This is a genomic window from Streptomyces sp. NPDC098789 (genome assembly GCF_044759975.1).
GTDB lineage: Bacteria > Actinomycetota > Actinomycetes > Streptomycetales > Streptomycetaceae > Streptomyces.
Genome location: NZ_JBIWAJ010000023.1, coordinates 1 through 55,612, shown reverse-complemented (window position 1 = coordinate 55,612; position 55,612 = coordinate 1). Strand labels below are relative to the sequence as shown.

The window sequence follows — 55,612 nt, the reverse complement described above, 5'->3', positions numbered from 1 at the left end:
CCTCGTCGCCACGCTCTACTGCCTCTGTGCGGCGGCCACCCGCCTGGTCTCCGGCCCGCTGCCGGGTCCCCTGACCGCCTTCGCCCACTCCCTCCTTCCCATCGCTCTCGGTTACCTCACAGCCCACTATTTCTCCCTGTTCGTCACCGAAGCGTCACGCACAGTAATCATCGCGGGGGGTGTTGATCCCGCCCCCGCTCCGGCCCCACCTCTGGATCCGGGCGGTCTCGCCGCCCTCCAGGTCGTCGCCGTCGTCACCGGCCACGTCCTCGGGGTCGTTGCCGCGCACGACCGGTCCGTGCGGCTCTTCCCGCCGGCCCGGGCCGTGGCCGGGCAACTGCCCCTGCTCGCGTTGATGATCACGTACACCGTCGGGGGGCTGAGCCTCCTGCTGAACTGAGAACCGAGGACCGGCATGATGGACCCCGTGCCTCCAGCCCACCCCCTGCGCCGCGCCCCGATCCAGCAGCGCAGCGCCGACCGGCTCGCCCGGATCCTCGACGCCTGCGCCGAACTCCTCGACGAGACCGGTTACGAGAACCTGAGCACCCGGGCCGTCGCCGTCCGCGCTGGCGTGCCGATCGGCTCGGTCTACCGCTTCTTCGGCAACAAGCGGGCCATGGCCTACGCCCTCGCCGAACGCAACCTGGACCGCTACGCCGAAGGCATCACCGCGCGGCTCGCCGAACTCCCGGCCGTGCACTGGCGCCCCGCCGTCGACGCGGTCCTCGACGAGTACCTCGCGATGAAGCGCACCGTTCCGGGCTTCGCCCTGGTCGACTTCGGCGTGCCCCCGCCGCCCTCGACCGAGGCCGCCGACCCCGCAGACCCCAACGACCTGGTCGCCGCCCGCCTCACCGAACTGCTCTGCCTCCACCTGGGCCGTACCCCCGACGCGACCTTGCGGCGGGTGGTGCTGATCGCCGTCGAGGCCACCGACGCCCTCGTGCAGCTCGCCTTCCGGGCCGCCCCGTCCGGAGATCCCGACATCATCGACGAGATCCGCGCGATGATGCACGCCTACCTCGCCAGGGTCCTGGACTGACGGATCCCTTCCGCGCCCGGCCGGCCTCCCGCGCGCAGGCGGACGCCGCCGATTCGCTGAGGCAGGGGACTCCCCAGCGTCCGTACCGGTCGGTATGCTCAGGCCGCCCGCGTGTCGCCGCAGCCCGCTGTCCTCAGGAGGGCCCATGCCCCGTACCGCCCTGCGCATCTGCCCCCTGTGCGAGGCCACCTGCGGCCTCACCCTGACCATCGAGGGAACCGCGGTCACCAGCGCCCGCGGCGACCGGGAGGACATCTTCAGTCGCGGGTTCATCTGCCCCAAGGGCGCTGCCTTCGGCGCCCTCGACGCCGACCCCGACCGGCTGCGCACCCCGCTCGTCCGACGCGACGGCAAGCTCCAGGAAGCCACGTGGGACGAGGCCTTCGACGCCATCGCCGCCGCGGTTCCCGCACTCATCGGGCGCTACGGCCCCCAGTGCACCGGCGTGGTCCTGGGCAACCCCAACACGCACACCATGGCCGGCGCCCTCTATCCGCCGGTGCTCCTGAAGGCGCTCGCCACCCGGAACCTCTTCACCGCCAGCACCCTCGACCAGATGCCCAAGCACGTGTCCAGCGGCCTGCTCTTCGGCGACCCCTTCGCGATCCCGGTGCCGGACCTCGACCGGACGGATTTCCTGCTGCTCATCGGTGCCAACCCGGTCGAGTCCAACGGTTCCCTCTGCACCGCCCCCGACTTCCCCGGGCGGCTCAAGGCCCTGCGCGCCCGCGGCGGCACCCTCGTCGTCGTCGACCCGCGCCGCACCCGCACCGCGCGCCTGGCGGACCGCCACCTCGCCCCGCGCCCCGGGAGCGACGCCCTGCTGCTCGCGGCCCTCGCGCACACGCTGCTCGTCGAGAAGCTCACCGACCCCGGAGTGCTCGCGGAACACCTCGAAGGGATCGGGGAACTCTCCGATGCCCTCCGCGCGTTCACCCCGGAAGAGGTCGCACCCGCCTGCGACCTGGCCCCGGACGACATCCGGCTCCTCGCCCGTGAGCTGGCCGCGGCACCGACCGCCGCCGTCTACGCGCGCATCGGCAGCTGCACGGTCGCCCACGGAACCCTGGCCAGCTGGTTGGTAGACGTACTGAACATCCTCACGGGCAATCTTGACCGTCCCGGCGGCGCGCTGTTCCCGCTCTCCGCGACCGCCGCGGCGCCCCGACCCGCCGCGCCCGGCCGGGGGTTCGCGCTCGGCCGCTGGGCGAGTCGGGTCTCCGGCCATCCCGAGGCCAAGGGCGAACTGCCCATGGCCGCCCTCGCCGAGGAGATCGAGACCCCGGGGGAGGGGCAGGTCCGGGTGGTGATCTCCGTCGCCGCCAACCCGGTGCTGTCCGCTCCCGACGGGGACCGGCTCGACCGGGCGCTGTCCGGGCTCGACTTCATGGTCTCGGTGGACCCGTACCTCAACGAGACCTCGCGTCACGCCCATGTCGTCCTGCCCCCGCCGCCGCCCGCGCAGAGCGCCCACTTCGACTTCGCCTTCAACGGCTTCGCCGTACACAACCAGGCCCGCTACTCGCCCCCCGCCGTCCCGCTGGAGGAGGGGCGGATGGACGAGTGCGAGATCCACGCCCGGCTGATCCTCGCCGTCACCGGGCGGCACGGGATCGATCCCGGGAGCGTGGACGCAGCCGTCATCGCCGACACCTTGGCGCGGGCCGCCGCCGACCCGCGGTCACCGCTCTCCGGCACCGAACCGAGGGAGCAGGCCCACCTGTTGGCGGGGCGCAACGGACCCGAACGACGGCTCGACATGATGTTGCGCCTGGGGCCTTACGACCTCGTCCTCGACGACCTCCGCACAGCGCCGCACGGCGTGGACCTCGGCCCGCTCGCCCCCCGCCTGCCGGGCCTGCTCAAGACCCGCAGCGGCCGGATCGAACTCCTGCCGGGCCCGATCGCCGCCGAGCTGCCCCGGCTGCGGGGAGCCCTTGCCGAACGGCCCGACGCCCTCGTGCTCGTGGGTCGCCGCCACCTGCGGTCCAACAACAGTTGGCTGCACAACGTCCCGTCGCTGACCGGCGGTTCCAACCGCTGCACCCTCCACGTCCATCCGCAGGACGCCGGACGCCTGGGGCTCGCCGACGGCGGCCGGGCCAGGATCACCGCCGACGGCGGCAGCCTGGAGGTTCCGGTCGAGGTCACCGACGCGATCCGCGCCGGCGTGGTCAGCCTTCCGCACGGCTGGGGCCACGACCGTCCCGGCACGCGCCTGGGTGCGGCCGCGGTGGTGCCCGGAGTCAACGTCAATCAGCTCCTGGACGGCTCCCGGCTCGACCCGCTGTCGGGTACCGCCGTGCTCAACGGTTTCCCCGTGGAGCTGACGCCCCTGCCCTGAGCTGGGGTTTTGCTCGTATTGCTCACGCGTCGACGTCTTGTTGGGGTTACCGGCGGACACCTACCTTCCCAGCATGCTGACCTTCCTCGGCTTCGCCATGATCGCGACCTTCCTGGTCCTGATCATGATGAAGAAAATGTCGCCGATCGCGGCGCTCGTCCTCATCCCCGCGCTCTTCTGCGTGTTCGCCGGCAAGGGCGCGCACTTGGGCGACTACGTCATCGACGGCGTCGGAAAGCTCGCGCCGACCGCAGCCATGCTCATGTTCGCCATCGTCTACTTCGGCGTGATGATCGACGTGGGCCTCTTCGACCCGATCGTCCGCGGCATCCTGTGCTTCTGCAAGGCCGATCCGATGCGCGTGGTGGTCGGCACGGCGGTGTTGGCCGCCATCGTCTCGCTCGACGGGGACGGGTCGACCACCTTCATGATCACGGTGTCGGCGATGTACCCGCTCTACAAGCGACTCGGTCTCAGCCTCGTGGTCATGACCGGGGTCGCCGCCACGGCCAACGGCGTCATGAACACGCTGCCGTGGGGCGGCCCGACCGCCCGCGCCGCGACCGCGCTCAAGTTGGACGCGGGCGACATCTTCGTGCCGATGATCCCGGCCCTGGCCGCTGGTCTGGTATGCGTCTTCGTCCTGGCCTACGTGCTCGGGCTGCGCGAGCGCCGCCGCGTGGGCGCGCTCGCCCTGCCGGGGGCGGTGGACGACGAGAAGGCCGCCGGCAGCGTGGAAGCCGTGGCCGACGTCGAAGCCTCGGCCGGGGCCGAGCTCCTGGTCGTGGCCGGTACGGGCGCCACCGGGTCCGGTGCCACTACGTCCGGCACCACTGCGTCCGGCGCCGCCAGCGCCAGCGGTGCGGGCAGTGCGGGCGGTGCGGGCGGTGCGGGTGGTGCGGGTGGTGCGGCGTCCACCGTCCCCGTCGCGGAGGAGGACGGGTTCCAGGGGCTGGATCCTCACCGGGCCACGCTGCGGCCGCGGCTCTACTGGTTCAACGCCGCCCTCACCGTCGGGCTGCTCACCGCCATGATCATGGAACTGCTCCCCATCCCGGTGCTCTTCCTCCTCGGTGCCGCCCTCGCGCTCACCGTCAACTACCCCAACATGGCGGACCAGAAGGCCCGGATCGCCGCGCACGCCGACAACGTCCTCAACGTCGCGGGCATGGTCTTCGCCGCCGCAGTCTTCACCGGTGTCCTCTCCGGGACCGGCATGGTCAAGGACATGGCGGGCTGGCTGGTCAGTGCCATCCCCGACGGCATGGGTCCGCACATGGCGCTGGTCACGGGGCTGCTGAGCCTGCCCCTCACCTACTTCATGTCCAACGACGGCTTCTACTTCGGTGTCCTGCCCGTCCTCGCCGAGGCCGGCGCCGCGCACGGTGTCTCCCCGCTCGAGATCGCCCGGGCCTCGCTGGTGGGCCAGGCCCTGCACATGTCCAGCCCGCTCGTCCCGGCGGTCTACGTCCTCGTCGGCATGGCCAAGGTCGAATTCGGCGACCACACCCGCTTCACGGTGAAGTGGGCCGCCCTGACCTCGCTCGTGGTCCTGGGGGCGGGGATGCTTTTCGGCATCATCTGACCCTGGCGCCCACAAAACTACCGACGCTAGTTTGTAGGCTGGCCGCGAGGTCCATGCGGTCCATGCGGTTCATGCTCGCGCTCGGGAGGAATGCGATGAAGGCCCACGACGGGATGTACATCGGCGGGGAATGGCGGCCCGCCGTCGGACGGGACCGGATCGACGTCGTCAACCCGGCCGACGAGCAGGTCATCGGCAGCGTTCCGGCCGGGACCGAGGAGGACGTGGACGCGGGTGTCCGGGCCGCCCGCGCCGCCCTCCCCGGCTGGGCGGCCACCCCGCCCGCCGAACGGGCCGCGCGGATAGCCGCCCTGCGGGACGTCCTGGTCGCCCGCAAGAGCGAGATCGCGCAGACCATCACCGCGGAACTCGGCTCCCCGCTCGGTTTCTCCGAGATGGTCCACGTCGGGGCGCCCATCGCCGTGGCCGACTCCTTCGCCGAGCTGGGCGCGACGTACGCCTTCGAGGAGCGGCTGGGCAACTCCACCGTTCTCCTCGAACCGATCGGTGTCGTCGGGGCCATCACCCCCTGGAACTATCCCCTGCACCAGGTCGTTGCCAAGGTGGCACCCGCTCTCGCCGCAGGCTGCACCGTCGTCCTCAAGCCCGCCGAGGACACCCCGCTGACCGCACAGCTCTTCGCCGAAGCCGTGCACGAGGCGGGCATCCCCGCCGGCGTGTTCAACCTGGTGACCGGCACCGGACCCGTCGCCGGACAGGCGCTGGCCGCCCACCCCGGGGTGGACCTCGTCTCCTTCACCGGCTCGACCGCCGTCGGCAAGCAGATCGGCGCCACCGCGGGCGCCGCCGTGAAGCGCGTCGCCCTCGAACTGGGCGGCAAATCGGCCAATGTCATCCTGCCCGGGGCCGACCTCGCCAAGGCGGTCGCGGCCGGCGTCGGACACGTCATGAACAACACGGGCCAGAGCTGCAATGCGCTGACCCGGATGCTCGTCCACCGCGACGACTACGAGGAAGCCGTCAGCCTCGCCGCCGCCGCGGTCGCCAAGTACCCCACCGGCGACCCGTGCGACCCGGCCACCCGCCTCGGCCCGGTCGTCAACGCCAAGCAGCACGACCGCGTCCGCGGCTACATCGCCAAGGGCGTCGAGGAAGGCGCCCGCCTGGTCGCCGGCGGCTCCGACGCTCCCGCGGAGCGGGGCTACTTCGTCGCGCCCACCGTCTTCGCGGACGTCACCCCCGACATGACCATCGCCCAGGAAGAGATCTTCGGCCCCGTTCTGTCGATCCTCGCCTACGACGACGAGGACGAGGCCCTGGGCATCGCCAACGGCACCGTCTACGGTCTGGGCGGCGCGGTGTGGGCGGCGGACGAGGCGACCGCCGTCGCCTTCGCGCGCCGCATGGACACCGGCCAGGTGGACATCAACGGAGGCCGCTTCAATCCGCTCGCTCCCTTCGGCGGCTACAAGCAGTCCGGCGTGGGTCGCGAGCTGGGCCCGCACGGCCTGGCCGAGTACCTCCAGACCAAGTCCCTGCAGTTCTGAGCCCCGGAAACACGGAGACGACGACCATGGTCCGCGCCGCCATCCTGCCCGCCATCGGAGCGCCCCTGGAGATCCGGGACATCGTGCTCCCCGATCCCGGACCCGGGCAGGTCCGGGTCAAGCTCACCGCCGCCGGGGTCTGCCACTCGGACCTCTCCCTCACCGACGGCACCATGAGGGTGCCCGTACCCGCCGTCCTCGGCCACGAGGGCTCCGGCACCGTGCTCGCCGTCGGCGAGGGCGTCACCCACGTCGCCCCCGGGGACGGGGTGGTCCTCAACTGGGCCCCGTCCTGCGGGCAGTGCCACCACTGCTCCATCGGCGAGGTGTGGCTCTGCGTCAACGCCCTCGCGGGCGTCGGCGCGGTCTACGCCCACGACGCCCAGGGCGCCGAGCTGCACCCGGGGCTCAATGTGGCCGCCTTCGCCGAGGAGACCGTCGTCGCGGCGAACTGCGTGCTGCCCGCACCGGCCGGGGTCCCGCTCGCGGAGGCAGCGCTGCTCGGCTGCGCCGTCCTGACCGGTTACGGCGCCGTCCACCACAGCGCCCAGGTGCGCCCCGGCGAGTCCGTCGCGGTCTTCGGCGTCGGCGGGGTCGGCCTGGCCGCGCTCCAGGCGGCACGGATCGCGATGGCCGGTCCGGTCGTGGCCGTGGACGTCTCTCCGGCCAAGGAGGAACTGGCCCGTGCGGCCGGTGCCACCGAGTTCGTGCTGGCCTCCGACACCACCGCCAAGGAGATCCGGGCGCTCACCGGTGGCCGGGGCGTGGACGTCGCCGTCGAGTGCGTCGGCCGGGCCGAGACCATCCGCGGCGCCTGGGAGTCTACCCGCCGCGGCGGCCGTGCGACGGTCGTCGGGATCGGGGGCAAGGAACAGCAGGTCAGCTTCCACGCCCTGGAGATCTTCCACTTCGCCCGCACCCTCACCGGCTGCGTCTACGGCAACAGCGACCCGGCCCGGGACCTGCCGGTGCTGGCCGCGCACGTCCGGGCCGGGCGGCTCGACCTCGGTGCGCTGGTGACCGACCGGATCGGTCTCGACGGGATTCCGGCTGCCTTTGACGCGATGCTCGCGGGCAAGGGGGGTCGCTCCCTGGTCGTGTTCTAGGCCGTTCCCGCCGGACCCGGCCCGGCCGGAGCGACCCCGGCGCGCGTACGTTTCCGCGCGCCGGGACCATCGCCGTGCCCCGCGTTCCCACGGCCCGGGCGCAGCCCCCGCCCCGGGCCGGTGTGCGCCTCAAGCGCCGGCGGGGCTGGATGTGGCTGGGCTCGGTCATTGTCCTCCGGCCGGTGTGCGCCTCAAGCGCCGGCGGGGCTGGATGTGGCTGGGCTCGGTCTTTGTCCTCCGGCCGGTGTGCGCCTCAAGCGCCGGCGGGGCTGGATGTGGCTGGGCTCGGTCTTTGTCCTCCGGCCGGTGTGCGCCTCAAGCGCCGGCGGGGCTGGATGTGGCAGGGCTCGGCCTTCGTCCTCCGGCCGGTGTCCGCCTCAAGCGCCGGCGGGGCTGGATGTGGCTGCGTCGAACGCCCGCCGCGTCCCGCACCACCCGCCCCGCTACGTGCCCCGCAAGGCCTCGTGTTGGAGGGTCAGGCCGTCCAGTAGGGCCGTCAGGCCCGTTTCGAAGGCGGCCTGGTCGACCTCGCGCTGGCGCTCGGCCAGCAGGTGGGCCTGGCCCAGGTGCGGGTAGTCCGCGGGGTCGTACGCCGCCTCGTCGTCCACGAAGCCCCGGGCGAACGAGGCCACCGCCGACCCCAGGATGAAGTACCGCATCAGCGCGCCGATCCGCGTCGCCTGCGCGGGCGGCCACCCCGCCGCCGTCATCGCACCGAACACCGCGTCGGCCACCCGTAGCCCGGCCGGCCGGCGGCCCGGCCCCCGGGCCAGTACCGGCACGATGTGGGGATGGTCGGCCAGCGCGTCCCGGTAGGAGTGCGCCCAGTCGGCCAGGGCCGTGCGCCAGTCGCGCGGATCCCCCTCCTCGAACATCGACAGGTCGACGCGGGCGCTCACCGCGTCCGCGACCGCCTCCAGGATCTGGTCCTTGGTGCGGAAGTGGTTGTAGAGGGAGGGCCCGCTGACCCCCAGGGCCGCCGCCAGCCGCCGGGTCGAGACCGCCTCCAGCCCCTCCGCGTCCACGAGCGCACCCGCCGCCGTGACGATGCGTTCTCTGCTGAGGAGGGGCTTGCGCGGTCTGGCCATGCGCCACATAGTAGGCCTGTCCCGCTTAAACTACCGGTGATAGTTTAAGGGTCCGTCAGCGTGTCCGTCAGTGCGTCCGGCAGCGAGTCCGATGGGGTGGCCATGAACCTGGAACTCAGCGAGGAGCAGACCGCGGTCCGTCGCCTCGCCCGCGACTTCGCGGACCGCGAGATCGCGCCGTACGCCGCCGACTGGGACCGCGCCGAGAGCGTGGACCGGGCCATCGTCAAGAAGCTCGGCGCCGTCGGCTTCCTCGGCCTGACCGTCCCCGAGGAGTACGGCGGCTCCGGTGGCGACCACCTCGCCTACGTCCTGGTCACCGAGGAGCTCGGCCGCGCCGACTCCGCCGTGCGCGGCATCGTCTCCGTCTCCCTCGGCCTGGTCGCCAAGACCGTCGCGGCCTGGGGGAACGAGGAGCAGAAGCGGGCCTGGCTGCCGCGGCTGTGCTCCGGCGACGCCCTCGGCTGCTTCGGCCTCACGGAGCCCGGCACCGGTTCGGACGCCGGTAACCTCACCACCCGCGCCGCGCACGACCCCGCCACCGACACGTACACCGTCAACGGCGCCAAGACCTTCATCACCAACGGCACCTGGGCGGACGTCGTCCTCCTCTTCGCCCGCACCAACGACGAGCCCGGCCATCGCGGGGTCTCCGCCTTCCTGGTCCCCACCGACTGCCCCGGCCTGACCCGCCGCGAGATCCACGGCAAGCTCGGCCTGCGCGGCCAGGCCACCGCCGAACTCGTCTTCGCCGACGTGCGCGTTCCGGGCGCCGCGATGCTCGGCCCCGAGGGCAAGGGGTTCTCGGTCGCGATGTCCGCGCTGGCCAAGGGGCGGATGTCGGTCGCCGCGGGCTGCGTCGGCATCGCCCAGGCGGCGCTGGACGCGGCCCTCGCGTACGCCGCCCAGCGCGAGCAGTTCGGCAAGTCGATCGCCGGCCACCAGCTCGTCCAGGAGCTGATCGCCGACATCGGCGTGGACGTGGACGCGGCCCGGCTGCTCACCTGGCGGGTCGCCGACCTCATCGACCGCGGACTGCCCTTCGCGACCGAGTCCTCGACCGCCAAGCTCTTCGCCTCCGAGGCCGCGGTGCGCGCGGCGAGCAACGCCCTCCAGGTGCACGGTGGTTACGGCTACATCGACGAGTACCCGGCGGGGAAGCTGCTGCGCGACGCCCGCGTCATGACCCTCTACGAAGGCACCAGTCAGATCCAGAAGCTGCTCATCGGCCGCGCCCTGACCGGAGTTTCGGCCTTCTGACCCGCCTGTCGGGGCCTGACCCACCCGCGCGGGCCCGGCCCCCGGTGGCTCCGTGGGCGCCGCGCCGCCGCCGGCACGCGTGCGCGCGCCTGAGTACCGGGGCGAACGCACCTGAGTACGTGCGCGGATTACCCCGGCCGCGCCCGCTCGCGATGCTGGACCCATGAACGAGACACCGGTCAAGCAGCAGAACACGGGGGCCTATTACGGCCAGGCCGTCGCCTCCTTCGGCGTCGCCATGGGGGCCGTCGCCCTGGGGATCTACAACCTGGACGCGAACGCGTGGGTGCGGGCCTTCCTCGGCATCGCGGTGCTCTACCTCGTCACCTCCGCCTTCACGCTCGCCAAGGTGGTCCGTGACCGCCAGGAGGTGACCCAGATCGTCACCCGGGTCGACCAGGCCCGGATGGAGAAGATCATGACGGAGTACGACCCCTTCACGCCGCGGTCGGCGCCCAAGCCCGCGCAGGACCGCTAAGCGCTTGCTCACCCTCCGGTAAGGTGTTCACTTCCACACGGGGACGAGCACGGCGAAGAGGGTGAGCGGGCGATGGACATCGCGGACGAGGCGACGACCGGCGGCTACCAGCCGTGGTCGGAGGTCACCCCCGACGCCGCGCGCCGGCTGCTGCTCGCCGCCGTCGAGGCCTTCGCCGAACGCGGTTACCACGCCACGACCACGCGCGACATCGCGGGGCGGGCCGGGATGAGCCCGGCCGCGCTCTACATCCACTACAAGACCAAGGAAGAGCTGCTCCACCGGATCAGCCGGATCGGCCACGACAAGGCCCTGGAGATCCTGGAGACCGCCGCGGACGGGCCCGGCACCGCCGCCCAGCGGCTCGACGCCGCTGTCCGGTCCTTCGTGCTCTGGCACGCCGCGCACCACACCACCGCGCGGGTGGTCCAGTACGAGCTGGACGCCCTCGCTCCGGAGCACCGCTCCGACATCGTGGCGCTGCGCCGTCGCAGCGACGCCGCCGTCCGCCGGATCCTCGCGGACGGCGTCCGCGCGGGGGAGTTCGACGTGCCGGACGTGCCGGGCACCACCCTCGCCGTGCTGTCGCTGTGCATCGACGTGGCCCGCTGGTTCAGCACGGCCGGTCAGCGCACGCCCGACGAGGTCGGCGCCCTCTACGCCGGCCTCGTGCTCCGCATGGTCGGCGCGCGCCCGTAGTGCGCGCGGGCCGCCCCGACGCCGTGGCTCAGAAGTAGTAGCGGGACACCGTCTGCGCCACGCACACCGGCTTGTCGCCGCCCTCGCGCTCGATCGTGACCGTCGCCGCGACCTGCACCCCGCCGCCCGCCTCCGTGACCTCGGTGATCACGGCGGTGGACCGCAGGCGCGAGCCGACGGGCACGGGGGCGGGGAAACGGACCTTGTCCACCCCGTAGTTGATGCCCATCTTCATGCCCTCGACCCGCATCGTCTGCGGCACCAGGCTCGGCATCAGCGACAGCGTCAGGTACCCGTGGGCGATGGTCGTCCCGAAGGGGCCGGACGCCGCGCGCTCGGGGTCCACGTGGATCCACTGGTGGTCGCCGGTGGCGTCCGCGAAGAGGTCGACCCGCTTCTGGTCGATCTCCAGCCACTCGCTGGGCCCGAGCGGCTCGCCGATCCCCCCGCGCAGTTCCTCGGCGGACGTGAAGATCCTCGGCTCGGCCATGTGCGTGTTCCTGCCCCTCGACGACGACGGCGAACGAACTCAACGACTCGATCAACGAATAAGCGCTTGCTCAGCATGCTGGGACCACCTGCGTCTGTCAACGGACACCCGCGAGCGCCGCCGCCCGCCGCCCCGAGCCCCGCCGCCCGCCGACCTCCGGCCCCGACTCCCACACCCACCGACTACGCTCGGCCCGGTGCCGCAGATTCCCGAAAAAGTCCACGAACTCACCGTCGGCCAGCTGTCCGCGCGCAGCGGCGCGGCGGTCTCCGCGCTCCATTTCTACGAGACCAAGGGCCTGATCAGCAGCCGCCGCACCGCGGGGAACCAGCGCCGCTACACCCGTGACGCGCTGCGCCGGGTCGCCTTCGTGCGCGCCGCCCAACGCGTCGGCATCCCGCTGCTCACCATCCGCGAGGCGCTGGCCCAGCTCCCGGAGGAGCGCACCCCCACCCACGAGGACTGGGCCCGGCTGTCCGAGAACTGGCGCGCCGAGCTCGATCAGCGGATCAAGCAACTCGGGCGACTGCGCGACCACTTGAGCGACTGCATCGGCTGCGGCTGCCTCTCGCTGGAGACCTGCGTGCTGTCCAACCCGGACGACGTCTTCGGTGACCGCATCACCGGCTCCCGCCTCTACGTCACACCCCAGTAGCGGGACGCCCCGCCGGCGAGCAGGGCCAGCGCCACCGCCACCAGTTCTTCGTTGGAGCGGGCCGGGCGACCGTCCGGCAGGAGGAGTACGTCGCCCAGCCCGGTCCGAACCCATCGGTGCGGCCCGGCCCCCGCACCGCGGAGCAAGGCTCCCCAGGCGGCGGCATCACGGCCGTACACCAGCACCTCGCGCACCCCGCCCGCGGCACTCACGCCCACCCCGTCCCCCGCATCCCCGGCCCCCACCTCCACCACCAGCCGCGCCACTCCAGCCACCCCGGCCACCCACAGCGCCCCCTGCGGACCGCCCCCGGCGCCCCCCGGCACCACCGCGTCCACGGCCACCCCCCGCTCCGCCAGCGCGGCCGCCAGCGCCTCCGCCCCCGGCTCCGCGAAGTGCACCTCGGCCCGGTCGGGCAGCACCTCCCAGGACCGCACCCGGGCCACCCGCGCCCCGGGGTCGGTTTCCGTGCCCACGCTCGCGCACACCACCAGCGGCACCGCGACCCCGCCCTCCCGCAGCGCCCGGAGCAGCGGCCCGACCACCCGCGGCGACAGGCTCTCGCGCCCGCACGGGGTCCGCGGGCTCACCAGCACCTCCGCGGCCCCGGCGGCCACCGACCGCAGCGCCGACTCCACCAGCGCCCGCGGGGACATCGGCACCGCGGCCCCGTCGACCGCGGTCCGCGCCCCGTTCAGCGACACCTGCAGCCGGACCCGGCCGGCCCGCACGCCCCCGGCTCCCGTCACCGACCCGTACCCGCGCCCGTACCCCTACCGGTACCCGCGCCGGCCCCCGTACCCGCGCCCGTACTCCTACCGGCCCCCGTATCCGCCCACGCACCCGCGCCCGTCACGCCGAGTCCGCGAGCGCCGGTCTGGGCACCACGATCCCGCAGCCCGCGCACACCGGCCCCACCCAGTGGCCGGGCCCGGCCGGGGCGTTCCAGCGCAGCTCCTGGTCCCCGCACACCGGGCACGCCGTGCCCGGCTCCGACTCCAGCGCCTTCACCAGCCGTCGCAGCACCTCGCCCAGCGCGCCCTCCGGGCGGACGTCCGGGTCGGCGCACCGCACGACCGCCGCCTCGCCGCTCCACGCCCAGTCCGGACGCCGCAGCCCGTCGTGCTTCTCCCGGCGCCGACGCTCGGCGAAGTGGCGCTCGTACTCCAGCCACACCGCCCGCGCGTCCTCCAACTCCTCCAGCGCGGCGACCAGCCTGAGCGGGTCCGCGCCCCGGTCGTCGGGGCCTATCCCGTGCCGGTCGCACAGGTGCCACCAGGTCGCCCGGTGCCCGTACGGGGCGAAACGCTCCAGACAGCGGCGCAGTGAATGGCGCCGCAGGGCCCGGTCGTTGCCCGCGTCGCGCACCTGGTACGCCAGACTACGGAAACCCGCCATCACACCTGCACCTCCGTCGCGCTCGTGCCCGCACACGGCATCGAGTGACGTCCCATGTCCTTGATGTGCCCAACATGCCCGCCCGGGCGCGGGCGCATGCGGGGGCGGTCGAGGCGTGCGGGTGGCACATGGCCGGAAGTCAGCGCCCCACGCGCCCCGCCAGTGTGACCAGGCGGGCCAGTTCCTCGTGGCAGACGTCGCTGTGCGCCCCGGAAGGCGCCCCTCCGCGCCGCACCACGGACGCCGCGTCCACGCTCACGCACCCGCCGGTCGGGAGCCCGCCGCGCAGTGCCGCGTCCAAGGTCAGCCGTGCCGAGCCCGGCACCTCCTGGATGCCGTCGTGCCCGACCGCACCCCACCGGGCGTCGAAACCCGCGAAACCGGTCGCGTCCCCGGCCATCCGGGAGGCCAGCGGGTAGAACACCTTCAGGGCGGTGTCGAAGCCCGAATGGCAGGCGACCACCGGTCCGTCCACCCTCGTCTGGAGACCGTGCAGGTCGCCGGCGCCCGGGCCGAACGGCAGTCGGGCGGCGAACGCGTAGTGGGAGAAGGCCCCTTGGAGCAGGGTCACCGAGCGTACGGAACGCGGTCCGGCCGCCGGCACGGCGCGCAGCGCGAACGAGACCACCCGCGCCCCGAAGCTGTGCCCGATCAGGTGGACCCGCCGGCCCGTCCCGCCGCCCGGAGCCGGCGCCAACCCCGCCAGCACCGGGCCGAGTCCGTGCTCGCCGACGACCCCGGCGCGGTGCTTCATCCGGTAGTAGGTGGCCTGCCGCAGCAGCTCCTTGGCGCCGTTCCAGAGGGAGTGCGCGGCGGATCCCGCCGAGAGGCCCTGCGCCCCCGCCACCGGCGGTGCGCCGTCCAGCGCCCCGGTCTCCGCCAGTGCCTCCGTGAAGGCCCGGCACACCTCCAGCACGTCCTCGGTGAACATCAGCGGCACCCGGGCGGGCGCGGTCGCTCCCGGGCCCGCAGGTGCATTCGTACCGCTCAACTCCCGTATCAGTGCGCCGAATTCGATGAGGGAGGCGGCCGACTCCGGCTGCTCTTCGAGGAGCTGCGCCAAGCGGTCCAACTCGGCCTCCCGGCCCGGCCAGAACTCCCCGAGCGCAGACCGCGTCCGCGGATCCAACCGCACCGCGTACCCGGTGTCCGCGACCGCGCCCAGGTGTCCGAAGTCCGGCGGCGGATCGTCGGCGAAGACCATCGACGGCCAGAACACCCCCACGTACCCGGGCCGCACCCCCGGCCCCAGCAGACCGGGGAACGGCGCGAAGAAGTGGTCGTAGAGCTGGGTGGAGGTGGTCCGGTCGCTGTTCCAGCCGTGCGCGAAGACGAACAGGTCCGTCGCGTCCAGCCGGGCCACCGCGTCCCGGGACGCCGGATCCACGTCCCCGTCCGCGTCGAAGACCAGCTCCGCGTACGGCCGTACGCCCACACCGGCGGCCCCAACAGCCCCAGCAGCCGCGCCCGGCACTCCCGCACCCGCCATGACGTCCCCCTCCGCGTCGCACCGCCGGGCCGCGGCGCGGCCGGTGCCGACAGCATCCTGCGGGCACCCCCGACCGACCAGCCCCACGACCGCACCGACCGCACCGGCAGGTCCCCCCGGCAGGTCCCATGGGCACGTCCCCCCGGCACGCGCCTCAGGGATAGAGCAGGTACTTCTCCCGGACCGCGGCGAACCGCGCCAGCCCCGCCTCCCAGTCCGCCACGATCTCCGCTACCCCCGCCCCGGCGTCCACCATCAGCCGGACCCGGTCCGATCCGGTCAGCCGGTCGATCCAGTGGTCCGCGCGCCACGCGAAGCCGCTCCAACTGCTCCGCGCGCTCACCAGCAGCCCGATCCCGGTCCGCACCGGGTCGAAGACCTCCGGGTCGTGCACCAGCAGCCGCACCCCGCCGCACACCCGCCCGGCGTGCTTGGAGAAGGACGGGGTGAAGTACGCCTCCCGGAACCACACGCCCGGCAGCCCCAGCGCATCCGCCTCCCGCGCCCAGCGCCGGTCGACGCCCTCCGCGCCCAGCACCTGGAAGGGGGTGGTGGTGCCCCGCCCCTCGGACAGGTTCGTCCCCTCGAAGAGGCAGGTCCCGGCGTACGCGAGCGCCGTTTCCGGGGTCGGCACGTTCGGGCTCGGCGGCACCCACGGCAACCCCGTCGCCCCGAACCGGTCCCCGCGCCGCCATCCGGACAGCGCGACCGTGCGCAGCCGCACCGGGCGCGCCGCCAGGAACTCCCCGTTGAACAGCAGCGCCAGCTCGGCCGCCGTCATCCCGTGCGCGAGCGCGATCGGCTCCCGGCCCACGCCGCTGGCGTACGCCCGCTCCAGCACCGGACCGCGGGCCCGGGCCCCGCCCACCGGATTGGGCCGGTCCAGGACCACCAGGGCCTTGTCCGCCAGCGCGGCCGCCCGCATGCAGTCGTACAGCGTCCAGATGTAGGTGTAGAAGCGCGCGCCCACGTCCTGGACGTCGAAGACGATGGTGTCCACGCCGGCCGCCGTGAAGACGTCCGCGAGCGCCTGCCCGCTCTTGTCGTAGACGTCGTACACGGGCAGTCCCGTCGCCGGGTCGCGGGAGGTCCCCTCCGACCCGCCCGCCTGCGCGGTCCCGCGGAAGCCGTGCTCCGGCCCGAACACCGCCACCAGGCGCACCCGTTCGTCCGCGTGCAGTACGTCGACCAGGTGACGCGCGTCGGCGGTGATCCCGGTGGGGTTGGTCACCACCCCGACCCGCTGCCCGGCGAGCTCCGCGTACCCGCCGGCGACCAGCCGCTCCAGCCCGGTCACCACCCGCCCCGGCGTCCGGCCCCGCCCCGGCCCCGGCGCGGCGGCGCCCACCGCGCCCGCGGCCCCCAGTGCCCCCGCCACTCCCAGCAGTCCCCGTCGCGACAGATCCATCGGCCCACGCTAGGCGTCGGCACCCTTCCACCCCGGCATACCGACTGGTTAGTCTGCCGTCGACCGGCGCGATCCGGCGCGGGCGACGGCAGGCGACGAGGGGCGGACCCAGTGGGCACGGAGCAGCACGGCCGGCAGGAGCAGCACGAACCCGACCCGGGCCCGCACGGCGGCACGCTCGACGACCGGCGCGGACACCAGGGCGCGCGCGTCGTCGTCACCGGCGCGGGCGGCGGGATCGGCGCCGCCCTCGCGCACCGGTTCGCCGCCGAGGGCGCGACCGTCGTGGTCAACGACCTCGACCCCGCGAAGGCCGAGAGCGTGGCGGGGGAGATCGGCCCGTCGGCGATCGCGCTGCCCGGCGACGCCTCGGCCGTCGTGGCCGAGGCCCGCGAGGCGCTGGGCGGCACGGTGGACGTCTACTGCGCCAACGCCGGACTCGCCTCGGGCGGTGACGCCTTCGCCGACGAGGCCGTCTGGGACGCCGCCTGGCAGACGAACGTGATGGCCCACGTCCGGGCGGCCCGCGCGCTGCTGCCGCACTGGCTGGAGCGGGGCAGCGGCCGGTTCGTCTCCACCGTCTCGGCCGCCGGGCTCCTGACCATGATCGGAGCCGCGCCGTACAGTGTCACCAAGCACGGTGCACTCGCCTTCGCCGAATGGCTGTCGCTGACCTACCGCCACCGCGGGATCCGGGTCCACGCCATCTGCCCGCAGGGAGTGCGCACCGACATGCTGACGGCCGCGGGTTCCGCCGGCGAGCTGGTGCTCGCGCCGACCGCCATCGAGCCCGCGGCGGTCGTGGACGCCCTCTTCGACGGCATGGCGCAGGGCCGGTTCCTGATCCTCCCGCACCCCGAGGTCGCCGGATACGCCGCGGCCCGCGCCGCCGACCCCGACCGCTGGCTCAGCGGGATGAACCACCTCCAACAGAAGTGGGAGACCCGGTGACCCGGCCCGCGCACCAGGCCCCCGGGCCCGACGAGGAACCGCCCGCGCACCGGGCACCCCACCCGGAGCCCCCCGGCTCGCCCTACGCCGCGCGCCCCTGGCTCGGCCGGCTCACCGCCGCCCAGCGGGCCCCCGTGAGCCCGCCGCCGACCGTGCTGCACGCCTTCCGCGACGCCGTGGCCCGGGCCCCTGGCCGGACCGCGCTCGCCTACTTCGACGGGCGGATCGACTACGCCGGGGCGGACGCGCTCTCCGACTCCGTCGCCGGGTACCTCGCCGGGCGCGGGGTGCGGGCGGGGGACCGGGTCGCGGTCATGCTCCAGAACACCCCCCACTTCGTGCTCGCCGTCCTCGCCGCCTGGAAGGCCGGGGCCGTCGTGGTCCCGCTCAACCCCATGTACAAGTCCGCCGAGGTGGCGCACGTCCTGCGCGACTCCGGGGCCGCCGCGCTGGTGTGCGAGCGCCGCGCCTGGGCGGCGTACCTGGAGGGGACCGTCGAGGGCACGGACGTGCGCACCGTGCTCACCGCCCGCGACCTGGACTTCCAGACCCGCGGCGACACGCGCGTCCTGGACCCGGACCCGGATACGGACACGGGCCCGGACACGGGCCCGGACACGGGCCCGAACACGGACCAGGGCCCGCCGGTGCCGGACGGCATCGCCGAGGACTTCCTCGCGGTGGCCCGCCACGGCCACCGCGCCCCCGCCTTCCCGGAGACCGGCCCCGCCGACACCGCGCTGATCAGCTACACCTCCGGCACCAGCGGCACCCCCAAGGGCGCCCTGAACCCGCACGGCGCGATCACCCACAACGCGGAGCGCCAGGTGAGCGCCCACCCGGTCCCCGAGGGCGCCACCTACTTCGCCCTCGCCCCGCTCTTCCACATCACCGGCCTGGTCTGCGAACTCGCCGCCTGCTTCCGCAACGCGGGCACCCTCGCCCTGGCCCACCGCTTCGACGCCGGCGTGGTCCTGGACGCCTTCCTCGAACACCGCCCGGCCTACACCGTCGGCCCGGCCACCGCCTTCATGGCGCTCGCCGCCCACCCCGGCGCCACCCGTGACCACTTCACCTCGTTCCGGGTGATCTCCTCCGGCGGGGCCCCGCTGCCGCCCGCGCTGGTCGAGCGGCTGCGCGCCGCCTTCGGCTTCTACCTCCGCAACGGCTACGGGCTCACCGAATGCACCGCCCCCTGCGCCTCCGTGCCCCCGCACCTCGAAGCGCCGGTCGACCCGGCCTCCGGCACCCTCTCCGTCGGCGTCCCGGGCGCGGACACGGTCGTGCGCATCCTCGACGAGCGCGGCGCCGAGGTGCCGCTCGGCGAGAGCGGGGAGATCGCCGTCCGCGGGCCCCAGGTGGTGCCCGGCTACTGGCGGTTGCCCGCCGACACGGCCAAGGCCTTCCCGGGCGGCGAACTGCGCACCGGGGACATCGGCTTCATGGACGCGGATGGCTGGCTCTATGTGGTCGACCGCAAGAAGGACATGATCAACGCGTCCGGTTTCAAGGTCTGGCCGCGCGAGGTCGAGGACCTCCTCTACACGCACCCGGCCGTCCGTGAAGCCGCCGTCGTGGGCGTTCCGGACCCTTATCGGGGGGAGAGTGTGAAGGCGTACGTCAGCCTTCGCCCCGGTATGTTCGTGGAGCCCGCCGAACTGTCCGCGTACTGTGCCGAGCGCATCGCCGCGTACAAGTACCCGCGCCAGGTCGAGATACTGCCTGTTCTCCCCAAGACGACCAGTGGCAAGATCCTGCGACGGGAACTGCGCGAGCGCGGCTGAAAACCAGCGGTGGGCGCGTCGCGTTCGAAGGTGAAGGCGAAGGGAAGGCGAAGGCCATGGAGACCAGGGAGCCGGCGCGGCAGCAGGAGTCCACGCGCCCGCAGGAGTCCACCCGCCCGCCGAGGGAGCCCGCGCGGGCCAAGGACGCCGCCGCGGCGCCGGACGCGCCGGTCCCGCAGCGGCTGCTGGCCGTCGCGACCCGGCTCTTCGCCGAGCGCGGCTACGACCGCACCTCCGTCCAGGAGATCGTCGAGGCGGCGGGGGTCACCAAGGGCGCCCTCTACCACTACTTCGGATCCAAGGACGACCTGCTGCACGAGGTGTACGCGCGGATGCTGCGCCTGCAGCAGCAGCGGCTCGACGCGATCGCCGACTCCGCTGCACCCGTCGAGGAACGGCTGCGGGCGGCCGCGGCCGACGTGGTGGTCACCACGATCGAGAACCTCGACGACGCGATGATCTTCTTCCGCTCGATGCACCAGCTCAGCCCGGAGAAGTACAAGCAGGTGCGGGCCGAGCGGCGGCGCTACCACGAGCGCTTCCGGGCCCTGGTCGAGGAGGGCCAGCTGAGCGGGGTCTTCGCCGCCGTCACCCCCGCCGACCTGATCGTGGACTACCACTTCGGGTCCGTCCACCACCTGTCCACCTGGTACCGCGAGGACGGCCCGCTCACGCCGCAGCAGGTCGCCGATCACCTCGCCGACCTGCTGCTGCGCTCGCTGCGCCCGTAACCATCGGCCGTGACCATCGGCCGTGACCGCCGCCCGTAGGCGTGGCCCGCCGGGATCAGCCCAGCGGGAGGACCTTGCGGCCCCACGTGTCCTCGGCCACCACGGCGAAGGAGATGTACCAGGCGATGCCCGCGGTCAGCAGGCCGAGGAAGCCGCCGGTGTGGCCGAGCGCGGTGACCTCGGTCAGGTCGCCCAGCGCGAGGAAGAGGAAGGTCAGCGCCAGCGAGATGAAGAGCGCGCGGTGCGCGACGTCCAGCTTCAGCGCGGCGACGGACATGTAGGCGGTGAAGACGAACCAGGCCACGAGGAACCAGCCGGTGGCGACGTGCGCCTGGTCGGCCGGCAGCGTCGGGACGACGAACTTCACGTAGCCCGCGAAGGACATCCAGAAGGCGCCGTACGAGACGAACGCCGTGGTCCCGAAGGTGTTGCCGCGGCGGAACTCCATGATGCCCGCGACGAACTGCGCGAGACCGCCGTAGAACAGCGCCAGCGGGAGCACGACGGCGCTGAGCGCCGCGTTCGAGATCAGGCCCGAGTTGAAGAGGCTGAGCACGAAGGTGGTCAGTGCGAAGGCGGCCAGACCGAGCGGTCCGGGGTTGGCGACCCGACCGGACGGGGCGGAAGGCGCGGCGGAGGCTTCGGCGGCGGGCGCGGCGGCGGGAGCCGCCGGAGCCGGGGCCAGAGTGGAGCTAGGCATGACGAGGAGCACTTTCGGTGGGGGGTATACCGAATATATCGGACCTTTATGGAGGTCCAGACCAGTCGAAAGTCCCCCTCACCGCCGCAGGTCGGCCCCTCACCACCCGCGGCCCGTCCCCTCACCACCCGCCGGCCGTCCCCGCGGTGGGCCGCGGGGACGGCCCGCCGCGACACCCGGTGCTCAGCGGTACTGCTTCAGCTCCCGCCGCGCCAGCGACCGCTGGTGCACCTCGTCCGGACCGTCCGCCAGCCGCAGCGTCCGCGCCGCCGCCCACAGCTCCGCGAGCGGGAAGTCCTGGCTGACCCCGCCGGCTCCGTGCAACTGCACCGCCTGGTCCAGGATCCCGACCACCGCGCGCGGGGTCGCGATCTTGATGGCCTGGATCTCGGTGTGCGCGCCCCGGTTGCCGGCCGTGTCCATCAGCCAGGCCGTCTTCAGCACCAGCAGCCGCAGCTGCTCCACGGTCACCCGGGCGTCCGCGATCCAGTTCTGCACCACCCCCTGCTCGGCCAGCTCCTTGCCGAAGGCGGTGCGGCCCAGCGCGCGCCGGCACATCAGCTCGATGGCCCGCTCGGCCATCCCGATCAGCCGCATGCAGTGGTGGATGCGACCGGGTCCGAGCCGGGCCTGGGCGATGGCGAAGCCGCTGCCCTCGTCCCCGATCAGGTGGGAGGCCGGGACCCGTACGCCGTCGAAGACCACCTCGGCGTGACCGCCGTGGTCGTGGTCCTGGTAGCCGTACACGCTCATCGCGCGCCGGACCTCGACGCCCGGAGCGTCCCGCGGCACCAGGATCATCGACTGCTGGCGGCGCGGATCGGCGTGGTCCGGGTCCGTCTTGCCCATCACGATGAAGACCTTGCAGTCCGGGTTCATCGCCCCGGAGATGTACCACTTGCGCCCGGTGACCACGTAGCTCCCGCCGTCCGCGGAGCGCTCGATGCGGGTCTCGACGTTCGTGGCGTCCGAGGAGGCCACCTCGGGCTCGGTCATGGCGAACGCGGACCGGATCTCCCCGGCCAGCAGCGGCTCCAGCCACCGCTTCTTCTGCTCGTCGTCCCCGAACTGGGCCAGCAGCTCCATGTTCCCGGTGTCCGGGGCCGCGCAGTTGGTGGCCATCGGGGCCAGGTGCGGACTGCGGCCGGTGATCTCGGCGAGCGGCGCGTACTGGAGGTTGGTCAGCCCGGCGCCGTAGCGCTCGCCCGGCGCGGCGTGCCCGCCCTGCCCGTCCACGAAGAAGAGGTTCCACAGGCCCTGGCGGCGGGCCTCGGCCTTGAGGTCGCCGAAGACCGCCGGGGTGTCCCAGGGCGAGGCCAGCCGGGCCCGCTGCTCGGCCGCCACCGCCTCCGCGGGGTAGACGTACTCGTGCATGAACGCGAGCAACCGCTCGCGGAGTTCCTCGGTCCGGGCGTCGAATGCGAAGTCCATGGGCGCGTGCCTCAGCCTTCCTGGAGGGTCGTCAGACCGTGTTCGATGAAGACCGGGACCAGCTCGCCGATCCGGTCGAAACCCGCTCCCACGGTCTGGCCGAGGGTGAAGCGGTAATGGATGCCTTCGAGGATGACCGCGAGCTTGAACCAGGCGAAGGCCGTGTACCAGGAGATCGCCCCGGTGTCCCGGCCCGAACGGGCGGCGTAGCGCTCGATCAGCTCGGCCGGCGCCGGATGGCCCGGAGCCCCGCTCGTCGTGCTCACCGGCGACTCGGTCAGCCCCAGGTCGGAGCTGTACATCACCAGCAGCCCGAGGTCGGTCAGCGGATCGCCGAGGGTGGACATCTCCCAGTCCAGCACCGCCCGGATGGTGTCGTCCGGCCCGCCGATCAACACGTTGTCGAGCCGGAAGTCCCCGTGGACCACGGTGGGGGCCGGGGAGTCGGGCAGGGCCCGGCCGAGCGCGCCGTGCAGCTCGTCGATACCGGCCAGCTCGCGCCCCCGGGAGGCCGCCAGCTGCTTGCCCCAGCGCCGCAGCTGCCGGTCGAGGAAGCCCTCGGGGCGGCCGAAGTCGTCCAGGCCCACGGCCCGCGGATCCACCGCGTGCAGCTCGACCAGGGTGTCCACCAGGCCGAGCACCGCCCGGCGGGTCCGCTCGGGGCCGAGGGCCGCCAGCTGCCCGGCCGTGCGGTAGGGCACCCCCTCCACGTACTCCATGACGTAGAAGGGCGCGCCGAGCACCGACTCGTCCTCGCAGAGCAGCAGCGCCCCGGGCACCGGTACCGCCGTGCCGTGCAGCGCCGCGATCACCCGGTGCTCGCGGCGCATGTCGTGCGCGGTGGCCAGGACGTGCCCGAGCGGCGGGCGCCGGACCACCCAGCGCGCGGCGCCGTCGGTGAGCTCGTAGGTGAGGTTCGACCGGCCGCCCTCGATCAGCCGGCCGCGCAGCGGCCCGGACACCAGGCCGGGGCGCTCGCGGTCGAGGTGGGCGCGCAGCCGCTCCAGGTCGAGGCCCCGGGGGTCGGCGGCCGGTGGTGTGGTCATGGTGCGGACCTCCGTACGGAAGGGGCGGGAGGTGCCCGGTCGGGTGCGTGGTCAGGTGTCTCGCATGTCTCGCAGCCATCATGCCGACCGGTCGGTATGCCGTCCATAGTGCGGACCGAAACTTCGCCCCGGAGCCGGAGCCGGAGCCGGCCCCGCGCTGCCTCCGTCGCCTCCGTCGCCTACGTCGCCCCCGACCCGCCGTCAGGCGTGGCAGGCGATCGGGACTCCGCCGTTCATCACCGTCATGTCCCGCAGCACCGCCATGATGTCCAGCGGCTCCCCGAGGACGCCCCCGTCCAGCTCCGCGTAGGCCCGGTGCAGGTTGGCCACCAGCCGTTCGCTCTCCCGCCAGAGCGCGAACTCCCCGAGGTCGGCCCGCCGCGCGACCTCCAGCGGGGTGTCCCCCCGCTCCTTGCCCTCCCGGGCGAGCTGGTCGACGTAGCGCAGGTAGCGCTCGGTGGCCTCGTACGCCGACGGGTCCGTCAGCGGCCCGTGGCCCGGTACGACGGTCTCCGCGTCCAGGGCGCGCAGCAGCTCCAGCGCCCGCAGCGAGCCGGCCAGCGAACCCATGGCCAGGAAGGGGGTGCCCTCGGCGAAGACCAGGTCCCCGGTGAAGACGGTCCGCTGCCGCGGCAGCCACACCACCGAGTCGCCTACGGTGTGCGCGACGCCCGGGTGGATCACCTCCACCTCGGTGTCGCCCACGTGCACCGTGGCGCGCTCGCTGTAGGTGAGGTCGGGCGCGGTGATGGGCAGGGCGCCGAAGTCGGTCCCCGGCCAGATCAGTTCGAGCTGGCGCCCCGCGTCCAACTGCTCCGAGCGGCAGCGGTCGTGGCCGAGGACGAGCGCCTCGGGGGTGAACACGGCGTTGCCGTAGGTGTGGTCGCCGTGGTGGTGGGTGTTGACCACGGTGCGCGGCAGCGGCGACCCGGTCGAGGTGATGGCGTCGCGCAGGGCCAGGGCCCGGCGTTCGGTCGCCGCGGTGTCGACGAGCAGGCTCCGGCCGCCGCCGGTCACGAAGCCGGCGTTGTTCAGGCACCAACCGCCGTCCGGCTGTATGTAGGCGAAGACGCCGGGCGCGGGCTGGACGAGGTAGGGCTTCTCTGCGGTCATCTGCGCTCTCCCCGGGTCGCTTTGACGGGCGGGCAGCATCCTGCCAGCCCGCGCGGACCCGGGGGAGGGCGGGGTCACCGCGGAACGGGAGCCTCAGCGGTCGTCAGCGGTCGTCAGTGGCCGTCAGTGGTCGTCATAGTGGCCGTCGTGCTCCGCGTGCCGGTGGCCGTCGTGCACGTAGTCCACGTGGTCGCCGTGCGCGACCGACTCGTGCCCGCAGTCCGCGCCGTGCGCGTGGTCGTGCCCGGTGTGCGGCACGTGGCCCGCCGGTTCGCACTCGTCCCAGTGCCCGGAGTGCTCCCGGTGCAGGTGGCCGTCGTGCGCGTAGTCGACGTGGTCGCCGTGTTGGACCGGGGCGTGCCCGCAGTCGGGGCCGTGGGAGTGGTCGTGCGTCGCGTGCTCGTGGTGCAGGGTCGTCATGGCGCCGAGGCTAGTGGGGATCGGGTGATATCTCCCGTTCCGTCACCCCGGTGTCACCGCGCCGCGGAGAAGCCCGATCATCGCACCGGCGGGCGCGCGCCCCCGGCCGCGGGCCCTCAGACGATCAGGGCCATCGCGAAGACCGCCAGGGCCACGGTCCACAGGGTGACCGCGAGCGCGGCCCGCGGCGCCAGCCCCGGCGGCCGCCCGGTCGCCAGCTCCGCCATCCTGCGGTGCGCCCCCCGCAGGAACGCCAGCCAGACCAGCACGATCAGCAGGGTCGCGACGATCGCGACCGGCGTCCCCGGCCCGTGCAACACCTGCCGCACCCCCAGCACCGCGGCCGCCGACGCGCTGAGCGTCGTACGCCGCCACGCCATCCGGGTGCGCTCGGGCTGCAACCCGGGATCCCGTACGGGCGCGGGGGCCCCGGACCCGCTCACCGCCCGGTCGTCCAGCCCATCAGCATGACCACCACCATCGCCACCGCGACCAGCCCCACCCCCAGGCTCAGCACCACCGGGAACGGCGACAGCGGCAGGTCCTCGCCGCGCCGCATCGCCCGCTCGCAGCGCACCCAGTGGTTCACCGCCCGCAGCGCACAGGCCGCGCCCACCGCCAGCAGCGCGAAGGCCATCCCGACGCGCACCGCCCAGCGCAGGTCCGGCAGGAACTGGTCCACCGCGAACCCGCCGCCCACCAGGGCCAGCGCGGTGCGGATCCAGGCGAGGAAGGTCCGCTCGTTGGCGAGGGAGAACCGGTAGTCGGGCGTCGCCCCCTCCTCCCGGAGCCGCCGCGGCGCGAACCAGAGGCGCACGTCCCTCACGAAGTCGATCATCCGACCAATCTACTGTCCGACGTCCGATGATCGGGGGAGCGCCCCGGCGGATCCGCTACCCGTGCCCGTGTCCGTGCCCCTACCCGTGCCCGTGCCCCCGCCCCCTGTGGTGCTCCTCCAGCCGCCGGTACGCCTCCAGCCCGTCCGGCACCCACGGCCAGGACCCGTCGGCGGCCCGCCGCGCCACCTCCGCCCCGTCCACGAAGGCGTACCAGTCCACCTCGGAGACCTGCGGACGCACCGGCAGGTCGCACCGGACCTCGTACACGTACGACCACCAGGCCCCGCCCTCGCCCTCGTACAGGAACTTCAGCACCGGCGTCGGCCGCGCCAGCCCGCTCACCCCCAGCTCCTCCTCGGCCTCCCGCAGCGCGGCCCGCGCGTAGTCCTCGCCCGCGCCCAGCACCCCGCCCACGAACATGTCGTAGCGGGACGGGAACACCAGCTTCGACGCGGTCCGCCGGTGCACGAAGATCCGCCCCTCGGCGTCCCTGACCCGCACGAACACACAGCGGTGCAGCAGCCCCCGGGCGTACACCTCGCCCCGCCGGGCCCGCCCGGTGACCCGGTCCTCGCGGTCCACCACGTCCAGTACCTCGTCCGCCGGATCCATCGCGCTCATGCATCCCATCCAAGCACCGGTGTTGACTGGTTACCGCGAGGTAGCCAAGGATCTGTCCCAATCCACCGAGGTCAGGACGGAAAACGCATGGGGTACGACGCAGACGTGATCGTGATCGGCGCCGGACTGGCGGGCCTCGTGGCCACCGCCGAGCTGGTGGACGCGGGCCGCAAGGTCATCCTGCTCGACCAGGAGCCCGAGCGGTCGATCGGCGGCCAGGCCCACTGGTCCTTCGGCGGCCTGTTCTTCGTGAACTCCCCCGAGCAGCGCCGCATGCGCATCAAGGACAGCCACGCCCTGGCCCTCCAGGACTGGTACGGCACCGCCGGCTTCGACCGCCCCGAGGACGCCTGGCCGCGCCGCTGGGCCGAGGCCTACGTCGACTTCGCGGCGGGGGAGAAGCGCCCCTGGCTGCACCAGCGCGGCGTCCGCTTCTTCCCCGTGGTCGGCTGGGCCGAGCGCGGCGGCTACGACGCCACCGGCCACGGGAACTCCGTACCCCGCTTCCACATCACCTGGGGCACCGGCCCCGGGCTGGTCGAACCCTTCGAGCGGCGGGTCCGGGCCGGGGTGGCCCGCGGGCTGGTCCAGCTGAGGTTCCGGCACCGGGTCACCGGCCTCTCCCGCACCGCCGGGACCCTGGACACCGTCACCGGCGAGGTCCTGGAACCCTCCGACGTCGAACGCGGCGCCGCGAGCAGCCGCGGGGCCACCGGTTCCTTCTCGCTGCGCGCGCAGGCGGTCATCGTCACCTCCGGCGGCATCGGCGGCAACCACGACCTGGTCCGCGCCCAGTGGCCCGAGCGGCTCGGCACCCCGCCCGAGCGGCTGCTGTCCGGGGTCCCCGCCCATGTGGACGGCCTGATGCTGGGCATCGCGGAGCGGGCCGGCGCCAGCCACATCAACAAGGACCGCATGTGGCACTACACCGAGGGCATCGAGAACTGGAACCCGATCTGGGCCCGGCACGGCATCCGGATCCTGCCCGGCCCCTCCTCGCTGTGGTTGGACGCCACCGGCAAGCGGCTGCCCGTACCGCTCTTCCCCGGCTTCGACACGCTCGGCACCCTCGACCACATCATGAAGACCGGCCACGACCACACCTGGTTCGTGCTCAACCAGCGCATCATCGGCAAGGAGTTCGGGCTCTCCGGCTCCGAGCAGAACCCCGACCTCACCGGCAAGTCCGTCCGCGAGGTCATCAACCGGGCCCGCCAGGACGTCCCCGGGCCGGTCAAGGCCTTCATGGACAACGGCGCCGACTTCGTCGTCGAACGCGATCTCGGCGCCCTGGTCCGCGGCATGAACGCGATCACCAAGGAGGGCCTGATCGAGGAGGACGCGCTGCGCCGCGAGATCACCGCCCGCGACCGCGAGATCGCGAACCCCTTCACCAAGGACCTCCAGGTCATGTCCATCCACGGGGCCCGCAGGTACCTCGGCGACAAGCTGATCCGTACGGCCGCCCCGCACCGGATCCTGGACCCCAAGGCGGGGCCGCTGATCGCCGTCCGGCTCTCCGTCCTGACCCGCAAGTCCCTCGGCGGCCTGGAGACCGACCTCTCCTCACGCGTGCTCGGCGCGGACGGCGCACCCCTGCCCGGCGTCTACGCGGCGGGCGAGGCCGCGGGCTTCGGCGGTGGCGGGGTGCACGGCTACCGCGCCCTGGAAGGCACCTTCCTCGGCGGCTGCATCTTCTCGGGCCGGGCGGCGGGCCGCGCGGCGGCGCAGGCGGTCGCCTGACCCGCGGGTCGAGGGCCGCGGGTCAGGCTGCGGCCCGACCCGCGACCCCCGACCGGGGACCCGGCCCGGGCCCTCAGCCGCGGAGCTCGACGACCCGGAACCGTTCGGCGACGACCAGCGTGTCCTCGTCCACGGTGAACCCCGGGTCGCCGAGCTCCTCCCGTACGGGCGCGCTGTGCCAGAACTCCTCGTGCGAGGAGCGCCATTCGGCCACCGAGGAGTCCCCCTCGCCCTCGTCCACGGCGTGCCGCAGGTCCACCTCGCCCAGGCGCAGGACCCGTACGTCGACCACCTCCACCAGCGCGACCGCGCGCTCCGCCGAATCGATCAGCATCCTCCGGTCACCGGGCCGGGGCAGCGGCTCGCCCTCTGCCTCATATCCGGCCAACAACCCGGTCGTCGTGGTCTTCGCGCCACTGAGCACCGCCGCGACCAAGCGGTCGCGCAAGGGTCCGGGAAAGCCCAGCAAGTACGGCGGCAGGTCATCGGAGTTCGTCATGCGGACACCCTAAGTACCGGCGCGCGCCGGCACGCACGGGCAACGAATCGGCACAACCGCCCCAACTCCGCCAAGGTGGTTACCAGTTGAAACCCGCCACCCAGTGGACTGGACCTTGACGCGGAGCTGTGCCTACCGGTTTGCTGTGCGTGATCATCCACCGCTCGTCGACCCGCGCTCGCGTTCTGGAGGGAAACCGCGGATGTCTCCGCCTCCGCCGCCCCTCGGCCGCGCTCGCAAACGAGCCGCCCAGCTCTTCGATCCGGCCCTGTGCGACACGGAACTGGTCGACGTGCGCACCCAGTTCACCCAGGGTCGGTGGGCCACCGCCCGGAGCCTGCTCGCGGCCACCGCCGACGACTGGGACCGCCGCGGCCACCGCGTCGTCGTCCTCGCCGAGACCCCGGCCGCCACCGCCTGGGCCCGGGAGTGGCTGCTCGCCGAACCGGAGAGCGCCGACGCCGCCACCCTGCTCGCCTGCGCCGCCGTCTTCACCGCCCTGCGCCGCAAGGGCACCCCCGAAGCGGCGGACGAGGCGTGCCGCCGGGCCGCCGCCCTGTTCCCCGCCGACCCCACCCCCTGGCTCGGCCTGCTGCTGCTCTCCCGCGCCTTCGGCACCGAGGAGGAGTTCAGCCGCCACTTCGACCAGGTCCGCGCACGGCACCGGGAACACCACCACGCCCACCACGTCATGGTCGCCCGGCTCGCCGAACGCCTCCCCGGGACCGGCCACGACCCGCTCCACGAGGTCTACGACTTCGCCGCCTGGGCCGCCGAGGAGTCGCCGGCCGACTCACCGCTCGCCGTCCTCCCCGTCATCGCCCACGCCGAGCGCTACCGCGTCCTGGCCGCCGGCCACGGCGGCGGCCCGGCGGCCGCCGCGGCCGCCGCACACTGGTCCGGCCGGCGGGCCCGTCAGGTCCTGCGCTCCGCCTTCGACTGGTGGCTCGAATGGGAACGCGAGGACCACCCGCGCAACCGCGTCGACCTCAACTTCCTGGCCCACGCCAAGCTCTGCGAGGGCCGCCCCGCCGAGGCCGCCGCCCTCTTCCAGCGGATCGGGAGCCACGCGACCCGGGCCCCCTGGTCCTATCCGGACCTCGACCCGCACAAGGCCTTCCTCGCCGCGCGCAGCGCCGCGCTCGGCTCCGCCTGAACCCTCCGCTCCGCGCACGTCCCCCGAACTTCCCTCTCCGAAAGGACCCCCGCCATGGCGACGGGCAGTTCCACCACGTCCCCGCGCAGCAGCGCGGCCGAGATCCGCACGTACAAGGGCCAGGACCGGGCCCTGCGCGCGGACCGCCTCGGTACCGCGGGACTGCTGCTCTCCGTACTGGCGGCCAGCGCCCCCCTGATGGTGGTGGCCGGCGTGATGCCGACCACCTTCGGCGTCATGGGGATCGTCGGCCAGCCGCTGCTGTTCGTCATCCTCGGCATCGTCCTCGCGCTGTTCAGCATCGGCTACGCCGAGATGAGCCGGCACGTCCACAACGCCGGAGCCTTCTACGCCTACATCGCGCGGGGCCTCGGGGCCACCGCGGGCGCGGGCGCCTCGATGGTCGCCCTCGTCGCCTACAGCGCGATGCAGGTCGGCGTGTACGGGATCCTCGGCTTCGAGGTCTCCGGCCTCCTCACCACCTACCTCGACCTCCAGGTGGCCTGGTGGATACCGGCCCTCCTCGCGGTCGCCGCCACCGGCGCCCTCGGCTGGCTCAAGATCGACCTCAACGCCCGGGTGATCGGCGTCCTCATCCTCATCGAGTGCGCCCTCGTCGTCATCTTCGACCTCGCCGCCCTCGGCAAGCCCGGCGCCGAGGGCCTTTCGCTGCACGCCTTCAACCCGGCCACCCTCAGCGGCCCGGGCCTGGGCACCGCCCTGTGCTTCTGCATCGCCGCCTTCGTCGGCTTCGAGCAGTCCCCGGTCTACGCGGAGGAGACCAGCAAGCCGCACATCGTCGTCTCCCGCGTCATGTTCCTCGCCGTCGGCTTCGTCGCCCTCTTCTTCGCGCTCAGCGCCTGGGCCCTCACCGTCGCCACCGGCCCCTCCGAGGTCGTCAAGACCTCCGCCGAAGCCGGCCCCGGCCTGCTCTTCCAGCTCACCGAGGCCCGCCTCGGCAACGCCTTCACCGACGTCCTGCACGTGCTCTTCGTCACCGGCATGTTCGCGGCCATGCTCAGCTTCCACAACGTCGTCGCCCGCTACGCCTTCGCCATGGGCCGCGAGGGCCTGCTCCCGGCCGCCTTCGGCCGGACCAACGCGGGCACCGGCGCCCCCGGCACCGGGTCCCTGCTGCAGACCGGCATCTCGGCCGTCGTCGTCCTCGGCTTCGCCCTCACCGACGACGGCCCGGCCGGGGACCCCACCGCCCCCGTCCTGCACCTGTTCACCTGGATGGGCAGCGTCGGCGCCCTCGGCATCACCCTCCTGATGGCCGCCGCCTCCTTCGCCGTCATCGCCTTCTTCGTCCGCCGCGGCACCGCCTCCGCCCAGGTCTGGCGCCTGGTCGCGGCCGCCGCCGCCGGCCTCGCCCTGCTCGGCATCGCCGGCTACACCGTCAAGGACTTCGGCGTCCTGGTCAGCGCGGGCGAGGGCTCCGCGCTCAGCTGGGCGCTGCCCGCGATCATCGGGATCGCCGCCGTGGGCGGCCTGGCGTACGGATCGGTCCTGCGCTCCCGGCGCCCCGAGGTGCACGCCCGGATCGGCCTGGGCAACGAGGCCTTCCGCCTCGACCAGGCCGCGGAGGCCACCCCGCAGGCCTGACCCGCCCGACCCGGCGACGTACGCCCGACACGACCCGACACGACCTACCAAGGCCCCCGGTACCCCTTTCGGGGGGAGCCGGGGGCCTTGGTAGGTAAAGCGTTGGTTTTGGCCGGAGCGCGGCGGACATGGTCTCCTGGGGCGATCAATTCCGGACCGCGGGCACAGGCGAGACCACCCAACCCTCCTGCGCGGCGGCCCGGACCTGCCTGTCCACCCCACGAAGGCGAAGTCATAGATGAGTGACCGCACCCTGGAAGAGGCCGCGTCCCGCGCCCCTGCCGCACCGAAGGCGTCCGCCCAGCCCGTTCACGTGGACGCCGGTGACGAGGGTTACAGCAAGGACCTGAAGTCCCGCCACATCAACATGATCGCGATCGGCGGAGCGATAGGCACCGGCCTGTTCCTCGGCGCGGGCGGCCGCCTCGCGAACGCCGGGCCCTCGCTCGCGATCGCCTACGCCGTGTGCGGCGTCTTCGCCTTCTTCGTGGTCCGCGCCCTGGGCGAGCTGGTCCTCTACCGGCCCTCCTCGGGAGCCTTCGTCTCCTACGCGCGCGAGTTCATGGGTGAGAAGGGCGCGTACACCGCGGGCTGGCTGTACTTCCTGAACTGGTCCACCACCACCGTGGCCGACATCACCGCGGCCGCCACCTACGCCCACTTCTGGTCGATGTTCAGCGACATCCCGTCGTGGATCCTCGCGCTCATCGCCCTCTCCGTGGTCCTCGCCGTGAACCTGATCTCGGTGAAGTACTTCGGCGAGATGGAGTTCTGGTTCTCGATCATCAAGGTCGGCGCCCTCGTCGCGTTCCTCCTGGTCGGCATCTACCTCGTCGCCACGAGCCACCCCATCGACGGCCACACCCCCGGCCTCGGCTCCATCACCGACAACGGCGGCATCTTCCCCGCGGGCATGCTCCCCATGCTCCTGGTGATCCAGGGCGTCGTCTTCGCCTACGCCTCCGTCGAGCTGTGCGGCGTCGCGGCGGGCGAGACCGAGAACCCCGAGAAGATCATGCCGAAGGCGATCAACTCGATCATGTGGCGCGTCGGCGTCTTCTACGTCGGCTCCGTGGTCCTGCTGGCGCTCCTCCTGCCGTACACCGCGTACTCCGCGGACCAGAGCCCCTTCGTCACGGTCTTCGACAAGCTCGGCATCCCCGGCGCCGCGGGCATCATGAACCTGGTCGTCCTGACCGCGGCCCTCTCCAGCCTGAACTCCGGCCTCTACTCCACCGGCCGCATCCTGCGCTCGATGGCCATGTCCGGCTCCGCCCCGAGGTTCACCGCCAAGATGAACCGGGGCAAGGTCCCCTACGGCGGCGTGCTGTTCACCGCGGCCTTCGGCGTCATGGGCGTGGGCCTGAACTACTTCATGCCCGACGACGCCTTCGAGATCGTCCTGAACTTCGCCTCCATCGGCATCCTGGGCACCTGGGCGATGGTCATGCTCTGTTCCCTGCACTTCTGGCGCCGGGCCCGCGAGGGCCGCGTGGAGCGCCCGTCCTACCGGCTGCCCTGGGCCCCGTACACGCAGATCGTGACCCTGGTCTTCCTGGCCGTCGTGCTGGTCCTGATGTGGAGCGACGACGGCGTGGGCCGCCGCACCATCCTCTTCCTCCCGATCATCGCCGCGGCCCTGGTCGGAGGCTGGTTCCTGGTCCGCCGCCGGGTGGCCGAGATCGCCACGGACCGCGAACGCGCCGCCGCGGACCAGCGCGACTGACGCGCCCGCAACGCCCGCACGAGGAGGGCCCCGCCGACCACGGCGGGGCCCTCCCGCGCGTCCGTCCGACCCGCGGGGACCTGACGAAGACCCGGCGGACAACGAAAAAGGACCCCGCCGGAGCGGGGTCCTTCTTTGGTGTCCGAGGGGGGACTTGAACCCCCACGCCCGATAAAGGGCACTAGCACCTCAAGCTAGCGCGTCTGCCATTCCGCCACCCGGACAAGGTGTCTGTCTCGCGTCCCTCGCGGGCCGTTCCGACAGGGAAAACATTACCAAACATTCCGGAGCCCCGATCACACCCCCCGGTGACCGGAGAGCGCCCTTGGGCGGAGCCGTCCGGGGCGGGAGGATGGGGGCAGTGCGGTACCGATCATTGGGAGGAAGCAGCGTGAGCCAGTCGAGCGCGGGCAGGACCGTATCCGGCGAGGACGAGGTCGTCGACCTCTGCCGGGACCTCATCCGGATCGACACCAGCAACTACGGCGACCACTCGGGTCCCGGCGAGCGCAAGGCGGCCGAGTGGGTCGCCGAGCAGCTCGCCGAGGTGGGCCTGGAGCCGCAGATCTTCGAGTCGCACAAGGGCCGGGCCTCCACCGTGGCCCGGATCCAGGGCGAGGACCCCTCACGGCCCGCGCTGCTGATCCACGGCCACACCGACGTCGTCCCGGCCAACGCCGCGGACTGGACGTACGACCCCTTCGCGGGCGAGATCGCCGACGGTTGCCTGTGGGGTCGCGGGGCGGTCGACATGAAGGACATGGACGCGATGACCCTCGCGGTCGTGCGCGACCGGATGCGCAGCGGTCGCAAGCCTCCCCGGGACATCGTCCTGGCCTTCCTCGCCGACGAGGAGGCCGGCGGCACCTACGGGGCCCGGCACCTCGTCGACAAGCACCCCGAGCTCTTCGAGGGGGTCACCGAGGCGATCGGCGAGGTCGGCGGCTTCTCCTTCACCGTCAACGAGAACCTGCGGCTGTACCTGGTGGAGACCGCCCAGAAGGGCATGCACTGGATGCGCCTCACGGTGGACGGCACCGCCGGCCACGGGTCCATGACCAACAACGACAACGCGATCACCGAGCTGTGCGAGGCCGTGGGCCGCCTCGGTCGCCACCAGTGGCCGGTGCGCGTGACCAAGACCGTGCGGTCCTTCCTGGACGAGCTCTCGGACGCGCTCGGCACCCCCCTCGACCCCGAGGACATGGACGCGACGCTCGCCAAGCTCGGCGGCATCGCCAAGATGGTCGGCGCCACCCTGCGCAACTCGGCGGCCCCGACGATGCTCGGCGCGGGCTACAAGGTCAACGTCATCCCGGGCCAGGCCACCGCACACGTCGACGGCCGCTTCCTGCCGGGCTACGAGGACGAGTTCTTCGCCGACCTCGACCGGATCCTCGGCCCGCGCGTCAAGCGGGAGGACGTCCACGGGGACAAGGCGCTGGAGACCGACTTCGACGGCAAGCTCGTCGACGCCATGCAGGGCGCCCTGCGGGCCGAGGACCCGATCGCGCGCGCCGTCCCGTACATGCTCTCCGGCGGTACGGACGCCAAGTCCTTCGACGACCTGGGCATCCGCTGCTTCGGCTTCGCGCCGCTCCAGCTGCCGCCCGAGCTCGACTTCGCCGGGATGTTCCACGGGGTGGACGAGCGGGTGCCGGTCGACGGCCTCAAGTTCGGCGTGCGCGTCCTGGACCGCTTCATCGACAACGCCTGAGCGACAACGCCCGAACCCGCCGGGGGAATCGGGAGGATGTGCGGATTCCACTGAGAAGAGTGAATGCGCTCATACGCTCGTAGCCCCGGTGGGAACTCCTCGTTACAGGTGGTGCGGTCCGCGGCTGGTACCGCATTGCCTACTAGGAGGAACAATGATCAAGAAGATTGTCGCCGCTGCGGCTGCCACGGGTGGCCTCGTTCTCGCTGGTGCGGGTCTGGCCGTCGCCGACGCCGGTGCCCAGGGTGCGGCCATCGGTTCCCCCGGTGTTGCCTCGGGCAACGTCATCCAGGTCCCCGTCCACGTTCCGGTGAACGTGTGCGGCAACACGATCTCCGTGATCGGCCTGCTGAACCCGGCCTTCGGCACCACCTGCGTCAACAACTGACGCTCTGAAGTCCTCAGCCCCGGAGCGCATTCCAGCGCTCCGGGGCGCAGGGCTTTCCAGGCGCTGCTTTCCGGGCGCCTTCTCGACGTACGAGGCGGGGGAGCCGGTACGGCCGAGTACGTCGATCCGTAACGAACGTACAGGGCTGCGCACAGCGGACCAGGGTTGGGGACACGTCACACATGCGACACGCACGACACATCCGAGGCAGGCAGACCACCACCAGCAAGACGCTGATCACCATGGCGGCCGCGGGCGGCATGCTCGCCCTCGGCGGCGGATACGCCCACGCGGACGCCGGGGCCTCCGGCCACGCCGCGAACTCGCCGGGACTGCTGTCCGGGAACGCCCTCCAGGCTCCCGTCGACGCACCGGTGAACCTCTGCGGGAACACCGTGACGGTGGTGGGTGCGCTGAACCCCGCCTTCGGCAACGCCTGCGCGAACACCTCCGGCAGGCCGAGCGGCCACCAGGGCCACGAGCACCCCGGCCAGGACCACCCGGACGAGCCGTGCGAGCCGGACGGGCCGGGTGGCCACGGCGGTCACGGCGGTCACGGCGGCAACCCGGGCACGCCCGGCGGCCACGGCGGACACGGCGGCAACCCCGGCACGCCGGGAGGGCACGGCGGTCACGGCGGCAACCCGGGCACGCCCGGCGGCCACGGGGGCCACGACGGCCACGGGGGCGACAACCCCGGTACGCCCGGCGGGAACCCGGGTACCCCGGGCGGGAACCCGGGCACCCCCGGCGGCAATCCCGGTACCCCCGGCGGTAATCCGGGCACCCCCGGCGGCCACACGGGCACCCCGGGCGGCACCCCCGGTACGGGCACCCCCGGTACCGGGAGCGGTCAGGGGGCGGGCCCGGTGACCGGGACCCCGGTCAACCTGCCCGGAACCCCGAGCGGGAGCGGGACCGATGTGCTCGCCGCCACCGGAACCGGCGGCGCCGTCGGCGCGGCCGTACCCCTCGCCGGGGGCCTGCTGCTGGCCGGCGCCCTGCTCTACCGGCGGGCCCGCAACGCCGCCTGACGGAACATCACGGCGCGGGTCCCGTCCCGGGGCCCGCGCCGCACGTCACCAGGTCGCGCGTATCTGACGGATGATCCGGCGCCGCAGTCTCACCCGGCGACTCCCGTCCCGGTGCAGCGTGAGCCGGTCCAGCTCCCAGTTGCCGTACTCGGCATGGTCGGTCAGTAGCCGGGTCGCCTCCTTGCGTGGCACCCCGCGCGGTACGTACACGTCGACAAATTCGTATTCCGGCATCGCATCTATTGTGCAGACGGAGCCCCGCTACGGATAGCGTCTGCCCTATGTCTGATGCCGCTCTGCCCACCGTTGCCGAGGTACGTGCCGCCGCCGAGGCCGTCAAGACCGCGCTGGACCGTCACCTCGCGGCGGTCGAGGGCAGGTCCGGAGACGATGATCCCGCCGTCTTCGCCGCTTTCAACGAACTCGCCTCCGCCGCCGAGGAGTACGACGAGCTCCTCTACGACCGCTACGACGAGGTCACTCCCTTCGAGATCCCTTCCACCGAGGACGGCGTCCCGTACACCGGCCCCGCCGACCCCACCGCCTTCAGCGTGCTGATCCGCCGCGACTACGTCGTCGCCGAACCGCAGCGGCTGATCGCCCAGGCCGGGCGCGTGGCCGCCCACGACCGGGACGCGGAGAGCGTCCACGACGGCGGGACCGGGGGCGCGCTCGGCGTCCTCTTCGGCGAGTACGAGCCGGACGAGATCGCCTCCCGCTACAAGGAGTTCGGGCTCGAAGAGGGCGACTCCACGCTCTGGCTGGTGCCCTCCGAGGAGGCCGCGGAACCGGGGGAGTGGCTCGGCTCGCCCTTCGACCACGCCGATCCGGAACACGTACTGCACCGGTTCGACGTGAGCTCCGTCTTCGACGACGAGTTCGACGAGGACGACTCCGACGCCGAACACCCGGGCCTGGAAGCGGCCGTGGGGGAAACCGGCAAGGGCCACTAGTCGGTCGGTCGGCCGTCCGGGCCCCGCCGCGCAGCGCGCGCGGCGGGGCCCGCGCTCACTCCCGGGCCTCCCCGGCCGCCGCCGCGGCCGTCAGGGCCAGCAGCAGGCCGGTCAGCCGCGTCGTACGGGGCTTCGGCAGGACCTCCGCCACCGCGCGCGGCAGCGCCTGGTCCACGCCGTGCACCACCGACAGGTGCCGTTCGGCCCGCCCGAAGGCCGTGTACACCCAGTCCCGCGACAGCGCGTCCGCCGCGTCACCGGGCAGGACGACGACCACGCCGGGCCACCGCTCGCCGACGGCCTGGTGTGCCGTCACGGCCCAGCCGTGCCGCACCGCCGACTCCACGGCCTCCTTCGGTACGACGACCCGCCCGCCCGCGCCGGGACAGTCCAGGTGCAGCCCCGCGGCGTCGGCCGTGACCACCCGGCCCGCCAGCGCGCGGCCCGGGGAGGGCACGTACACGATCCGGTCGCCCGGGTCGAAACCGCCGAAGCGGCCGGGGCCCGGGTTCAGCCGCTCCTTGAGCGCGGCGTTCAGCGCCCTGGTGCCCGCCGAACCGCCGTGGCCCGGGGTGACGACCTGGACCCCCTCGGCCGGGATCCCGAAGGCCCGCGGGACGGACTCGGCCACCAACTGGACCGTGCGGTGGACGGCCTCCCCGGCATCGCGCACCGGGACGATGACGACCTCCTTGCCGGGGGCGTCGACCGCGAGCAGTTCCCCGGCGCCGATCCCGGAGACCAGCTCGCCGAGCGGGCCGGGATCCGGGATCCGGGAGGCGAGCTGCGGGCAGGCGCGGGCGGCCAGCAGGTCCGCGAACACCCGCCCGGGGCCCGCGGATCCGAGCACCCCGGGATCCCCGGACAGCACCAGCCGGGCCCCGTCGGGCACGGACTCCACGAGCGCGGCGGCGCACTCCACGTCGAGCTGCGGGGCATCGGTGACGACGAGCAGGTCCAGGGCCAGCTGGCCGTCCTGGTCCCGGCCCGGTCCCTCGGTCCCGGCCAGCAGCCCCGCGACGGTCGCGGCGCCCTCGCCCGCGCGGTCACGGGTGGCGGGGGAGTGGCAGGCGAGCCAGGCGCGGAGCCCCAGCGCACGGGCGGTCGCCAGCAGGGCCAGCGGCTCCGCGCGGGCCGCCTCGCCGCCCGTGTGGGTGACCAGGCCGTGGCCCGCGACGGCGCGGACCAGCTCGGCGCCGGTCGGACCGGGAGCGGCCTTCGCCCACTGCTGCGGATCGGCGGCCCCGCCGAAGGTGTTGATCAGGCGCGCCAGGCCGTCGGCGAGGCTCTCCTCGGCCAGGGCGCAGCCCTCCAGGCCGACCAGGACCTTGACGGGCTGCTCCTCGTCGTCGGCGACGGGCTCGCCCACGGGCTCCTGGAAGACGAGCACGGCGCCCTCGCCGATGGCCTGCTCCAGGGCCCCGGCGGGGTCGGGCACCGCGTACTGGCCGAGGGCGCCGGTCAGTACGGCGGCCTCCAGCGCGGTGTGGCCCTTCAGGGCCGCCTGGGCCAGCAGCCAGGCCACCAGCGCGGCCGTGCGGCGCTCGTCCCCGGGGCCGCAGTCCCCGCCGAGCAGGGCGCGGGCGAAGCCGTCGGCCTGGGTCGGGCGCACGCCGGGTACGGCCAGCAACTGCCAGGGGTCCTCGGCGAGCCGCCCGGCGGCGTCCTCGCCGAGGGTCTCGGCGGCCTTGACGGCGACGGCCTCGGGGCCGCCGGTACGGGCGAGCAGCGCGCGCACGGCGTCGACGCTCTCCGCGGGGGCGGCGGCGGGGGGCCGCGGTGCGGTCCGCGGGCGGTCGGCCGCGGGGGCCGGCGCGGGTGCGGGGATGCGCCGGGGTGCGGTCGGGGCGTCGTCGAAGTACTGGGACGGGGGCTGCTGGCCGCCCTCCACCGCGCGGACGGCGGCCAGCAGGTCCGCCGCCGTGCCGCTGAGCTTGGCCCCGGCCTCGACCGGCGCGGTCCGCTCCGCCTTGCGCCGCGCGATCCGCTCCCGCTCGACCTTCTGCGCGGCCAGCTCGGCCGCGGCCTCGCTGACCGTGGGCGCGGCGGGCGCGGCGGGCGCGTCGGCGCCGTCGGCCTGGTCGGGTACCACCCCGTCCGCCGCGCCCTCGGCGGCCGGCTCCGTCCCCGCGTCCGCCAGCGGCTCCGCGTCCGCGGCTCCGGCGTCGCCCGCGTCGCCCGCGCCGGAGCGCGCGCCGTCGTCCGGGGCCTCGTCCGCGGCCCCGCCCGCTTCCGCGGCCGCGCCGGAATCCGCCTCGGCCTCCGCTTCCGCTTGCGCCTCCGCTTCCGGTCCGGCGTCGACCTCCGCGTCGGCGGTGGCCTGCGCCACCGGTTCGGTCGGCGGGTCCGTGCGGTCCGTACTCACAGCGTGCTCCAGTCAGGATCGGGATAGCGGTGCACGGGCGCCGAGACGTCGTCCAGCGCGCGGCAGATCTCCTCCGGAAGACTAAGGGCCTCCACCGACAGGGCCGCCGCGAGCTGGGCCGAGGTACGGGCCCCCACGATCGGGGCGACGACCCCCGGGCGGTCGCGGATCCACGCCAGGGCCACCTGGAGCGGGGTCACGGCCAGCCCGTGCGCCGCCGTCGCCACCGCGTCCACGATCCGGCTCGCGGCGTCGTCCAAGTAGGGTTCCACGAAGGCGGCCAGGGTCTCCGAGGCCCCCCGGGAGTCCACGGGAACCCCCTCCCGGTACTTGCCGGTCAGCACCCCGCGCCCCAGTGGGGACGACGGCAGCAGCCCGACGCCCAGGTCCAGCGCCGCGGGCAGCACCTCCCGCTCCAGGCCCCGCTGGAGCAGCGAGTACTCCATTTGGGTGCAGGCCAGCGGCGTCCTGACGCCCGGCGCGGCCCGCTGCCAGGTCGCCGCCTTCGCCAACTGCCAGCCGGAGAAGTTCGACACCCCCACGTACCGCGCCCGCCCGCTGCTCACCGCGAGGTCCAGCGCGTGCAGCGTCTCCTCCAACGGGGTCCAGGGGTCGAAGGCGTGGACCTGCCAGAGGTCGACGTGGTCGGTGCCCAGGCGCGCCAGCGAGTCGTCCAGCGCCGCCAGCAGGTGTCCGCGCGAGCCGTCGAAGCGGCGGTCCGGGTCCGCCACCCCGCCCGCCTTGGTGGCGATCACCAGGTCCCGGCGCGGCACCAGCCCGTCCAACAGGCGCCCCAGCAGGTACTCCGCCTCGCCGTCCCCGTACACGTCGGCGGTGTCGACGAGGGTGCCGCCCGCGTTCCAGAAGGCCTTCAGCTGCTCGGCGGCCACCTCCTCGCTCTGGCCCCCGGCCGAGCGGCCCCACGTCAGGGTGCCGAGGCCGATCCGGGACACGCGCAGGCCGGTGCGGCCGAGATGCCTCTGCTCCATGAGCGCTGAGCGTACTGCGGGACGCCGGAGGCACTGACGGATGGTGGCCCGGCGCGCTAGAGTCCCGGGGACAGCGACGTTACTCATCAGTACAGACGTGTACCGGCTTAAAGGGGACGACATGCGGCTCGGCATCAATCTCGGCTACTGGGGCGCGGGCATGGACGCCGACAACCTGGCCGTCGCCCGGGAGGCGGACCGCCTCGGCTACGACGTGTGCTGGGCCGCCGAGGCCTACGGCTCCGACGCCCCGACCGTCCTGGCCTGGGTCGCCGCCCAGACCGAGCGCATCGACATCGGCTCCGCGATCCTCCAGATCCCGGCCCGTCAGCCCGCGATGACCGCGATGACCGCCGCCACCCTGGACTCCCTCTCCGGCGGCCGCTTCCGCCTCGGCCTCGGCGTCTCCGGGCCGCAGGTCTCCGAGGGCTGGTACGGCGTGAAGTTCGACAAGCCGCTGGCCCGCACCCGCGAGTACGTGGAGATCGTCCGCAAGGCCATGAGCCGCGAGCGACTCTCGCACGACGGCGAGCACTGGACCCTGCCGCTGCCCGGCGGCCCCGGCAAGCCGCTCAAGCTCACCGTGCACCCCACCCGCGAGCACATCCCGCTCTACATCGCGGCCATCGGCCCCAAGAACCTGGAGCAGACCGGCGAGATCGCCGACGGCGCCCTGCTCATCTTCCCGGCCGCCGAGCACCTGGAGGCCACCGCCCTCACCCACATCCGGGCGGGCCGCCAGAAGGCCGGGCTGACCATGGACGGCTTCGACGTCTGTCCGACCGTCCCGCTCGCCGTGGGCGACGACGTGAACGCCCTCGCCGACATGTTCCGCCCCTACACCGCCCTGTACGTCGGCGGCATGGGCAGCCGCAAGCAGAACTTCTACAACCAGCTCGCCCAGCGCATGGGCTACGAGAAGGAAGCCGCCGAGATCCAGGACAAGTACCTGGCCGGCGACAAGACGGGCGCGGCCGCCGCGATCCCGCACTCGCTGATCGACTCGACCACGCTGCTCGGCTCCGTGGAGCGGATCGCGGACAAGATGACGGCCTACGCCGAGGCCGGGGTCACCACCCTGACGCTGGCCCCGGCCGGCTTCACCCTGGAGGAGCGCCTCACCGCCCTGCGCGCCGGTACCGAGGCCCTGGAGCGGGCCGGACTCGCGTAGCACGCCAGGGGCCGGGGGCCGGGAGGAAGTCTGCGGCCGTGGTGGGGGCTCGGGGGGTCTTCCCCGCCACGGCCGGCACAGCGAACAACGCGCCGGGGGCCCGGTGGGTTACGCCCCCGGGCCTACCCCTTCGGGCTACCTACGGTTGCCCGCACCCGGGATCGGGACTTGAGTGAAGTCCCGCTTCCCCGGAGGTGTCCGTCCCATGCTCTCTGCCCGCAGCCTGTTCCGGGAGATCCTCGAACACGACGACTCCTTCCAGCTGTTCTGTTCCATCGCCGCCAGCGGGGAGTCCCAGGGCGGCTGGGAGAACGCGCGGATCGCGGCGCTGGTGCCCGACGGCATGCGCACCCTCGCGCCCCGGATCGTGCGGCACGGCGCCGACGAGGACAAACACGGGCGGATCTTCCACGCCCTGCTGCGCCACCGGGGACTGCACGCCGTCACCGTCCCGGCCGACACCGACTACACGATGAAGCTGGAGCGGCTCGGCATCGGGCTCGCCCACGAGAAGCTGCGCCGCGCCGAACCGCTGACCGAGCGCGACATCGTCGTCTACCTCGCCCACAGCCGGGTCACCGAACAGCGCGCCGCCGACCAGATGAAGCTGCTCGTGCGCCACTTCGGCGACCACCCCGAGATCGGCCGGGCCGTGCGGATGATCAGCGCCGACGAGGACAACCACCTCGCCTACTGCCACGAGGAACTCCTGCGCCTCGCCGCCGCCGGCCACGGACACACCATCCAGCGGGTACTGCGGCAGAGCGCCCTGGCCGAGATCACCGTCTACCGCGACGTCAGCCTCGCCGTGATGGCCCACATGGGCCGCCTGCTGCGCTGGCCCGCGGCCAAGTCCGCCGCGCTCGCCGCCGGGATCCGCTCCGTCCACGCCTACGAGCGCTTCGCCGGCTGGCACCGCATGGTGGACCTGCGGATGCCGGAGCACCGAGACGCCCTCGGCGCCGACAGCGGCCCCGGCGGCGCGGGCCGGACCCAGCCGGTGGTGGTCCCTACAGCCAGCCCCGCCGCTTGAACATCCGGTGCAGACCCACGCACAGCAGCGCCATCACGATCAGCACGCCCGGATAGCCCCACGCGTGCGTCAGCTCCGGCATGTGCTCGAAGTTCATGCCGTAGATCCCCGCGACCATCGTGGGCACCGCCGCCATCGCCGCCCACGCCGAGATCTTGCGCATGTCGTCGTTCTGCCGGACGCCCATCTGCGCCAGGTGCGCCGCCAGCGCGTCCGAGAGCAGCCGGTCCAGGCCCTCGATGTACTCGTTCGCCTTCGTCAGGTGGTCGGAGACGTCCCGGAAGAAGGGCCGCGAGTGGTCGTGCACGAACGGCACGTTCCCCGAGGCCAGCCGGTCCATCGGCTGGAGCAGCGGGCTGGTCGCCCGCCGGAACTCCAGCACCTGCCGCTTGAAGCCGTAGATCCGCGCCGCCGTGTTCTTCGCGTCCGAGGGGTTCGGCGAGAACACCTCGGCCTCCAGCTCCTCCAGGTCCGCCTGGAGCTCCGCCGCCACGTCGATGTAGTGGTCCACCACCGCGTCGGCCACCGCGTACAGCACCGCGGTGGGCCCGTGCTTGAGCACGTCCGGTTCCTGTTCCAGCCGGCGCCGCACGGCGGTCAGCGCGGCCCCCTCGCCGTGCCGCACCGTCACGACGAACGAGTCGCCGATGAAGACCATCAGCTCGCCCGTGGTCACCGTGTCCGTGGCCTCGTCGTACAGGACCGGCTTGAGGACGACGAAGAGCGAGTCGTCGTAGACCTCCAACTTCGGCCGTTGGTGCGCCGTGAGGGCGTCCTCGACGGCGAGCGCGTGCAGTCCGAACTCCTGGCTGACGTGCTCGAACTCCTTCGCCGACGGCTCGTGCATGCCGACCCACAGGAAGGCGTCGCCGGCGGCCCTGGCCTCGGCCAGGGCGTCCGAGAAGTCCTCGGGTCCATCGGTACGGCGGCCGTCCCGGTAAATCGCGCAGTCCACAATCACCCGGGGCATTCTTCCCTGCCCCGGCCCCGGCCGCACACCACGCCGACCGCTTACCCTGTCCGCATGGCCACGCTGATCCTCGTACGACACGGGCGGTCCACCGCCAACACCGCAGGGCTGCTCGCCGGATGGACCCCCGGCGTCGAGCTGGACGAGCGCGGCGCCGAACAGGCCGCCGCGCTGCCCGGTCGCCTCGCGGACCTGCCGCTCGCCGCCGCCGTCACCAGTCCGCTGGAGCGCTGCCGCCAGACCCTGGCGCCGCTGCTCGCCGCCCGGCCGGACCTGCCGCTGCACCCGGACGAGCGGATCGGCGAGTGCCACTACGGCGACTGGTCCGGGCGCAAGCTCTCCGAGCTCTCCGACGAGCCCCTGATGCGGATCGTCCAGCAGCACCCGTCGGCCGCCGCGTTCCCCGGCGGCGAGTCCATGCGCGCCATGCAGGCGCGCGCCGTGGACGCCGTGCGCGAGTGGAACGCGCGCATCGACGAGGAGCACGGCTCCGACGCCGCGTACCTGATGTGTTCGCACGGCGACATCATCAAGTCGCTCGTCGCCGACGCCCTCGGGATGCACCTCGACCTCTTCCAACGCATCCACGTCGACCCCTGTTCGATCACCGCGATCCGCTACACGCCGACCCGCCCCTTCCTGCTCCGGCTCGGCGACACCGGGGAGTTCGGCGGCCTCGGCGCCCGCCCCGCGGCGGATCCCGCCGCGGAGGGTGCGCCGCGGGGCGCGGACAAAGGCGCCGAAGACGGCGGGAACGCCGTCGTGGGAGGCGGCGCGGGCGCTGCGTGATCGAACGGCGCAGTAGGGTGGACTGGCCCCGATACATCAGCACAGACACACGTGCGCAGACCTCCCCCTGCCGCAGAGAAACCGGAGACTGGACGTGCCCCGTCAGGTGTTCCTCTACGACCCGCCGGACCGCTTCGTGGCCGGCACGGTCGGCCTGCCCGGACGCCGAACCTTCTTCCTCCAGGCTTCCACCGGCCCCCGCGTGACCAGCGTGTCCCTGGAGAAGACCCAGGTCGCGGCGCTCGCGGAGCGGATGGACGAGCTGCTGGACGAAGTCGTGCGGCGCACCGGGGGCAATGCCCCGGTACCCGCCGTGGCCTCCGCCGAGGCGGCGGACACGGCCCCCCTCGACGCGCCCGTCGACGAGGAGTTCCGCGTCGGCACCATGGCCCTGGCCTGGGACGGCGAGGAACAGCGCATGATCGTCGAGGCGCAGGCCCTGGTGGAACTCGACGCCGACTCGGACGAGGACCTCGCCGAGGCGGAGGAGCGGTTGCTCCAGGACGAGGAGAACGGCCCGCCCATGCTGCGGGTGCGGCTCTCCGGGGCGCAGGCCCGCGCCTTCGCCAAGCGGGCCCTGGACGTGGTCAACGCGGGACGCCCGCCGTGCCCGCTGTGCAGCCTGCCCCTGGACCCCGAGGGGCACGTCTGTCCGCGCCAGAACGGTTACCGGCGCGGGGCGTGAACGCGATGGGGGACGACGTGACGCGGGAGAACCGGCCTGACGACCAGCAGGACGACCAGCAGGAACGGCCGACCGAGGCGCTCCTCGACGTGCTCGCGCGCGGTGAGCTGACCGTCCGGGGCCGGATCCGCGAGGCGTCCAACGCCGTCCTGCTGTGCACCGTGATCCACGACGGGGTGAGCGTGGACTGCGTCTACAAGCCCGTCAAGGGCGAGCGGCCGCTGTGGGACTTCCCCGACGGCAACCTCGCCCAGCGCGAGCGAGCCGCCTTCCTGGTCTCCGAAGCCACCGGCTGGGGCCTGGTCCCCGCGACCGTGCTGCGCGACGGGCCGTACGGCGAGGGCATGGTCCAGCACTGGATCGAGGCCGAGGAGCCGGCCGAGGACGCCGACGCCCCGGAGGCCGCGGAGTCCGGGGGGCCGGCCGGGGCGAACCTGCTCGCGCTGGTCGACGGCGAGGAAGCGGGGGAGGGCTGGAAGCCCGTCGCCCTCGCCGACGTCGGCGAGGGCCGCACCGCCCTCCTCGTGCACGCCGACGACCCCCGGCTGCGCCGCCTCGCCGTCCTCGACGCCGTGATCAACAACGGCGACCGCAAGGGCGGCCACCTGCTGCCCGCCCCCGACGGCCGGCTCTACGGCATCGACCACGGAGTGAGTTTCCACACCGAGGACAAGCTGCGCACCCTGCTCTGGGGCTGGGCGGGGGAGCCGCTCACCGACGAGGCGCGCGCGGTGCTCGCCTCCCTGACCGCCCTGCTGGCCGAGGGAGCGCCCCTCGCCACCCGACTGGCGGAACTGATCACACCGGTCGAGCTGGACGCCGTACGGGGCCGGGTGGCGGACCTGCTGCGGACCGGAGAGCACCCCCGACCCTCCGGGGAGTGGCCCTCGATCCCCTGGCCGCCCGTCTGACCCCGTCCGCTACCGGGCCTCCGGGCCCGCACGGACGTACGCACACAACCGTCCGGACCGCAAGTGATTCGATCACGCCAAGAGCGCAGGTCCGGTTCGTTTGAGGAACACCCGTCCGGTTAGGCTCGATGCATGCATGCCTGGCCCGCTTCTGAGGTCCCCGCCCTGCCTGGCAAGGGCCGCGACCTCCAGATCCACGACACTTCGACTCAGGGGAAGGTCACCCTTTCCCCCGGTCCCGTCGCCCGTATCTACGTCTGCGGAATCACCCCGTACGACGCGACCCACATGGGTCACGCGGCGACCTACAACGCGTTCGACCTCGTGCAACGCGTGTGGCTCGACACCAAGCGGCAGGTGCACTACGTCCAGAACGTGACCGACGTGGACGATCCGCTCCTGGAGCGGGCCCTGCGCGACGGCCACGACTGGACCGAGCTCGCCGAGCGCGAGACCGCCCTGTTCCGCGAGGACATGACCGCCCTGCGGATGCTCCCGCCGCAGCACTACATCGGCGCCGTCGAGGCCATACCCGGCATCGTGCCGCTCGTGGAGCGACTCCGGGACGCGGGCGCCGCCTACGAACTCGACGGCGACACCTACTTCTCGGTCGAGTCCGACCCGCACTTCGGCGGGGTCTCGCACCTCGACGCCGAGGCGATGCGGCTGCTCTCCGCCGAGCGCGGCGGCGACCCCGAGCGCCCCGGCAAGAAGAACCCGCTCGACCCGATGCTGTGGATGGCCGCCCGCCCGGGCGAGCCGAGCTGGGACGGCGGCTCGCTGGGCCGCGGCCGGCCCGGCTGGCACATCGAGTGCGTCGCCATCGCCCTGGACCACCTGGGCATGGGCTTCGACATCCAGGGCGGCGGGTCCGACCTCGCCTTCCCGCACCACGAGATGGGCGCCTCGCACGCGCAGGCCCTGACGGGCGAGTTCCCGATGGCCAAGGCGTACGTGCACGCGGGCATGGTCGGGCTGAACGGCGAGAAGATGTCGAAGTCCAAGGGCAACCTGGTCTTCGTCTCGGCGCTGCGGCGCTCCGGGGTCGACCCGGCGGCGATCCGCCTGGCCCTGCTCTCGCACCACTACCGGTCCGACTGGGAGTGGACGGACGGCGTCCTCGCCGATGCGGTGGCGCGGCTGGAGCGGTGGCGTGCGGCGGTGTCCCGGCCGGACGGGCTCGCGGCCGACGCGCTGGTGGAGGAGGTCCGGGAGGCGCTCGCGAACGACCTGGACGCGCCCGCCGCGCTGGCGGCCGTGGACCGCTGGGCGGACGCGCAGATCGCCTCCGGCGGCTCCGACGAGGCCGCGCCGGGCCTGGTCTCGCGCACCGTGGACGCCCTGCTGGGCGTGGCCCTCTGACCCTGGCCGGTCCCGACCGGTCGTGACCGTGGCCCCTGTCCCCTTCGGGGGGCGGGGGCCGCGGTGCGTTCAGGGGGCGGGCGCGGCCCCGTGTGCCCACCGGGGGCGCCTCAAACGCCGGCGGGGCTTGATCGGGCCCAGGGCCGGTTGGATCGGCCGTGCCGCACTTCGGGGGTGGTGCACTCGGGTGGGGGCGGGTGTTGGCGATCACCGCGTCTCCCCGGCGCCGCCGTGCCGGAGTCCACGCGGGGGAGTACCTCGCGCACGGAGCTGCTCGACTTGCACCTGACACCGACGTCAGGTTTTAGCGTAGTGGAGGTCACGGCGTACCGAGCCGTTGGGATGGAAGGCAGAAACATCATGCGCGCAGTCCGCTACCACGAGTACGGCGGCACCGAGACCCTCACCGTCGAGGAGGCGCCGGACCCGCGCCCCGGCGCCGGAGAGATCCGCATCCGCGTCGCGGCGGCCGGCGTCAACCCCGTCGACTGGAAGGTGCGCAGCGGAGAGGTACGCGACGTACTCCCCGTGGACCTGCCGGCCATCCCCGGCCGTGACGCCGTCGGCCTGGTGGACATGATCGGGGAGGGCGTGGACGGAGTGGCCGTCGGCGACCGCGTCTTCGGGCTGGGCGGCGTCACGGGAGCGACGGCGGAGCTCGCCGTGCTCTCGGCCTGGGCCCCCGCGCCCGACGCGTGGAACGACGCGGAGGCGGGCGGGGCCGGCCTGGTGGCCGTGACGGCACTGGGCGGGCTCAAGGCGCTCGGACCGCTGGCGGGGCGCACCGTGCTGATCGAAGGCGCCGCCGGCGGTGTCGGCGGCGCGGCGGTCGAGATCGCGGTCGCCATGGGCGCCACCGTGATCGGGACGGCCAGCGAGCGCAACCACGCGTTCCTCGCCTCCCTCGGAGCCCTTCCCACCACCTACGGCACGGGCCTCGCCGCACGCCTCGCCGACCTGGCCCCCGACGGGATCGACCTCGTGCTCGACGCCGCCGGCTCCGGATCCCTCGCGGACCTCGTCGAGATCGCCGGAAGCCCGACCCGCGTCGTGACGGTCGCCGACCACAGGAACGCCGGTCGCCTGGGCGTCCACCTGGTCAACGCGGCGAACGACCCCGCGCTCCTCGCCGAAGCCGCCGGATACGGCGCGCAGGGCCGGTACACGCCCCGCGTCGAACAGACCTACCCCCTGGAAGAGATCGCCCAGGCCCACGCCCACTCCGAGCGCGGACGCGTCCGAGGAAAGATCGTGACCCTCCTCTAGGGGGCCGGTCGCACCCCCTAGGCCTCCGGGGTGTCCGGGGAGGGGTCCTCCGGCGGGGGGTCGGCGGGGTCTTCCGCGGCGGCGTCCGGCTTGCGGCGCGGACCTTTCGGTCGACCGCTCGACGGGTCGCGCAGGTACGAACCGTCCCCGGGGTCGCCCGCCACCGCGGGCCCCGGCCCACCGTCCCGCCGCCGCAGGTACCGCTCGAACTCCCGGGCGATGGCCTCCCCGGAGGCCTCCGGGAGGTCCGCCGTGTCCCGCGCCTCCTCCAGCGTCTGGACGTACTCCGCCACCTCGCTGTCCTCGGCGGCCAGTTGGTCCACCCCCACCTGCCACGCCCGCGCGTCCTCCGGCAGTTCGCCCAGCGGGATGCGGATGTCCAGGAGGTCCTCCAGGCGGTTCAGGAGGGCCAGCGTCGCCTTCGGGTTCGGCGGCTGCGACACGTAGTGCGGCACCGCCGCCCACAGCGAGACGGCCGGAACACCCGCGTGCGTGCAGGCCTCCTGGAGGATCCCGACGATGCCCGTCGGGCCCTCGTACCGGGTCTCCTCCAAGTCCATCGTTCGGGCCAGGTCCGGATCGGACGTCACCCCGCTCACCGGCACCGGCCGGGTGTGCGGGGTGTCCCCGAGCAGCGCGCCCAGGATGACCACCATCTCCACGCCCAGTTCATGGGCGAAGCCGAGGATCTCGTTGCAGAACGACCGCCACCGCATGGACGGTTCGATGCCCCGGACCAGGACCAGGTCGCGCGGCTTGGCGCCGCCCACCCGGACCACGGACAACCGGGTGGTCGGCCAGGTGACCTTGCGCACCCCGTTGTCCAGCCACACCGTCGGACGGTTGACCTGGAAGTCGTAGTAGTCCTCGGCGTCCAGCGCCGCGAACACCTCGCCCTTCCACTCCCGGTCCAGGTGCGTCACCGCACCGGAGGCGGCGTCACCCGCGTCGTTCCAGCCCTCGAACGCGGCCACCATGACCGGGTCGATCAGCTCGGGCACGCCCTCAAGCTCGATCACCCAGGTCTCCTTCCGAAGTTCCTTGCGTACGAGGGCCAGCCTAAGCCTTGGCGGTGTGCCTGCCACAGCCATCGGAAAAGGGGTGGTCCCCGGGACCACCCCTCTTCCCCACCTGCGCGGAAGCTATGCCTTGCGGCTCAGCATCTCCTCGACGCGGGCGCGCACCTCGGCGTTGTCGAGACCGCGCACGGTGACCGTCGTACGGCGGCGCAGGACGTCGTCGACCGTCTCCGCCCACTCGTGGTCACGGGCGTAGGCGACCTGCGCCCAGATCTCCGGGCCGTCCTCGTGGATCCGCTCGGCGAGCGCCGGGTTCTCATTGGCCAGGCGCGCGATGTCGAAGGCCAGCGAGCCGTAGTGGGAGGCCAGGTGGCGCGCGGTCAGCGGGTCCATCCGCGAGCCCGGGTCCCGGTCGATCAGCAGCCGGTGCGCGACCGCGTTGGGGTTGGCGACACCGGGCAGCGGCACCCGGCGCACCAGGGACTTCACCGGCTCCATGTCGTCGGTCAGCGGGCTGCCCGGGAGCTTCGCCAGCTTGTCCATGACCACGCGGCCGATGTGCCGGTACGTCGTCCACTTGCCGCCGGCCACCGACAGCATGCCCGCACGGCCCTCGGAGACCACCGTCTCGCGCTTGGCCTTCTCGACCCCGCCGGGGCCGCCGGGCAGCACCCGCAGGCCCGCGAAGGCGTACGTCATCAGGGAGCGGTCGAGGTCGGCGTCCTTCACGGAGAAGGCCGCCTCGTCGAGGATCTGCTCGATGTCGGACTCGGTGGCGCGCACGTCCGCCGGGTCGCCCTCGTAGACCTCGTCGGTCGTACCGAGCAGCAGCTGGTCCTCCCAGGGGAGGGCGAAGGTGATGCGGTACTTGTCGATCGGGGTGGCCATGGCGGCCTTCCACGGCGACTTGCGCTTCATCACGATGTGCGCGCCCTTGGAGAGGCGGATCGACGGCATCGAGTGCTTGTCCTCCATGCGCCGCAGGTGGTCCACCCACGGGCCGGTGGCGTTGAGCACGACGCGCGCGTCGACCCCGAACTCGGTTCCGTCGAGGCGGTCCTTGAGCTCGGCGCCGGAGACCCGGCCCTGCGTCATGCGCAGGCCCGTGACCTCGGCGTGGTTGAGGACGACCGCGCCCGACTCGACGGCCGCGCGGACCGTCATGACGGCGACGCGGGAGTCGTTCATCTGGTGGTCGTAGTAGACCGCGACGGCCTTGAGGTTGTCGGTCTTCAGACCCGGGTTGTCGGCGGCGGCGCGGGCCGGGGATATGACCTTGCCGATGCCGTCGCCGAAGCCCGAGAGGGCCGAGTACGCGAAGACGCCCGCGCCCAGCTTCGCGGCGCCGACCGGGCCGCCCTTGTACACGGGGAGGTAGAAGGTCAGCGGGTTGACCAGGTGCGGGGCCACGTCCTTGGCCAGTACCCGGCGCTCGTGGTGGTTCTCCGCGACCAGCTTGACCGCGCCGGTCTGCAGGTAGCGCAGCCCGCCGTGGACGAGCTTGGAGGAGGCCGAGGAGGTGGCGCCGGCGAAGTCGCCGGCGTCCACCATGGCGACCCGCAGACCCGACTGCGCGGCGTGCCAGGCCACCGAGGTGCCCAGGATTCCGCCGCCGATGACGAGCAGGTCGTACGTGGCCTTGGCCAGCTGCTCGCGGGTCTCGGCCCGGCTCGCGTTCGAACCGGCGGTCGGGTGCGTTCCCAGCGAGGGAACGCTCTGCAGGGTGCTCATATCTCTCTTAGCTCCTCGTCGATTGACTCAGCTGGTGCGGTCAGCTGGCGTCTTCGTCGTCGACCCAGCCCATGGAACGCTCCACGGCCTTGAGCCAGCTCTTGTACTCGCGGTCCCGCTGGTCGGCGGGCATGCGCGGGGTCCACTCCGCCGCGCGGCGCCAGTTGGCGCGCAGGGCGTCGGTGTCGGGCCAGAAACCGACGGCCAGGCCGGCGGCGTAGGCGGCGCCGAGGCAGGTGGTCTCGGCGACCATCGGGCGCACCACGGGGGCGTCCACGAAGTCGGAGAGGGTCTGCATCAGCAGGTTGTTGGAGGTCATGCCGCCGTCGACCTTGAGGGCCGCCAGCTCGACGCCGGAGTCCTTGGTCATGGCGTCGGTGATCTCGCGGGTCTGCCAGGCGGTGGCCTCCAGGACGGCACGGGCGATGTGCGCCTTGGTGACGTACCGGGTGAGGCCGGCGATCACACCGCGGGCGTCGGAGCGCCAGTACGGGGCGAACAGACCGGAGAAGGCGGGGACGAAGTAGGCGCCGCCGTTGTCCTCGACCGAGGACGCGAGGGTCTCGATCTCGGCCGCGGTCTTGATCATGCCCATCTGGTCGCGCATCCACTGGACGAGCGAGCCGGTGACGGCGATGGAGCCCTCCAGCGCGTAGACCGGCTTCTGGTCGCCGATCTGGTAGCCGACCGTGGTCAGCAGGCCGCTGTAGGAGTTGATGATCTTGTCGCCGGTGTTCATGAGCATGAACGTGCCGGTGCCGTACGTCGACTTCGCCTCGCCCTCGGCGAAACAGGTCTGGCCGAAGAGGGCGGCCTGCTGGTCACCGAGCGCCGAGGCGACCGGGACACCGGCGAGGACGCCGTCCTTGACGTGGCCGTAGACCTCGGCGGAGGACTTGATCTCGGGGAGGATGTCGAGGGGGACCTCCATCGACTCCGCGATCTTGGCGTCCCACTCCAGGGAGTGCAGGTTCATCAGCATGGTGCGCGAGGCGTTGGTGACGTCGGTGACGTGCACGCCGCCCTCGGCGCCGCCGGTGAGGTTCCAGATGACCCAGGAGTCCATCGTGCCGAAGAGGATGTCCCCGGCCGCGGCGCGCTCGCGCAGGCCCTCGACGTTGTCGAGCAGCCAGCGGGCCTTCGGGCCGGCGAAGTAGCTCGCCAGCGGGAGGCCGGTCTCACGGCGGAAGCGGTCCTGGCCGACGTTGCGGCCGAGCTCCTTGCACAGGGCGTCGGTGCGGGTGTCCTGCCAGACCAGCGCGTTGTGCACGGGCTGGCCGGTGTGGCGGTCCCACAGCACGGTGGTCTCGCGCTGGTTGGTGATGCCGACGGCCTTGACGTCGGCCGAGGTGATCTCGGCCTTGGCGATGGCGCTCGCCACGACTTCCTGGACGTTGGTCCAGATCTCCATGGCGTCGTGCTCGACCCAGCCCGGCTTCGGGAAGATCTGCTCGTGCTCCTTCTGGTCGACGGCGACGATGCGCCCGTCGCGGTCGAAGACGATGCAGCGGGAGGAGGTGGTGCCCTGGTCGATCGCGGCGATGAAGGGGCCGGTGCTGCTGGTCATGGTGGCTGCTCCTGGCAGGTCTGTGAGTAGGCGGAATCAGGGGGCGGTGCGGATCGTGCGCAACGTGCCGGTACTGATCAGGCGAACGCGAGGTTGTACAGACCGCCGGCGAGGGCGGCGCCGGCGAGCGGGCCTACCACCGGGATCCAGGAGTACCCCCAGTCCGAACCGCCCTTGTTGGGCAGCGGGAGCAGGGCGTGCACGATGCGCGGACCGAGGTCGCGCACCGGGTTGATCGCGTAACCGGTCGGCCCGCCCAGCGAGAGGCCGATGCCGACGACCACGAAGGAGGTGATCAGGACGCCGATGACGCCGAGGCCCTTGCCGTCGTCCTGGAGGCCCTGGGTCAGGATGGCCAGGACCAGGACGGCCGTGCCGATGATCTCGGTGGTGAGGTTCTGGACGACATTACGGATCTCGGGGCCCGTGGAGAAGACACCGAGCACCGGACCGGCCTGGTCGTGCGGGTGCGGGTCCTCGGGACCCAGCTTGGCGTCGCGGATGTGCTCCGGGTCGGCGAGGTGGACGCGGAACTGGCCGTAGTACGTCGCCCACATCAGCACGGCGCCGAGCATGGCGCCGAGCAGCTGGCCGGCGAAGTACACCGGTACGTCGTTCCAGTCGCCGCTCTTGATGGCGAGGCCGACGGTGACCGCCGGGTTCAGGTGGGCACCCGAGAGCGGGGCGGACACGTAGGCGGCGATCAGGACGGCGAAGCCCCAGCCGAACGTGATCGCCAGCCAGCCCGCGTTGCGGGCCTTGGAGCTCTTGAGCGTCACGGCGGCGCAGACGCCTCCGCCGAGCAGGGTGAGCAGGGCGGTACCGATGGTCTCGCCGATGAAGATGTCGGAGCTGGACACCCGCGACTCCTTTGTCAAAAACGTCCATGGGGTGGGCGGAACACCGGGTCCCTCCGGTGGTCCCACGCACTCGGTGAGTGCTGCACCGGTTCCTTGGCCTTGCCACACCCTAACGCGTATTGCCGTTAGGTGTTCGACAATGCCGACCGGTGAACGGCAGTTTTCCGCCCAGGTGGAGAACGCGTCAAGGGTTGGCCAGGCCAAAGTGCAGGATCGTTACCAGTAGGTACGATCGCCCAAATCCAGCCATCCCATGGTCAGGAACCGGCCGAAAAGGGCATGGAACGGCCAGGGAAGGGCCCCTGGCTGAGAAGGGAAGGTCAGAACCGGCCCGCGCCGAGATCGCGCGAAACCGCACGCGCGCAGTCGCGCACCGCCGCCACCAGCGCCGGACGCGGCTCCCCGGACTCGCCGCAGACCCGCTCCACGGCGCCCGAGACCGCCACCGCGCCCACGGGCATCCGGCGCCGGTCGTGGATCGGCGCGGCCACCGAGGCCAGGCCGTCCCAGGTCTCCTCGACGTCGGAGCCCCAGCCGCGCGCCCGGGTCAGGTCCAGCACCTCTTCGAAGCCGGCCGGGTCCGTGACCGTACGGGGTGTGAACGACTCCCGCTCGGCCTCCGCGGCCTGGCTGTGCGCCACCGGGTCGTACGCCGACAGCACCTTGCCCAGGGCCGTGGAGTGCAACGGCTGCATGGCCCCCACCTCCAGCACCTGGCGGCTGTCGTCGGGGCGGAAGACGTGGTGCATGATCAGCACCCCGCTCTTGTGGAGCACCCCCACGTACACGCTCTCGCCGCTCGCCCGGGCCAGATCGTCCGTCCAGACCAGCGCGCGGGCGCGCAGCTCGTGCACGTCCAGATAGCTGTTGCCCAGGCGCAGCAGCTCCGCCCCCAGCTGGTAGCGGCCCGACACCGGGTCCTGCTCCACGAAGCCCTCGGCCTGGAGGGTCCGCAGGATGCCGTGGGCGGTGCCCTTGGCCAGCCCCAGCGAGGAGGCCACGTCCGACAGGCCGTAGCGGCGCTCGCCCCCCGCCAGGAGTCGCAGCATCGCAGCGGCTCGCTCGAGCGACTGGATGTTCCGTGCCATCGGGCTGCCTCCTGCTGACGTGGTTCGACAATGCTGAACAGTATCGGTCGATGCCGACTCCGCGCATGGTGGGGAAACTGTTCGAGCCACGGCGAACCGGCCAGACCCGGTGAACCCCCGCGCACAGAATGCAGTCCGCCACGTGGGACACCCTCACCGGGGCCGGTCCCTCGCGGTTACCCTGACCGCGTGCACCCTTGACACAGAGGGGGTGCAAAGCCGACAGCCGTCGCATCCCAGGGAGCTCAACCATGGCCTCGTTGCCGAACCCGCCCGCCGCCGACACACAGACCCGTGCCGACGCCCTCCGGCAGGCGCTGGCCACCCGCGTGGTGGTCGCGGACGGCGCGATGGGGACGATGCTCCAGGCCCAGGACCCGACGATGGAGGACTTCGAGCAGCTGGAAGGCTGCAACGAGGTCCTGAACGTGACGCGCCCCGACATCGTGCGCACGGTCCACGAGGCCTACTTCTCCGTCGGCGTCGACTGCGTCGAGACGAACACCTTCGGCACGAACCTCTCCGCCCTGGTCGAGTACGACATCCCGCACCGCAACTTCGAGCTCTCCGAGGCGGGTGCGCGGATCGCGCGCGAGGTCGCGGACGAGTTCACGGCCTCGACCGGCCAGCAGCGCTGGGTGCTGGGCTCCATGGGCCCCGGCACCAAGCTGCCGACCCTGAACCACATCCGCTACGACGCGATCCGGGACGCCTACCAGGTCAATGCGGAGGGTCTGCTGAGCGGTGGCGCGGACGCGCTGTTGGTGGAGACGACGCAGGACCTGCTCCAGACGAA

53 protein-coding genes and 1 tRNA gene (1 of these 54 cut by a window edge) are annotated in these 55,612 nt (G+C 73.0%); 29 read left to right on the top strand and 25 right to left on the bottom strand.

Annotated elements, in window-relative coordinates; translation table 11 throughout:
- The 6 genes from ACIQWR_RS34455 to ACIQWR_RS34430 all read left to right on the top strand — a co-directional run.
- Positions 1-400: the 3' portion of a hypothetical protein gene (locus tag ACIQWR_RS34455; RefSeq protein WP_404017899.1), read on the top strand. Its footprint begins 1,193 nt before the window's first position; the window shows 400 of its 1,593 coding nt (coding positions 1,194-1,593); its start codon lies off the left edge, out of view; its stop codon occupies positions 398-400.
- A gap of 18 nt (positions 401-418) precedes the next feature.
- Positions 419-1,045, top strand: a complete 627-nt coding sequence (locus ACIQWR_RS34450) for a TetR family transcriptional regulator (protein WP_404018094.1) — start codon at positions 419-421, stop codon at positions 1,043-1,045.
- Between the two features lie 145 nt (positions 1,046-1,190).
- Positions 1,191-3,389, top strand: a complete 2,199-nt coding sequence (locus ACIQWR_RS34445) for a molybdopterin oxidoreductase family protein (protein WP_404017896.1) — start codon at positions 1,191-1,193, stop codon at positions 3,387-3,389.
- 73 nt (positions 3,390-3,462) lie between these two features.
- Positions 3,463-4,974, top strand: a complete 1,512-nt coding sequence (locus tag ACIQWR_RS34440; RefSeq protein WP_404017893.1) for a CitMHS family transporter — start codon at positions 3,463-3,465, stop codon at positions 4,972-4,974.
- Positions 4,975-5,069: 95 nt separating this feature from the next.
- Positions 5,070-6,482, top strand: a complete 1,413-nt coding sequence (locus ACIQWR_RS34435; RefSeq protein ID WP_404018091.1) for an aldehyde dehydrogenase family protein — start codon at positions 5,070-5,072, stop codon at positions 6,480-6,482.
- A 26-nt stretch (positions 6,483-6,508) separates the two neighbouring features.
- A complete protein-coding gene (locus tag ACIQWR_RS34430; protein ID WP_404017890.1) occupies positions 6,509-7,588 on the top strand; it encodes a Zn-dependent alcohol dehydrogenase in 1,080 nt (359 codons plus the stop codon).
- 443 nt (positions 7,589-8,031) lie between these two features.
- On the opposite strand, the gene ACIQWR_RS34425 is transcribed toward ACIQWR_RS34430, so the two are convergent.
- Positions 8,032-8,676: a TetR/AcrR family transcriptional regulator gene (locus tag ACIQWR_RS34425; RefSeq protein WP_399266762.1), complete on the bottom strand. Its 645-nt coding sequence runs from the start codon at positions 8,674-8,676 to the stop codon at positions 8,032-8,034.
- 102 nt (positions 8,677-8,778) lie between these two features.
- On the opposite strand from ACIQWR_RS34425, the gene ACIQWR_RS34420 reads away from it, so the two are divergent.
- The 3 genes from ACIQWR_RS34420 to ACIQWR_RS34410 all read left to right on the top strand — a co-directional run bounded on the left by ACIQWR_RS34420 (position 8,779) and on the right by ACIQWR_RS34410 (position 11,113).
- Positions 8,779-9,936: an acyl-CoA dehydrogenase family protein gene (locus ACIQWR_RS34420; protein WP_404017887.1), complete on the top strand. Its 1,158-nt coding sequence runs from the start codon at positions 8,779-8,781 to the stop codon at positions 9,934-9,936.
- Between the two features lie 163 nt (positions 9,937-10,099).
- On the top strand, positions 10,100-10,414 hold the full coding sequence (locus ACIQWR_RS34415) for a YiaA/YiaB family inner membrane protein (RefSeq protein ID WP_404017884.1): 315 nt from the start codon (positions 10,100-10,102) through the stop codon (positions 10,412-10,414).
- A gap of 72 nt (positions 10,415-10,486) precedes the next feature.
- Positions 10,487-11,113, top strand: coding sequence for a TetR/AcrR family transcriptional regulator (locus tag ACIQWR_RS34410; protein ID WP_404017881.1), 627 nt, complete (start codon positions 10,487-10,489; stop codon positions 11,111-11,113).
- A 28-nt stretch (positions 11,114-11,141) separates the two neighbouring features.
- On the opposite strand, the gene ACIQWR_RS34405 is transcribed toward ACIQWR_RS34410, so the two are convergent.
- A complete protein-coding gene (locus ACIQWR_RS34405; RefSeq protein ID WP_404017878.1) occupies positions 11,142-11,603 on the bottom strand; it encodes a MaoC family dehydratase in 462 nt (153 codons plus the stop codon).
- Positions 11,604-11,799: 196 nt separating this feature from the next.
- Here ACIQWR_RS34405 and soxR point away from each other — a divergent pair, with 196 nt between their 5' ends.
- The gene (gene soxR / locus ACIQWR_RS34400; protein ID WP_385782756.1) at positions 11,800-12,258 is read left to right on the top strand and encodes a redox-sensitive transcriptional activator SoxR; all 459 of its coding nucleotides are present in this window, start codon (positions 11,800-11,802) and stop codon (positions 12,256-12,258) included.
- Here the strand turns inward: soxR and ACIQWR_RS34395 are convergent.
- The 4 genes from ACIQWR_RS34395 to ACIQWR_RS34380 form a co-directional block, all read right to left on the bottom strand.
- On the bottom strand, positions 12,240-13,007 hold the full coding sequence (locus ACIQWR_RS34395) for a 3-keto-5-aminohexanoate cleavage protein (protein WP_404017874.1): 768 nt from the start codon (positions 13,005-13,007) through the stop codon (positions 12,240-12,242). The two genes, soxR and ACIQWR_RS34395, sit on opposite strands and share 19 nt — an antisense overlap.
- Positions 13,008-13,110: 103 nt before the next feature.
- Positions 13,111-13,656, bottom strand: coding sequence for a hypothetical protein (locus ACIQWR_RS34390; RefSeq protein ID WP_404017871.1), 546 nt, complete (start codon positions 13,654-13,656; stop codon positions 13,111-13,113).
- Positions 13,657-13,795: 139 nt separating this feature from the next.
- Positions 13,796-15,145 (bottom strand): serine-threonine protein kinase, encoded by a 1,350-nt coding sequence (locus tag ACIQWR_RS34385; RefSeq protein WP_404017868.1) that lies wholly within the window; start codon positions 15,143-15,145, stop codon positions 13,796-13,798.
- Positions 15,146-15,299: 154 nt separating this feature from the next.
- Complete coding sequence (locus ACIQWR_RS34380; protein ID WP_404017865.1) at positions 15,300-16,553, bottom strand: exo-beta-N-acetylmuramidase NamZ domain-containing protein; 1,254 nt, start codon at positions 16,551-16,553, stop codon at positions 15,300-15,302.
- Positions 16,554-16,664: 111 nt separating this feature from the next.
- On the opposite strand from ACIQWR_RS34380, the gene ACIQWR_RS34375 reads away from it, so the two are divergent.
- The 3 genes from ACIQWR_RS34375 to ACIQWR_RS34365 are packed head-to-tail and all read left to right on the top strand — an operon-like array spanning position 16,665 to position 20,019.
- Positions 16,665-17,504, top strand: coding sequence for an SDR family oxidoreductase (locus tag ACIQWR_RS34375; RefSeq protein WP_404017862.1), 840 nt, complete (start codon positions 16,665-16,667; stop codon positions 17,502-17,504).
- Positions 17,501-19,288 (top strand): class I adenylate-forming enzyme family protein, encoded by a 1,788-nt coding sequence (locus tag ACIQWR_RS34370; RefSeq protein WP_404017859.1) that lies wholly within the window; start codon positions 17,501-17,503, stop codon positions 19,286-19,288. The genes ACIQWR_RS34375 and ACIQWR_RS34370 overlap by 4 nt, the downstream gene beginning before the upstream one ends.
- 56 nt (positions 19,289-19,344) lie before the next feature.
- Complete coding sequence (locus tag ACIQWR_RS34365) at positions 19,345-20,019, top strand: TetR/AcrR family transcriptional regulator (RefSeq protein ID WP_399266772.1); 675 nt, start codon at positions 19,345-19,347, stop codon at positions 20,017-20,019.
- Between the two features lie 55 nt (positions 20,020-20,074).
- On the opposite strand, the gene ACIQWR_RS34360 is transcribed toward ACIQWR_RS34365, so the two are convergent.
- The 8 genes from ACIQWR_RS34360 to ACIQWR_RS34325 form a co-directional block, all read right to left on the bottom strand.
- Positions 20,075-20,719: an acetate uptake transporter gene (locus tag ACIQWR_RS34360; protein ID WP_404017856.1), complete on the bottom strand. Its 645-nt coding sequence runs from the start codon at positions 20,717-20,719 to the stop codon at positions 20,075-20,077.
- Between the two features lie 183 nt (positions 20,720-20,902).
- Positions 20,903-22,150, bottom strand: coding sequence for an acyl-CoA dehydrogenase family protein (locus tag ACIQWR_RS34355; protein WP_404017853.1), 1,248 nt, complete (start codon positions 22,148-22,150; stop codon positions 20,903-20,905).
- Positions 22,151-22,161: 11 nt separating this feature from the next.
- Entirely contained in the window at positions 22,162-23,196 is a 1,035-nt protein-coding gene (locus ACIQWR_RS34350; protein ID WP_404017850.1) for a phosphotransferase family protein, read from the bottom strand.
- A gap of 201 nt (positions 23,197-23,397) precedes the next feature.
- A complete protein-coding gene (locus ACIQWR_RS34345; RefSeq protein WP_404017847.1) occupies positions 23,398-24,309 on the bottom strand; it encodes an MBL fold metallo-hydrolase in 912 nt (303 codons plus the stop codon).
- A 123-nt stretch (positions 24,310-24,432) separates the two neighbouring features.
- Positions 24,433-24,729 (bottom strand): hypothetical protein, encoded by a 297-nt coding sequence (locus ACIQWR_RS34340; protein WP_404017844.1) that lies wholly within the window; start codon positions 24,727-24,729, stop codon positions 24,433-24,435.
- 116 nt (positions 24,730-24,845) lie between these two features.
- Positions 24,846-25,172, bottom strand: a complete 327-nt coding sequence (locus ACIQWR_RS34335) for a DUF202 domain-containing protein (RefSeq protein ID WP_404017841.1) — start codon at positions 25,170-25,172, stop codon at positions 24,846-24,848.
- On the bottom strand, positions 25,169-25,567 hold the full coding sequence (locus ACIQWR_RS34330) for a YidH family protein (protein WP_399266779.1): 399 nt from the start codon (positions 25,565-25,567) through the stop codon (positions 25,169-25,171). The genes ACIQWR_RS34335 and ACIQWR_RS34330 overlap by 4 nt, the downstream gene beginning before the upstream one ends.
- A 79-nt stretch (positions 25,568-25,646) precedes the next feature.
- Positions 25,647-26,180 (bottom strand): NUDIX domain-containing protein, encoded by a 534-nt coding sequence (locus ACIQWR_RS34325; protein WP_404018088.1) that lies wholly within the window; start codon positions 26,178-26,180, stop codon positions 25,647-25,649.
- 96 nt (positions 26,181-26,276) lie between these two features.
- On the opposite strand from ACIQWR_RS34325, the gene ACIQWR_RS34320 reads away from it, so the two are divergent.
- Positions 26,277-27,932 carry an FAD-binding dehydrogenase gene (locus ACIQWR_RS34320; protein ID WP_404017838.1) on the top strand — a complete coding sequence of 552 codons (1,656 nt, stop codon included), beginning with the start codon at positions 26,277-26,279 and terminating at the stop codon, positions 27,930-27,932.
- 73 nt (positions 27,933-28,005) lie between these two features.
- Here ACIQWR_RS34320 and ACIQWR_RS34315 read toward each other — a convergent pair whose 3' ends face one another.
- Complete coding sequence (locus ACIQWR_RS34315; RefSeq protein ID WP_404017835.1) at positions 28,006-28,431, bottom strand: ASCH domain-containing protein; 426 nt, start codon at positions 28,429-28,431, stop codon at positions 28,006-28,008.
- Between the two features lie 202 nt (positions 28,432-28,633).
- Between ACIQWR_RS34315 and ACIQWR_RS34310 the strand changes: the two genes are divergently transcribed.
- From ACIQWR_RS34310 to ACIQWR_RS34300, 3 genes are all read left to right on the top strand, one after another.
- On the top strand, positions 28,634-29,587 hold the full coding sequence (locus tag ACIQWR_RS34310; protein WP_399266782.1) for a hypothetical protein: 954 nt from the start codon (positions 28,634-28,636) through the stop codon (positions 29,585-29,587).
- A gap of 54 nt (positions 29,588-29,641) precedes the next feature.
- Complete coding sequence (locus ACIQWR_RS34305; protein WP_404017831.1) at positions 29,642-31,192, top strand: APC family permease; 1,551 nt, start codon at positions 29,642-29,644, stop codon at positions 31,190-31,192.
- A gap of 238 nt (positions 31,193-31,430) precedes the next feature.
- Complete coding sequence (locus tag ACIQWR_RS34300) at positions 31,431-32,918, top strand: amino acid permease (protein ID WP_404017828.1); 1,488 nt, start codon at positions 31,431-31,433, stop codon at positions 32,916-32,918.
- A gap of 136 nt (positions 32,919-33,054) precedes the next feature.
- On the opposite strand, the gene ACIQWR_RS34295 is transcribed toward ACIQWR_RS34300, so the two are convergent.
- Positions 33,055-33,142, bottom strand: a tRNA-Leu gene (locus ACIQWR_RS34295).
- A gap of 167 nt (positions 33,143-33,309) precedes the next feature.
- Between ACIQWR_RS34295 and ACIQWR_RS34290 the strand changes: the two genes are divergently transcribed.
- From ACIQWR_RS34290 to ACIQWR_RS34280, 3 genes are all read left to right on the top strand, one after another.
- Positions 33,310-34,635: a M20/M25/M40 family metallo-hydrolase gene (locus ACIQWR_RS34290; protein WP_399266785.1), complete on the top strand. Its 1,326-nt coding sequence runs from the start codon at positions 33,310-33,312 to the stop codon at positions 34,633-34,635.
- Between the two features lie 154 nt (positions 34,636-34,789).
- Positions 34,790-35,023, top strand: a complete 234-nt coding sequence (gene chpH, locus ACIQWR_RS34285) for a chaplin ChpH (RefSeq protein ID WP_399266786.1) — start codon at positions 34,790-34,792, stop codon at positions 35,021-35,023.
- Positions 35,024-35,205: 182 nt separating this feature from the next.
- Complete coding sequence (locus ACIQWR_RS34280) at positions 35,206-36,057, top strand: chaplin (RefSeq protein WP_404017824.1); 852 nt, start codon at positions 35,206-35,208, stop codon at positions 36,055-36,057.
- A gap of 45 nt (positions 36,058-36,102) precedes the next feature.
- Here the strand turns inward: ACIQWR_RS34280 and ACIQWR_RS34275 are convergent, their stop codons facing one another.
- Positions 36,103-36,291, bottom strand: a complete 189-nt coding sequence (locus ACIQWR_RS34275) for a DUF5703 family protein (protein ID WP_283452490.1) — start codon at positions 36,289-36,291, stop codon at positions 36,103-36,105.
- A 47-nt stretch (positions 36,292-36,338) separates the two neighbouring features.
- On the opposite strand from ACIQWR_RS34275, the gene ACIQWR_RS34270 reads away from it, so the two are divergent.
- Entirely contained in the window at positions 36,339-37,010 is a 672-nt protein-coding gene (locus ACIQWR_RS34270) for a hypothetical protein (protein WP_404017820.1), read from the top strand.
- 55 nt (positions 37,011-37,065) lie between these two features.
- Here ACIQWR_RS34270 and ACIQWR_RS34265 read toward each other — a convergent pair whose 3' ends face one another.
- Both ACIQWR_RS34265 and ACIQWR_RS34260 read right to left on the bottom strand, forming a co-directional pair.
- Entirely contained in the window at positions 37,066-39,375 is a 2,310-nt protein-coding gene (locus ACIQWR_RS34265; protein WP_404017817.1) for a helix-hairpin-helix domain-containing protein, read from the bottom strand.
- A complete protein-coding gene (locus ACIQWR_RS34260; RefSeq protein ID WP_404017815.1) occupies positions 39,372-40,364 on the bottom strand; it encodes an aldo/keto reductase in 993 nt (330 codons plus the stop codon). Before ACIQWR_RS34260 ends, ACIQWR_RS34265 begins: the two co-directional genes overlap by 4 nt.
- A 121-nt stretch (positions 40,365-40,485) precedes the next feature.
- Between ACIQWR_RS34260 and ACIQWR_RS34255 the strand changes: the two genes are divergently transcribed.
- On the top strand, positions 40,486-41,535 hold the full coding sequence (locus tag ACIQWR_RS34255; RefSeq protein ID WP_404017812.1) for an LLM class F420-dependent oxidoreductase: 1,050 nt from the start codon (positions 40,486-40,488) through the stop codon (positions 41,533-41,535).
- Between the two features lie 205 nt (positions 41,536-41,740).
- Complete coding sequence (locus ACIQWR_RS34250; protein ID WP_404017810.1) at positions 41,741-42,568, top strand: ferritin-like domain-containing protein; 828 nt, start codon at positions 41,741-41,743, stop codon at positions 42,566-42,568.
- Here ACIQWR_RS34250 and corA read toward each other — a convergent pair.
- Entirely contained in the window at positions 42,546-43,538 is a 993-nt protein-coding gene (gene corA / locus ACIQWR_RS34245) for a magnesium/cobalt transporter CorA (protein ID WP_404017807.1), read from the bottom strand. The two genes, ACIQWR_RS34250 and corA, sit on opposite strands and share 23 nt — an antisense overlap.
- A gap of 54 nt (positions 43,539-43,592) precedes the next feature.
- Between corA and ACIQWR_RS34240 the strand changes: the two genes are divergently transcribed.
- From ACIQWR_RS34240 to ACIQWR_RS34220, 5 genes are all read left to right on the top strand, one after another.
- Positions 43,593-44,327: a histidine phosphatase family protein gene (locus ACIQWR_RS34240; RefSeq protein WP_404017804.1), complete on the top strand. Its 735-nt coding sequence runs from the start codon at positions 43,593-43,595 to the stop codon at positions 44,325-44,327.
- Positions 44,328-44,421: 94 nt separating this feature from the next.
- Positions 44,422-45,012, top strand: coding sequence for a DUF3090 domain-containing protein (locus tag ACIQWR_RS34235; protein WP_404017801.1), 591 nt, complete (start codon positions 44,422-44,424; stop codon positions 45,010-45,012).
- A 5-nt stretch (positions 45,013-45,017) separates the two neighbouring features.
- Positions 45,018-45,923: an SCO1664 family protein gene (locus ACIQWR_RS34230; RefSeq protein WP_404018086.1), complete on the top strand. Its 906-nt coding sequence runs from the start codon at positions 45,018-45,020 to the stop codon at positions 45,921-45,923.
- 132 nt (positions 45,924-46,055) lie between these two features.
- On the top strand, positions 46,056-47,285 hold the full coding sequence (gene mshC, locus ACIQWR_RS34225; RefSeq protein ID WP_404017798.1) for a cysteine--1-D-myo-inosityl 2-amino-2-deoxy-alpha-D-glucopyranoside ligase: 1,230 nt from the start codon (positions 46,056-46,058) through the stop codon (positions 47,283-47,285).
- Between the two features lie 360 nt (positions 47,286-47,645).
- Positions 47,646-48,551, top strand: a complete 906-nt coding sequence (locus ACIQWR_RS34220) for an NADP-dependent oxidoreductase (RefSeq protein ID WP_404017797.1) — start codon at positions 47,646-47,648, stop codon at positions 48,549-48,551.
- A gap of 17 nt (positions 48,552-48,568) precedes the next feature.
- Here ACIQWR_RS34220 and ACIQWR_RS34215 read toward each other — a convergent pair whose 3' ends face one another.
- From ACIQWR_RS34215 to ACIQWR_RS34195, 5 genes are all read right to left on the bottom strand, one after another.
- Positions 48,569-49,570 (bottom strand): PAC2 family protein, encoded by a 1,002-nt coding sequence (locus tag ACIQWR_RS34215; RefSeq protein WP_404017794.1) that lies wholly within the window; start codon positions 49,568-49,570, stop codon positions 48,569-48,571.
- Positions 49,571-49,693: 123 nt separating this feature from the next.
- Entirely contained in the window at positions 49,694-51,301 is a 1,608-nt protein-coding gene (locus tag ACIQWR_RS34210) for an FAD-dependent oxidoreductase (RefSeq protein WP_404017791.1), read from the bottom strand.
- Between the two features lie 40 nt (positions 51,302-51,341).
- Positions 51,342-52,868, bottom strand: coding sequence for a glycerol kinase GlpK (glpK, locus tag ACIQWR_RS34205; RefSeq protein WP_404017788.1), 1,527 nt, complete (start codon positions 52,866-52,868; stop codon positions 51,342-51,344).
- Positions 52,869-52,945: 77 nt separating this feature from the next.
- Positions 52,946-53,728 carry an MIP/aquaporin family protein gene (locus ACIQWR_RS34200; RefSeq protein WP_404017786.1) on the bottom strand — a complete coding sequence of 261 codons (783 nt, stop codon included), beginning with the start codon at positions 53,726-53,728 and terminating at the stop codon, positions 52,946-52,948.
- A gap of 320 nt (positions 53,729-54,048) precedes the next feature.
- The gene (locus tag ACIQWR_RS34195) at positions 54,049-54,816 is read right to left on the bottom strand and encodes an IclR family transcriptional regulator (protein ID WP_404017784.1); all 768 of its coding nucleotides are present in this window, start codon (positions 54,814-54,816) and stop codon (positions 54,049-54,051) included.
- 251 nt (positions 54,817-55,067) lie between these two features.
- Here ACIQWR_RS34195 and ACIQWR_RS34190 point away from each other — a divergent pair.
- Positions 55,068-55,612 (top strand): homocysteine S-methyltransferase family protein (locus ACIQWR_RS34190; protein WP_404017783.1); only part of this gene is annotated, 545 nt, incomplete at its 3' end.

Bases quoted from the DNA above. Each gene is read 5' to 3' on its own strand.
- ACIQWR_RS34450 (WP_404018094.1), top strand. From the start codon at position 419: ATGGACCCCGTGCCTCCAGCCCACCCCCTGCGCCGCGCCCCGATCCAG.
- ACIQWR_RS34240 (WP_404017804.1), top strand. From the start codon at position 43,593: ATGGCCACGCTGATCCTCGTACGACACGGGCGGTCCACCGCCAACACC.
- ACIQWR_RS34310 (WP_399266782.1), top strand. From the start codon at position 28,634: ATGTCTCCGCCTCCGCCGCCCCTCGGCCGCGCTCGCAAACGAGCCGCC.
- ACIQWR_RS34230 (WP_404018086.1), top strand. From the start codon at position 45,018: ATGGGGGACGACGTGACGCGGGAGAACCGGCCTGACGACCAGCAGGAC.
- ACIQWR_RS34305 (WP_404017831.1), top strand. From the start codon at position 29,642: ATGGCGACGGGCAGTTCCACCACGTCCCCGCGCAGCAGCGCGGCCGAG.
- ACIQWR_RS34425 (WP_399266762.1), bottom strand. From the start codon at position 8,676: ATGGCCAGACCGCGCAAGCCCCTCCTCAGCAGAGAACGCATCGTCACG.
- ACIQWR_RS34380 (WP_404017865.1), bottom strand. From the start codon at position 16,553: ATGGATCTGTCGCGACGGGGACTGCTGGGAGTGGCGGGGGCACTGGGG.
- ACIQWR_RS34275 (WP_283452490.1), bottom strand. From the start codon at position 36,291: ATGCCGGAATACGAATTTGTCGACGTGTACGTACCGCGCGGGGTGCCA.
- ACIQWR_RS34415 (WP_404017884.1), top strand. From the start codon at position 10,100: ATGAACGAGACACCGGTCAAGCAGCAGAACACGGGGGCCTATTACGGC.
- ACIQWR_RS34315 (WP_404017835.1), bottom strand. From the start codon at position 28,431: ATGACGAACTCCGATGACCTGCCGCCGTACTTGCTGGGCTTTCCCGGA.
- ACIQWR_RS34325 (WP_404018088.1), bottom strand. From the start codon at position 26,180: ATGGATCCGGCGGACGAGGTACTGGACGTGGTGGACCGCGAGGACCGG.
- ACIQWR_RS34360 (WP_404017856.1), bottom strand. From the start codon at position 20,719: ATGCCTAGCTCCACTCTGGCCCCGGCTCCGGCGGCTCCCGCCGCCGCG.
- ACIQWR_RS34320 (WP_404017838.1), top strand. From the start codon at position 26,277: ATGGGGTACGACGCAGACGTGATCGTGATCGGCGCCGGACTGGCGGGC.
- ACIQWR_RS34355 (WP_404017853.1), bottom strand. From the start codon at position 22,150: ATGGACTTCGCATTCGACGCCCGGACCGAGGAACTCCGCGAGCGGTTG.
- ACIQWR_RS34430 (WP_404017890.1), top strand. From the start codon at position 6,509: ATGGTCCGCGCCGCCATCCTGCCCGCCATCGGAGCGCCCCTGGAGATC.
- chpH (WP_399266786.1), top strand. From the start codon at position 34,790: ATGATCAAGAAGATTGTCGCCGCTGCGGCTGCCACGGGTGGCCTCGTT.
- ACIQWR_RS34445 (WP_404017896.1), top strand. From the start codon at position 1,191: ATGCCCCGTACCGCCCTGCGCATCTGCCCCCTGTGCGAGGCCACCTGC.
- ACIQWR_RS34350 (WP_404017850.1), bottom strand. From the start codon at position 23,196: ATGACCACACCACCGGCCGCCGACCCCCGGGGCCTCGACCTGGAGCGG.
- ACIQWR_RS34260 (WP_404017815.1), bottom strand. From the start codon at position 40,364: ATGGAGCAGAGGCATCTCGGCCGCACCGGCCTGCGCGTGTCCCGGATC.
- corA (WP_404017807.1), bottom strand. From the start codon at position 43,538: ATGCCCCGGGTGATTGTGGACTGCGCGATTTACCGGGACGGCCGCCGT.
- ACIQWR_RS34390 (WP_404017871.1), bottom strand. From the start codon at position 13,656: ATGGCGGGTTTCCGTAGTCTGGCGTACCAGGTGCGCGACGCGGGCAAC.
- ACIQWR_RS34365 (WP_399266772.1), top strand. From the start codon at position 19,345: ATGGAGACCAGGGAGCCGGCGCGGCAGCAGGAGTCCACGCGCCCGCAG.
- ACIQWR_RS34210 (WP_404017791.1), bottom strand. From the start codon at position 51,301: ATGAGCACCCTGCAGAGCGTTCCCTCGCTGGGAACGCACCCGACCGCC.
- ACIQWR_RS34250 (WP_404017810.1), top strand. From the start codon at position 41,741: ATGCTCTCTGCCCGCAGCCTGTTCCGGGAGATCCTCGAACACGACGAC.
- ACIQWR_RS34255 (WP_404017812.1), top strand. From the start codon at position 40,486: ATGCGGCTCGGCATCAATCTCGGCTACTGGGGCGCGGGCATGGACGCC.
- ACIQWR_RS34195 (WP_404017784.1), bottom strand. From the start codon at position 54,816: ATGGCACGGAACATCCAGTCGCTCGAGCGAGCCGCTGCGATGCTGCGA.
- ACIQWR_RS34405 (WP_404017878.1), bottom strand. From the start codon at position 11,603: ATGGCCGAGCCGAGGATCTTCACGTCCGCCGAGGAACTGCGCGGGGGG.
- ACIQWR_RS34385 (WP_404017868.1), bottom strand. From the start codon at position 15,145: ATGGCGGGTGCGGGAGTGCCGGGCGCGGCTGCTGGGGCTGTTGGGGCC.
- glpK (WP_404017788.1), bottom strand. From the start codon at position 52,868: ATGACCAGCAGCACCGGCCCCTTCATCGCCGCGATCGACCAGGGCACC.
- ACIQWR_RS34440 (WP_404017893.1), top strand. From the start codon at position 3,463: ATGCTGACCTTCCTCGGCTTCGCCATGATCGCGACCTTCCTGGTCCTG.
- ACIQWR_RS34410 (WP_404017881.1), top strand. From the start codon at position 10,487: ATGGACATCGCGGACGAGGCGACGACCGGCGGCTACCAGCCGTGGTCG.
- mshC (WP_404017798.1), top strand. From the start codon at position 46,056: ATGCATGCCTGGCCCGCTTCTGAGGTCCCCGCCCTGCCTGGCAAGGGC.
- ACIQWR_RS34435 (WP_404018091.1), top strand. From the start codon at position 5,070: ATGAAGGCCCACGACGGGATGTACATCGGCGGGGAATGGCGGCCCGCC.
- ACIQWR_RS34330 (WP_399266779.1), bottom strand. From the start codon at position 25,567: ATGATCGACTTCGTGAGGGACGTGCGCCTCTGGTTCGCGCCGCGGCGG.
- ACIQWR_RS34340 (WP_404017844.1), bottom strand. From the start codon at position 24,729: ATGACGACCCTGCACCACGAGCACGCGACGCACGACCACTCCCACGGC.
- ACIQWR_RS34300 (WP_404017828.1), top strand. From the start codon at position 31,431: ATGAGTGACCGCACCCTGGAAGAGGCCGCGTCCCGCGCCCCTGCCGCA.
- ACIQWR_RS34345 (WP_404017847.1), bottom strand. From the start codon at position 24,309: ATGACCGCAGAGAAGCCCTACCTCGTCCAGCCCGCGCCCGGCGTCTTC.
- ACIQWR_RS34280 (WP_404017824.1), top strand. From the start codon at position 35,206: ATGCGACACGCACGACACATCCGAGGCAGGCAGACCACCACCAGCAAG.
- ACIQWR_RS34220 (WP_404017797.1), top strand. From the start codon at position 47,646: ATGCGCGCAGTCCGCTACCACGAGTACGGCGGCACCGAGACCCTCACC.
- ACIQWR_RS34420 (WP_404017887.1), top strand. From the start codon at position 8,779: ATGAACCTGGAACTCAGCGAGGAGCAGACCGCGGTCCGTCGCCTCGCC.
- ACIQWR_RS34270 (WP_404017820.1), top strand. From the start codon at position 36,339: ATGTCTGATGCCGCTCTGCCCACCGTTGCCGAGGTACGTGCCGCCGCC.